General features: G+C 39.2%; 52 protein-coding genes (1 of these 52 running past the window's edge). 40 read left to right on the top strand and 12 right to left on the bottom strand.

Annotated features, from left to right (window positions below; all coding sequences use genetic code 11):
• The 5 genes from galU to AC1TPB_RS19305 all read left to right on the top strand — a co-directional run.
• On the top strand, nucleotides 1-868 hold the 3' portion of the coding sequence (gene galU, locus AC1TPB_RS19285; RefSeq protein WP_482078022.1) for a UTP--glucose-1-phosphate uridylyltransferase GalU. The gene continues 5 nt to the left of window position 1, outside the view; 868 of the gene's 873 nt are visible here — the last part of the coding sequence; the start codon falls outside the window, past its left edge; it ends in the stop codon at nucleotides 866-868.
• A gap of 3 nt (nucleotides 869-871) precedes the next feature.
• Nucleotides 872-1,327 (top strand): VanZ family protein, encoded by a 456-nt coding sequence (locus AC1TPB_RS19290; protein ID WP_482078023.1) that lies wholly within the window; start codon nucleotides 872-874, stop codon nucleotides 1,325-1,327.
• Nucleotides 1,324-1,989, top strand: a complete 666-nt coding sequence (locus AC1TPB_RS19295) for a hypothetical protein (protein WP_482078024.1) — start codon at nucleotides 1,324-1,326, stop codon at nucleotides 1,987-1,989. The genes AC1TPB_RS19290 and AC1TPB_RS19295 overlap by 4 nt, the downstream gene beginning before the upstream one ends.
• A 202-nt stretch (nucleotides 1,990-2,191) precedes the next feature.
• Nucleotides 2,192-2,956 carry a tryptophan-rich sensory protein gene (locus tag AC1TPB_RS19300; protein WP_482078025.1) on the top strand — a complete coding sequence of 255 codons (765 nt, stop codon included), beginning with the start codon at nucleotides 2,192-2,194 and terminating at the stop codon, nucleotides 2,954-2,956.
• 194 nt (nucleotides 2,957-3,150) lie between these two features.
• Nucleotides 3,151-3,558, top strand: coding sequence for a MarR family winged helix-turn-helix transcriptional regulator (locus tag AC1TPB_RS19305; RefSeq protein ID WP_482078026.1), 408 nt, complete (start codon nucleotides 3,151-3,153; stop codon nucleotides 3,556-3,558).
• Nucleotides 3,559-3,669: 111 nt separating this feature from the next.
• On the opposite strand, the gene AC1TPB_RS19310 is transcribed toward AC1TPB_RS19305, so the two are convergent.
• Together AC1TPB_RS19310 and AC1TPB_RS19315 are read right to left on the bottom strand one after the other, a co-directional pair.
• Nucleotides 3,670-4,173, bottom strand: a complete 504-nt coding sequence (locus tag AC1TPB_RS19310; protein WP_482078027.1) for a hypothetical protein — start codon at nucleotides 4,171-4,173, stop codon at nucleotides 3,670-3,672.
• A gap of 100 nt (nucleotides 4,174-4,273) precedes the next feature.
• A complete protein-coding gene (locus AC1TPB_RS19315) occupies nucleotides 4,274-5,545 on the bottom strand; it encodes a CapA family protein (RefSeq protein ID WP_482078028.1) in 1,272 nt (423 codons plus the stop codon).
• A 170-nt stretch (nucleotides 5,546-5,715) separates the two neighbouring features.
• Here AC1TPB_RS19315 and AC1TPB_RS19320 point away from each other — a divergent pair, with 170 nt between their 5' ends.
• Nucleotides 5,716-6,078 (top strand): hypothetical protein, encoded by a 363-nt coding sequence (locus tag AC1TPB_RS19320; protein ID WP_482078029.1) that lies wholly within the window; start codon nucleotides 5,716-5,718, stop codon nucleotides 6,076-6,078.
• Here AC1TPB_RS19320 and AC1TPB_RS19325 read toward each other — a convergent pair.
• Together AC1TPB_RS19325 and AC1TPB_RS19330 are read right to left on the bottom strand one after the other, a co-directional pair.
• Entirely contained in the window at nucleotides 6,049-6,759 is a 711-nt protein-coding gene (locus tag AC1TPB_RS19325) for an RluA family pseudouridine synthase (RefSeq protein WP_482078030.1), read from the bottom strand. The two genes, AC1TPB_RS19320 and AC1TPB_RS19325, sit on opposite strands and share 30 nt — an antisense overlap.
• Nucleotides 6,759-7,628, bottom strand: coding sequence for a class I SAM-dependent methyltransferase (locus AC1TPB_RS19330; RefSeq protein WP_482064045.1), 870 nt, complete (start codon nucleotides 7,626-7,628; stop codon nucleotides 6,759-6,761). Before AC1TPB_RS19330 ends, AC1TPB_RS19325 begins: the two co-directional genes overlap by 1 nt.
• A gap of 121 nt (nucleotides 7,629-7,749) precedes the next feature.
• Between AC1TPB_RS19330 and AC1TPB_RS19335 the strand changes: the two genes are divergently transcribed.
• The 3 genes from AC1TPB_RS19335 (at nucleotide 7,750) to araA (ending at nucleotide 10,475) form a co-directional block, all read left to right on the top strand.
• Nucleotides 7,750-7,944, top strand: a complete 195-nt coding sequence (locus AC1TPB_RS19335; protein ID WP_482078031.1) for a hypothetical protein — start codon at nucleotides 7,750-7,752, stop codon at nucleotides 7,942-7,944.
• Nucleotides 7,945-7,990: 46 nt separating this feature from the next.
• Complete coding sequence (locus AC1TPB_RS19340; RefSeq protein ID WP_482078032.1) at nucleotides 7,991-8,566, top strand: TetR/AcrR family transcriptional regulator; 576 nt, start codon at nucleotides 7,991-7,993, stop codon at nucleotides 8,564-8,566.
• A 418-nt stretch (nucleotides 8,567-8,984) separates the two neighbouring features.
• The gene (araA, locus tag AC1TPB_RS19345) at nucleotides 8,985-10,475 is read left to right on the top strand and encodes an L-arabinose isomerase (RefSeq protein ID WP_482078033.1); all 1,491 of its coding nucleotides are present in this window, start codon (nucleotides 8,985-8,987) and stop codon (nucleotides 10,473-10,475) included.
• A 62-nt stretch (nucleotides 10,476-10,537) separates the two neighbouring features.
• Here araA and msrA read toward each other — a convergent pair whose 3' ends face one another.
• Together msrA and AC1TPB_RS19355 are read right to left on the bottom strand one after the other, a co-directional pair.
• Nucleotides 10,538-11,062 carry a peptide-methionine (S)-S-oxide reductase MsrA gene (gene msrA / locus AC1TPB_RS19350; protein ID WP_482078069.1) on the bottom strand — a complete coding sequence of 175 codons (525 nt, stop codon included), beginning with the start codon at nucleotides 11,060-11,062 and terminating at the stop codon, nucleotides 10,538-10,540.
• A gap of 409 nt (nucleotides 11,063-11,471) precedes the next feature.
• Nucleotides 11,472-13,391 (bottom strand): glycosyl hydrolase family 18 protein, encoded by a 1,920-nt coding sequence (locus AC1TPB_RS19355; RefSeq protein WP_482078034.1) that lies wholly within the window; start codon nucleotides 13,389-13,391, stop codon nucleotides 11,472-11,474.
• A 461-nt stretch (nucleotides 13,392-13,852) separates the two neighbouring features.
• Between AC1TPB_RS19355 and AC1TPB_RS19360 the strand changes: the two genes are divergently transcribed.
• Together AC1TPB_RS19360 and AC1TPB_RS19365 are read left to right on the top strand one after the other, a co-directional pair.
• Nucleotides 13,853-14,050, top strand: coding sequence for a hypothetical protein (locus AC1TPB_RS19360; RefSeq protein ID WP_482064050.1), 198 nt, complete (start codon nucleotides 13,853-13,855; stop codon nucleotides 14,048-14,050).
• A 32-nt stretch (nucleotides 14,051-14,082) separates the two neighbouring features.
• Nucleotides 14,083-14,574, top strand: a complete 492-nt coding sequence (locus tag AC1TPB_RS19365; protein WP_482078035.1) for a type II toxin-antitoxin system PemK/MazF family toxin — start codon at nucleotides 14,083-14,085, stop codon at nucleotides 14,572-14,574.
• 151 nt (nucleotides 14,575-14,725) lie between these two features.
• Here the strand turns inward: AC1TPB_RS19365 and AC1TPB_RS19370 are convergent, their stop codons facing one another.
• Nucleotides 14,726-15,013, bottom strand: coding sequence for a DUF2653 family protein (locus AC1TPB_RS19370; RefSeq protein ID WP_482064051.1), 288 nt, complete (start codon nucleotides 15,011-15,013; stop codon nucleotides 14,726-14,728).
• Nucleotides 15,014-15,015: 2 nt separating this feature from the next.
• Nucleotides 15,016-15,510 carry a hypothetical protein gene (locus AC1TPB_RS19375; RefSeq protein WP_482078036.1) on the bottom strand — a complete coding sequence of 165 codons (495 nt, stop codon included), beginning with the start codon at nucleotides 15,508-15,510 and terminating at the stop codon, nucleotides 15,016-15,018.
• Between the two features lie 108 nt (nucleotides 15,511-15,618).
• On the opposite strand from AC1TPB_RS19375, the gene AC1TPB_RS19380 reads away from it, so the two are divergent.
• Nucleotides 15,619-16,158 (top strand): DUF309 domain-containing protein, encoded by a 540-nt coding sequence (locus tag AC1TPB_RS19380; protein WP_482078037.1) that lies wholly within the window; start codon nucleotides 15,619-15,621, stop codon nucleotides 16,156-16,158.
• Nucleotides 16,159-16,170: 12 nt separating this feature from the next.
• Here the strand turns inward: AC1TPB_RS19380 and AC1TPB_RS19385 are convergent, their stop codons facing one another.
• Complete coding sequence (locus AC1TPB_RS19385; protein WP_482078038.1) at nucleotides 16,171-16,488, bottom strand: iron-sulfur cluster biosynthesis family protein; 318 nt, start codon at nucleotides 16,486-16,488, stop codon at nucleotides 16,171-16,173.
• A 160-nt stretch (nucleotides 16,489-16,648) separates the two neighbouring features.
• On the opposite strand from AC1TPB_RS19385, the gene AC1TPB_RS19390 reads away from it, so the two are divergent.
• The 8 genes from AC1TPB_RS19390 (at nucleotide 16,649) to AC1TPB_RS19425 (ending at nucleotide 26,022) form a co-directional block, all read left to right on the top strand.
• Nucleotides 16,649-18,157 (top strand): carboxypeptidase M32, encoded by a 1,509-nt coding sequence (locus tag AC1TPB_RS19390; RefSeq protein ID WP_482078039.1) that lies wholly within the window; start codon nucleotides 16,649-16,651, stop codon nucleotides 18,155-18,157.
• Nucleotides 18,158-18,490: 333 nt separating this feature from the next.
• The gene (locus AC1TPB_RS19395; protein WP_482078040.1) at nucleotides 18,491-18,760 is read left to right on the top strand and encodes a hypothetical protein; all 270 of its coding nucleotides are present in this window, start codon (nucleotides 18,491-18,493) and stop codon (nucleotides 18,758-18,760) included.
• Nucleotides 18,761-19,789: 1,029 nt separating this feature from the next.
• Nucleotides 19,790-20,794 carry an ABC transporter substrate-binding protein gene (locus AC1TPB_RS19400; protein ID WP_482078041.1) on the top strand — a complete coding sequence of 335 codons (1,005 nt, stop codon included), beginning with the start codon at nucleotides 19,790-19,792 and terminating at the stop codon, nucleotides 20,792-20,794.
• Between the two features lie 23 nt (nucleotides 20,795-20,817).
• Nucleotides 20,818-21,609 carry an ABC transporter ATP-binding protein gene (locus AC1TPB_RS19405; RefSeq protein WP_482078042.1) on the top strand — a complete coding sequence of 264 codons (792 nt, stop codon included), beginning with the start codon at nucleotides 20,818-20,820 and terminating at the stop codon, nucleotides 21,607-21,609.
• Complete coding sequence (locus AC1TPB_RS19410) at nucleotides 21,610-22,428, top strand: ABC transporter permease (protein ID WP_482078043.1); 819 nt, start codon at nucleotides 21,610-21,612, stop codon at nucleotides 22,426-22,428.
• A gap of 68 nt (nucleotides 22,429-22,496) precedes the next feature.
• A complete protein-coding gene (locus AC1TPB_RS19415) occupies nucleotides 22,497-23,480 on the top strand; it encodes an aromatic acid exporter family protein (protein WP_482078044.1) in 984 nt (327 codons plus the stop codon).
• A gap of 330 nt (nucleotides 23,481-23,810) precedes the next feature.
• Nucleotides 23,811-24,374: an outer spore coat protein CotE gene (locus tag AC1TPB_RS19420; protein ID WP_482064061.1), complete on the top strand. Its 564-nt coding sequence runs from the start codon at nucleotides 23,811-23,813 to the stop codon at nucleotides 24,372-24,374.
• 118 nt (nucleotides 24,375-24,492) lie between these two features.
• Nucleotides 24,493-26,022, top strand: a complete 1,530-nt coding sequence (locus AC1TPB_RS19425) for a putative amidoligase domain-containing protein (RefSeq protein ID WP_482078045.1) — start codon at nucleotides 24,493-24,495, stop codon at nucleotides 26,020-26,022.
• Between the two features lie 285 nt (nucleotides 26,023-26,307).
• Here the strand turns inward: AC1TPB_RS19425 and AC1TPB_RS19430 are convergent, their stop codons facing one another.
• Nucleotides 26,308-27,141, bottom strand: a complete 834-nt coding sequence (locus AC1TPB_RS19430) for a hypothetical protein (RefSeq protein ID WP_482078046.1) — start codon at nucleotides 27,139-27,141, stop codon at nucleotides 26,308-26,310.
• Between the two features lie 159 nt (nucleotides 27,142-27,300).
• Here AC1TPB_RS19430 and AC1TPB_RS19435 point away from each other — a divergent pair, with 159 nt between their 5' ends.
• From AC1TPB_RS19435 to AC1TPB_RS19515, 17 genes are all read left to right on the top strand, one after another.
• Nucleotides 27,301-27,603, top strand: a complete 303-nt coding sequence (locus AC1TPB_RS19435; RefSeq protein WP_482064063.1) for a hypothetical protein — start codon at nucleotides 27,301-27,303, stop codon at nucleotides 27,601-27,603.
• Between the two features lie 37 nt (nucleotides 27,604-27,640).
• Entirely contained in the window at nucleotides 27,641-30,505 is a 2,865-nt protein-coding gene (gene mutS, locus AC1TPB_RS19440) for a DNA mismatch repair protein MutS (protein WP_482078047.1), read from the top strand.
• Between the two features lie 53 nt (nucleotides 30,506-30,558).
• Nucleotides 30,559-32,700: a DNA mismatch repair endonuclease MutL gene (gene mutL, locus AC1TPB_RS19445; RefSeq protein WP_482078048.1), complete on the top strand. Its 2,142-nt coding sequence runs from the start codon at nucleotides 30,559-30,561 to the stop codon at nucleotides 32,698-32,700.
• Nucleotides 32,697-33,497: a class I SAM-dependent methyltransferase gene (locus tag AC1TPB_RS19450; RefSeq protein ID WP_482078049.1), complete on the top strand. Its 801-nt coding sequence runs from the start codon at nucleotides 32,697-32,699 to the stop codon at nucleotides 33,495-33,497. Before mutL ends, AC1TPB_RS19450 begins: the two co-directional genes overlap by 4 nt.
• Nucleotides 33,494-34,492: a tRNA (adenosine(37)-N6)-dimethylallyltransferase MiaA gene (miaA, locus tag AC1TPB_RS19455; RefSeq protein WP_482078050.1), complete on the top strand. Its 999-nt coding sequence runs from the start codon at nucleotides 33,494-33,496 to the stop codon at nucleotides 34,490-34,492. Before AC1TPB_RS19450 ends, miaA begins: the two co-directional genes overlap by 4 nt.
• Before the next feature lie 17 nt (nucleotides 34,493-34,509).
• Complete coding sequence (gene hfq, locus AC1TPB_RS19460) at nucleotides 34,510-34,746, top strand: RNA chaperone Hfq (RefSeq protein ID WP_482078051.1); 237 nt, start codon at nucleotides 34,510-34,512, stop codon at nucleotides 34,744-34,746.
• Nucleotides 34,747-34,989: 243 nt separating this feature from the next.
• Nucleotides 34,990-37,491, top strand: a complete 2,502-nt coding sequence (locus AC1TPB_RS19465; protein WP_482078052.1) for a transglycosylase domain-containing protein — start codon at nucleotides 34,990-34,992, stop codon at nucleotides 37,489-37,491.
• 211 nt (nucleotides 37,492-37,702) lie between these two features.
• A complete protein-coding gene (locus AC1TPB_RS19470) occupies nucleotides 37,703-38,257 on the top strand; it encodes a ribonuclease FAU-1 family protein (protein WP_482064070.1) in 555 nt (184 codons plus the stop codon).
• 1 nt (nucleotide 38,258) lies between these two features.
• Complete coding sequence (locus tag AC1TPB_RS19475; RefSeq protein WP_482078053.1) at nucleotides 38,259-38,891, top strand: YdcF family protein; 633 nt, start codon at nucleotides 38,259-38,261, stop codon at nucleotides 38,889-38,891.
• A gap of 100 nt (nucleotides 38,892-38,991) precedes the next feature.
• Nucleotides 38,992-39,966 (top strand): AAA family ATPase, encoded by a 975-nt coding sequence (locus AC1TPB_RS19480; protein WP_482078054.1) that lies wholly within the window; start codon nucleotides 38,992-38,994, stop codon nucleotides 39,964-39,966.
• 65 nt (nucleotides 39,967-40,031) lie between these two features.
• Nucleotides 40,032-41,318 carry a methionine gamma-lyase family protein gene (locus tag AC1TPB_RS19485; RefSeq protein WP_482078055.1) on the top strand — a complete coding sequence of 429 codons (1,287 nt, stop codon included), beginning with the start codon at nucleotides 40,032-40,034 and terminating at the stop codon, nucleotides 41,316-41,318.
• Between the two features lie 59 nt (nucleotides 41,319-41,377).
• Nucleotides 41,378-41,788 (top strand): MerR family transcriptional regulator, encoded by a 411-nt coding sequence (locus AC1TPB_RS19490; protein ID WP_482064074.1) that lies wholly within the window; start codon nucleotides 41,378-41,380, stop codon nucleotides 41,786-41,788.
• A 316-nt stretch (nucleotides 41,789-42,104) separates the two neighbouring features.
• On the top strand, nucleotides 42,105-43,433 hold the full coding sequence (gene glnA / locus AC1TPB_RS19495; protein WP_482078056.1) for a type I glutamate--ammonia ligase: 1,329 nt from the start codon (nucleotides 42,105-42,107) through the stop codon (nucleotides 43,431-43,433).
• 102 nt (nucleotides 43,434-43,535) lie between these two features.
• Nucleotides 43,536-44,225, top strand: a complete 690-nt coding sequence (locus AC1TPB_RS19500; protein WP_482078057.1) for a transposase — start codon at nucleotides 43,536-43,538, stop codon at nucleotides 44,223-44,225.
• A gap of 20 nt (nucleotides 44,226-44,245) precedes the next feature.
• Nucleotides 44,246-44,689: an IS3 family transposase gene (locus AC1TPB_RS19505; protein ID WP_482078058.1), complete on the top strand. Its 444-nt coding sequence runs from the start codon at nucleotides 44,246-44,248 to the stop codon at nucleotides 44,687-44,689.
• On the top strand, nucleotides 44,638-44,904 hold the full coding sequence (locus tag AC1TPB_RS19510) for a DDE-type integrase/transposase/recombinase (RefSeq protein ID WP_482078059.1): 267 nt from the start codon (nucleotides 44,638-44,640) through the stop codon (nucleotides 44,902-44,904). The genes AC1TPB_RS19505 and AC1TPB_RS19510 overlap by 52 nt, the downstream gene beginning before the upstream one ends.
• Entirely contained in the window at nucleotides 44,892-45,101 is a 210-nt protein-coding gene (locus AC1TPB_RS19515; protein WP_482078060.1) for an IS3 family transposase, read from the top strand. Before AC1TPB_RS19510 ends, AC1TPB_RS19515 begins: the two co-directional genes overlap by 13 nt.
• Before the next feature lie 234 nt (nucleotides 45,102-45,335).
• On the opposite strand, the gene AC1TPB_RS19520 is transcribed toward AC1TPB_RS19515, so the two are convergent.
• On the bottom strand, nucleotides 45,336-45,899 hold the full coding sequence (locus AC1TPB_RS19520; protein ID WP_482078061.1) for a hypothetical protein: 564 nt from the start codon (nucleotides 45,897-45,899) through the stop codon (nucleotides 45,336-45,338).
• 409 nt (nucleotides 45,900-46,308) lie between these two features.
• Here AC1TPB_RS19520 and AC1TPB_RS19525 point away from each other — a divergent pair, with 409 nt between their 5' ends.
• A complete protein-coding gene (locus AC1TPB_RS19525) occupies nucleotides 46,309-47,193 on the top strand; it encodes a hypothetical protein (RefSeq protein ID WP_482078062.1) in 885 nt (294 codons plus the stop codon).
• 52 nt (nucleotides 47,194-47,245) lie between these two features.
• Nucleotides 47,246-48,160 carry a hypothetical protein gene (locus tag AC1TPB_RS19530; RefSeq protein ID WP_482078063.1) on the top strand — a complete coding sequence of 305 codons (915 nt, stop codon included), beginning with the start codon at nucleotides 47,246-47,248 and terminating at the stop codon, nucleotides 48,158-48,160.
• 224 nt (nucleotides 48,161-48,384) lie between these two features.
• Here AC1TPB_RS19530 and AC1TPB_RS19535 read toward each other — a convergent pair whose 3' ends face one another.
• Nucleotides 48,385-49,782 (bottom strand): hypothetical protein, encoded by a 1,398-nt coding sequence (locus AC1TPB_RS19535; protein ID WP_482078064.1) that lies wholly within the window; start codon nucleotides 49,780-49,782, stop codon nucleotides 48,385-48,387.
• 99 nt (nucleotides 49,783-49,881) lie between these two features.
• On the opposite strand from AC1TPB_RS19535, the gene AC1TPB_RS19540 reads away from it, so the two are divergent.
• A complete protein-coding gene (locus AC1TPB_RS19540) occupies nucleotides 49,882-50,364 on the top strand; it encodes a lipoprotein (RefSeq protein ID WP_482078065.1) in 483 nt (160 codons plus the stop codon).
• The last annotated feature ends 319 nt before the right edge of the window (nucleotides 50,365-50,683 follow it).

The following is a 50,683-nucleotide window of genomic DNA, read 5'->3' on the forward strand; positions in this document are numbered from 1 at the left end:
AATTCGCAAAGCAATAATCCCAGCAGCAGGTCTAGGAACACGCTTCCTACCAGCAACAAAAGCACAACCGAAAGAAATGCTCCCAATCGTGGACAAGCCTACCCTACAATATATTATTGAAGAGGCTGTTGCATCGGGAATTGATGAGATCCTTATTATTACAGGTCGCAATAAGAAGTCAATCGAGGATCATTTTGACAAATCCGTTGAATTAGAGCTTGAGCTAGAGGCAAAAGGGAAGAAGGAGCTACTAGAAATGGTTCAAAACATTTCTAATATGGTCAATATTCATTATATCCGTCAGAAAGAGCCCAAGGGCTTGGGTCACGCGATCTATTGTGCAAAAAGCTTTATTGGTAATGAGCCATTCGCAGTCTTGCTAGGGGACGATATCGTCCATAGTGAGAAGCCATGTCTTAAGCAGCTTATAGATGTGTATGAATATTACAATAGCTCTGTTCTAGGCGTACAGCAAGTGGAGCAGAAGGATGTACATAAGTATGGGATCGTCGATGGACAGAAGATAGACAATTCCGTGTCTCGTGTCAATCAATTGGTTGAGAAGCCTAAAACTGATGATGCACCTTCTAATATTGCGATTCTAGGACGCTACATTATTACGCCCGAAATCTTCACTATTCTTGAACAAACGCCTCCAGGGGCGAATGGTGAGATTCAACTTACAGATGCGCTCAATCAATTATCACGTAGCGAAGCAGTCTATGCATACGAATTTGAAGGACGTCGTTATGATGTTGGAGATAAGCAAGGGTTCTTGGAAGCAACGGTGGAATACGCGTTGAGAAGAGAAGAACTTAGCGAACCATTTATGGCATACTTAAAATCAATTGTGAACATAGAAGGATAATTTATGCAACATAATAGAAAAACTCTCCGTCTAATATTGTGGGGACTTGTTATTGCTCTGCTAATATCAATATTTCTACTATCCAATCAACCAGCTTCAAGTTCCGCGAAACTCAGTACGACTATTGCCCAGCATACGATTCATATTTATGAGAAGTTGACAGGAACGGATATTACGATTAAGCAGTGGGATCGTCAGTTACGTAAAGCTGCACATTTCTCGTTCTACTGTGCATTAGCCATCTTGGTGATGACTTTATGTCTAGTCAGTGGCTTAAGTAGGAAGAGGTCTATCTTAATTACTTTCGTTGGTGGAGTTATTTATGCGAGTCTAGATGAATTACATCAGCTCTTTGTCAATGGTAGAGGTGCGAGTGTACGGGATGTTGGTATTGACAGCTTAGGCGTAATCCTTGGCATTACAATTATATGGATAGTTAGTAGGAGATGGAAACAATGAAAAAGTGGAAAAAGGTAGTAATATGGATAGCTTCAATTCTAGTAGTAGTTGCTATAGGCGGAGCTTTTGCAGCGAATTATGCGATTGATAAGATGCTAGGCTCGATGAGCGGTATAGGTGCTGAGATTATGGACAATACAGGAGACGAAGGTGGGTCAGTTAATGAACCGACACTAGATAGCCCTGATGTTCCGCAGAATGAGGATGTTAATTCGGAAGACGTTAACTCTAATAACTCAGATGATACTCCTGTAAGCAATGATTCCTCGCCATCTACTGGCAATAACGGTGAAGGTGGAGGCAGCACTGGAACGATTGCTCCTGATCCCGATTCAAGTGAGAGTCAACCATCAGAGGGTGACAAAGATACAGGCGGTTACAGTGCTTCCGTCTCTACTGATAAGGCCAAGGAAATTGAAGAGAACGTAACGCTAGGCGAAAAGGCAAAAGTGGTTTCGATTCTAACAAAGCGATTATCTGCTTCTGATCTTGCAACGATCCAGTCGCTAGCGAGTGGTGGATTATCTGTTGAAGACAAAAAGGAAGCCAGAACGTTAATGCTGGAAAAGCTATCAGAGGATGAGTACGATCAGCTTATTGCGATTGCAGCGAAGTATGGCGTGAGCCAAGGCAAGTCCTATGCCGAGGTTTCTAAGGAATAGTACGAGCTTGACGCGTTAATACTTCGAACAAGTAGATTGAATAGATTTTGTCAGATGAAAAACCTTCAAGTATAGTAATTCATGTCGTAAGATATGAGCTACAATTTTGGAGGTTTTTTTGTTGATATGCCGATTTGACGTATACTAAAATGATTAATAGTCGAATATGTATACTAAAACGATAAAGATTGAGAGGTTATATATGAAGAAATACTATAAATGGATAAACTTAATTGGACTCGTTGTGATGCTTATCATTAATTTTGCAGCCACGAGAGGCAAGATTGGAGGTAGGACAACGGCTGAAATATCCGCCCAATACCCAGTGTTAATTACTCCAGCAGGTTACACCTTTATAATATGGTCACTGATCTATGTATTTCTGATCGGATTTGTTATTTATTCATTCACTAGAAAAGGTAGGGAAGATAAAGTTAGTGAAATGGTTGGTCCTTACTTTTACCTTAGTTGTCTATTCAACAGTTTATGGATAATTTTATGGCAATTTGAGAAGATAACGAGTAGCGTATTTATAATGTTAGCGTTAATAATCACAATAATTGTAATATATATTGCGACACAAAAGTTTATCGTCGAGCAACAAAACAAAATAAATGTTTGGTTCGTGTCTGCGCCTTTTAGTTTATATCTTAGTTGGATATGTGTTGCGACGATAGTTAATATTGCAGTAGCACTATATGCAAATCAGTGGCATGGATGGGGAGTAAGTGATATAGCTTGGACGATATTAATGCTTCTTGTCGCTACATTACTTGCATTAGGTATAAGTTTTAGAAATATTGATCCGATTGCTGTGCTAGTGTTTGTTTGGGCGTTTATAGGTATTGGTGTAAAGCAACAAGCAGTTCCTGCTGTTGCAATTACTGCCTTTGTATTAGCGGGTGTCTTATTCATTAATGCTATCTTTCTAGTTGCAAAGAGATGGAGAAAGAAATCTATATCATAGGACTAATGAACATCCTATGATGGCTTTCAAGCCAAATTGCTACAGTTTTCTCGTACAAACTGTTACATGGTGTAATAGATTTGTATAATGTAGCAGTTTTTAGCGTAAACTATTAATTGCATTAATCTTTCTTTCGACATTTATTATCAGTATAATAAGGAATAGATAATATTGACAGGAAGTAGGTGTAAGCTATGGTATCAGAGGATTTTTCTAAATTATGGAATAAGCTTTCACGAGATTGGAAATTGACGCTGGAACAAGAACTATCACCCTTAACAGAAGGGCAATTAAATATTTTGGAGTTACTGCTAGAGTGCTCACCGATGAAGCCATCTGATTTACTCCAGCATTTATCAACGACTCCAGCAGCAATTACAACAATTCTTGATCGCATGGAGCGCAATGAGTTAATTATTAGAGTGCGAGATGAAAAGGATCGCCGCGTTGTTTGGATTGAAGTAACAGATAAGGGTCAAGCTGAGACTGAAAGAGGATCGAAGATTAAGCGAGACATTATTGAACAGTCGCTCGATAACATTTCCGCTCATAATCAACAGCTGCTCGTTTACTTGCTTGGTAAGGTTGCTAGTTCATCGTAGAGGACATATATCATCTGCAAGCTAATAGGCAAGTGAATAAAAAGATATCTTTTCGTTGATCTCTATTCGAAAGTGAATAAGGAGAGAACATTAAGATATCTTTTGTATTTTTTATCGCATATCTAGTGGACGAAGCTCAGCTACTAATACTTTACATTGGGCTCTGAACGTTGTCCAATCAACTTTAATTGTTTGGTTCATTTTTAACTTAGCAGTAATTAATGCATTATTTACAATAATCGCTTTCTCTATATCTTCATCTGACCACTCTGCTAGGTAGTAAGTTTCGTTGTTCGGCAATTGTTGCAAATAGCTATTTAGGGTTATTAACATTTGGCGATCATTGGAACTTAACCCTTTGCCTGGATAACTATGTGGCATAGTTCCATAGGTTAACTGATCAATAATTATTTGTAATTGATTGGAGATGATTTGCGGATTATTCCAATTTTCAGAGTCCTGCATTGCTAGTATTCCTTGTAATTCAACTAAAGAACGTTGTGTGTTATGTACAAAATATTGATGTTGATCCCATTTATATTGGTAGATTGTCAACCCTATTATGAGTAAGGAAATAGCTATACACAAGCTTATTGTTTTATTCCGATTCTTCAAAATATCATCTCCCTATCCATTCGAAGATTTTCTATACTACGATATTAATTCCAGTAATATTCCAATATACTTGTTCCCCATGATCATATGATATTTATTATTATTGCTTTGCCGCCTGCATCGATTCAAGTCGTTTGTTAAGCATCGCTAGATTGCTCTCTAACGCGTCGTAATCCTTCGAACTGAGTAGTGAGTCATCTCGTGATTCTAATGTCTCAGCAACAGGTAGAATACGATAGCGATTATAGCTGTCTGGCTTATAGCGATGTACCCATGTTGGCGTTGCTTCAACATTCGTTAATTCAATGGCTCCTGTTTCATAATGCTTGCGTATATTAACTTTGTAGATTACGCCATAATCCTTAGATTCACCACGTTGATTGGAGATGAAATTACCCATGGAATATATGATTAGTCCTTGTCGTTCATTACCATCTTCATCGAACGTCGAAAGCATTTCATAAGGCTGGAGCACATGTGGATGCGAACCTGCAATAATGTCAGCACCAGCAGCAATGAGCTCACGCGCTAATGACTTCTGTTCCTCACTCGGCTGTGTTTGATATTCATTGCCAAAGTGAAGCGCGATCGTTATGACTTCAGCGCCGTCTGCACGCAATTGGTTCATATCTGCAATGATCTTATCTTTATCGATCAAATTAACGAGATAATCTTTGCCTGCTGGGATCGGAATGCCATTGGTACCGTATGTATACGATAATACTCCCATAGCAATATCGTTATGCTCAATAATGGTCGAAGCTTGGGACTCTTCCATCGAAGCAGCAGTACCAACCGTTGTAAAACCAATATTGTGGACATTTTCTAGTGTAAGCAACAAACCTTTTTCGCCTTTGTCTAGAGAATGATTGTTGGCAGTAGACAGTAGATTAAAGCCTGCATTCCATAAAGCATCAGCTAGCTCGGTCGGTGCATTGAAGGTAGGGTAACCAGTATATCCGAACTCGCTTCCTGCAATTGGCGTCTCTAGGTTCGCCATCACCCAATTACCGTCTTCAAGAATAGAGGCAATCGGCTCGAAAAACGGAGTAAAATCGTATGTATCTGTTTCTTTATTATAGGCGCCCGGTAGTTGCGGTGTATGACTCATAATATCGCCAACGCCGATCCAAACCGCATCAGTATATTCAGGGAGTGTAGGTGTAGGCTCAGGGGTAGCAATAACGACAGGTTCATCCGTTGTTTCATTGCCAGATTGACTAATTGGTGTATTCAAATGATTAAGATCTTCGGACTGTTTCGCATTAATGATAACGAAAAAAGCTACGATAGCAATGAGTATAAATAGTATCAATATACCGTTTATAAGCCAAAGCAATTTACGCTTAGGTAATGATGATCTTGAACTCATCTGTTCACCTTCTCTATTAATATTTGGTCAAAAAAAACCGTTCGACCGATTCAAGGACACGATCGAACGGCATTGAACATTCCATTCCAATAAAGGTTCAAAAAGTGGGCTTTCGAAAGCCGAGCAGGTGAAACGCTACTTGAGAAAGGCGGAAGCGCAAATGTACGTTATTGGTACATGCGATCCTACAATGTTTCTGTAAGAAACATACATCGGAAGCATATGCTATACTTTCCAAGTTCGCTTCAACTTCGACGTCGACTACGCTACGACAGCATAATCATCGTTATCAAAGTCCGCTTTTTGAACTTCCCATTCCAATAAAGGTTCAAAAAGTGGGCTTTCAGAATCGAGCAGGTGAAACGCTACTTGAGAAAGGCGGAAGCGCAAATGTACGTTATTGGTACATGCGAACCGTACTTTCCAAGTTCGTTTCAGATGCGACGTCGAGTAATCAACGACAGCATAATCATCGTTATCAAAGTCCACTTTTTGAACTTCCCCTAGAGAAAATATTGGGCAGCTTGTGTTAATTGTTGCTGGCTGTACAGCGACCATGGCGCTTGCTGCTCTGGCGGAATCGATTGGAACGACATCAGTTCCTTCGTTGTTGGATGAGCGACAGTAATTGAAGTTGACCAAAGCGCGATTTGAGAATAGCGTTGTTGTACAACTTTTCCATACTTTTGATCTCCGACAAGAGGACAACCAATATGAGCCATCTGAGCTCTAATCTGATGGGATCTACCCGTATATAATTTGATAGCTACTAGACTGCGACCATTCGCTTGATGTAGTACTTTATAGCTTAATTTGGCATCTTTACTATCTTGTGTTGGTGCATTGTAGACTGTTACTTGATTTATGCGAGTATCCTTGACGATATAATGCAATAGATCGGCTTCTAGCGTCGATGGAACGCCTTCTACGACACATATATAGGTTTTATCGAATGAACGACTACGCACCGCTTCAGACAAGCGAGAAGCGGCTTTAGATGTCTTAGCGAACAACATTGCACCACCAACAGGGCGATCGAGTCGATGGACAAGGCCTAAGTAGACATTGCCAGGCTTTTCATAGCGAATCTTAATATCCTCTTTAAGTAATGTAAGCATATCTGGATCGCCTGTTTCGTCCTCTTGAGAGGGGATGCCAGGTGGCTTCTGCACAACAATGATATGATTATCCTCGTAAATAATCGGGATCTGCATTAGTTGGACTCCCAACGACCCAAGATACCGCAAGGCAGTGCTAGACCAGACTTTGTAATGGGCAGGCCGATTTCTCCACAGTTAATTTCTCCGCCGTATTTTTTCTGCATGCTCATCGTAAGCAAATGCTCTAGTACGGTAGGAGAAAGTCCAGTTGTGTACGAATTAATAAGTAAAAATAATGGATTATCACTAAGAATACTTGTACATTCCTGCAGGAATGGGAATAAATTCTCTTCTAGCTTCCAGGTTTCACCTTTTGGTCCACGTCCATAAGACGGAGGGTCCATTATAATGGCATCGTATGTACGGCCACGACGTTGCTCACGCTGTACGAATTTGAAAACATCATCCGTAATGTAGCGTATTGGTGCATCTTCAAGTCCAGAAAGTTGAGCATTTTCTTTCGCCCATTGTACCATACCTTTGGATGCGTCAACATGACATACTTCAGCACCTGCAGCAGCACATGCTACTGTAGCTCCACCTGAATAGGCAAATAAGTTCAACACGCGAATCGGGCGGTTAGCTTGGCGGATCTTGTCCATCATCCAGCTCCAGTTCGCTGCTTGTTCAGGGAATAGCCCCGTATGCTTGAAGCTAGTCGGCTTAATATGGAAACGAAGCTCTTTATAGCTAATGGTCCAACGCTCCGGTAATTTATCATTTTTCATCTGCCATTCTCCGCCGCCAGAATTGCTGCGATGGTAGTGAGCATCTGCTTTGCGCCATTGCTCATTCTCGTCTTGGATAGGCCAAATAATTTGAGGATCGGGGCGACGAAGTACGTAATTCCCCCAACGTTCTAGCTTATCACCTTCACCAGTGTCGATTACTTCAAAATCTGTCCATTGATCTGCTATATACATTCAATTAATTCCTTCCTAATCGTAAGTCTTGTCGAGATATGTTATCATCGCTTATTATAACGAAGGAAAGCAATCTTATCAATGTAGGAACATATATTTTATATAGAAGGGCTTGAATGAAATGTTACATTTTGAATGCGAATGCGGTAATAAAACAGCTTTTTTTGCTACAGGTGATATGGATGAACGAAGAATAGAGAGTCTAGATATGGAAGATGATGATGCGGTAAGTTATATTATTAGCGAAGATCGGATCACTTTGAAGTGTGGATTTTGCGGTAAACGCTATGTACTGAAAAACTATGAAAATCTATAATTTAAACTAGGACTGAACAGTCCTAGTTTTGAAAGGGTGAAGAGATATGGTCGCGAAAAATCGAGAGCAACTTATCCATGTTGCTGCCCGTTTATTTTTAAGTAAGGGCTACAAATATACAAGTATCGAAGATGTATGTATTCGAAGCGGCATATCGCGCTCCAATCTTTACTATCACTTTAAGAGCAAGGAAGAATTATTATTTGCCGTTGTAAGCTTTTGGGGTAATCGATATGAGTCGGCATTAGAAATTTCACTGGGACAAGAAGAGATTTCTGCTAAGCTGAGAATTGAAAGCTTTATTGAGCTACTGCTGCAAGAAATTGCTGCTAGAGGGAATAAAGGGACATGCCCATTTACCGCGATGTACCAGCAAAGTCCGGTTGATGCGAAGGACGTACATGATCGCATTCAACAGTTTTTCAATGTATTATATGAGCTCATTAAGAAGTTACTAGAGCAAGGCATCCAAGCTGGGGAATTTCGAGTAGGAATAAGTAGCGGTGAATGTGCTTACTTGTTCGTATCTGCTTTGGAAGGGTCACTTATACTAGCAGAAACATTGAATGATATAACAATTGTACGTACAACCTCTGATCGATTTTTCAAATTGCTCGTATAGTGAGCATGCAGTGGTATTAGCTTCCCAACTTTGCAATCTGCGCTAAGCTAATTCAACACATTGCAGCCAATCTGCTACACTAGCGGACTGTAAGAACGTTATTTCTGAGTTTTCCGCATATTTTGAGTTTTCGCGGACTCAGAAGACCTTATTTGCTCGTTCACTAGTGAATGTTGAGCGCAATACTGTCAATAGCGTCCTGTGTGTCCTCTTAACTCTCAAAGTGTTGGTTTTACGCTAATTAGCGTCCTGTGAGTCCGCTCGTTTGAGCACTAGTATGCTAGTGCGTCGTAACAAAGCCAAAAGTAGCATTGAAAAGTAATTAGTCTGTTTACAATTATACTTGTATGTACAAGTGAGTGGTTTTAGTATATAATAACACTATTATTGTACGTACAACCTAAGGGGGATGGAATTTATGCTAACAACAAAAGCATATCAATTTTGGTTTATTACAGGTAGTCAGCACTTATATGGTCCTGAAACATTAGAGGAAGTAGCAGATCATTCTATAATTATTGCGAAAGCGCTTGATGAAGCTGCAACAATTCCGTTTCCAGTTGTATTCAAACGATTAGTAACGACTCCAGAGGAAATTCGTCGTGTTTGTGTTGAAGCGAGCTCAGATGATTCTTGTGCTGGTGTTATTACTTGGATGCACACATTCTCGCCTGCTAAAATGTGGATTCACGGCTTGAGTGAGCTTAGAAAACCTTTGTTACATTTACATACACAGTTCAATCGTGATATTCCTTGGGATAGCATTGATATGGACTTTATGAATACGAATCAATCTGCACATGGTGACCGTGAATTCGGACATATCTTCTCACGACTTGGCATGGAGCGTAAAGTAATTACTGGTTACTGGGATCATGAAGAAACTCGCTCAAGAATTGCCGAGTGGATGGGTTCTGCTGTTGCTTACTCTGAGAGCAAAAACTTGAAGGTAGCACGCTTTGGCGATAATATGCGTGAAGTTTCGGTAACGGAAGGCGATAAAGTAGAAGCTCAATTGAAGCTAGGCTGGTCTATTAATGGATATGGCATTGGCGATCTTGTTGCTCGTATGAACGATGTATCTGACCAACAAGTGAAAGCACTATTAGACGAATATAGCACGACCTATACGATTAGCGATGCAACACGTAGTGATAGCGCTAAATGGGATTCGATTGCTGAACAAGCGAAAATTGAAATCGGCCTGAAAAACTTCTTAGTAGAAGGCGGATTCGGTGCATTTACAACGACGTTTGAAGATCTTCATGGCATGAAACAACTTCCTGGGTTAGCGGTTCAACGCTTGATGGAACAAGGATATGGCTTTAGTGGTGAAGGCGACTGGAAAACATCTGCGCTAACTCGTCTTATGAAGTTAATTGCTAATAATAAAGGTACTAGCTTCATGGAGGATTACACGTATAACCTTGATCCAGCTAATGAAATGATTCTAGGATCTCATATGTTAGAAATTTGTCCGACAATTGCTGAGCAACGTCCATCGATCGAAGTTCACCCACTAGGTATTGGTGGTAAAGCTGACCCAGCTCGCCTTGTATTCAACGGACAAAGTGGCAAAGCAATCGTTGCTTCTATCGTTGACTTAGGCAATCGTTTCCGTCTAATCGTTAACCAAATCGAAGCTGTAACACCAACAGAAGCTATGCCTAATCTTCCTGTAGCACGTGTACTGTGGAAGCCAGAACCGTCATTGAGAGATTCAACAGAAGCTTGGATCTACGCTGGTGGCGCTCATCACACTGTATTCTCTTACGTAGTTACAACACAACAGCTTGTTGATTGGGCTGCTATGGTAGGTATTGAGTGCGTTGTGATCGATCAACAAACAACAATCCGCAACTTCTTGAACGAACTACGTTGGAATGATCTAAGCTATCGCGTAAGATAATATAAACAAAAAAGAGATGTTCTATGATCACTACAGCGTAGTGAGTAGAACATCTCTTTTTGCTATTCTTGTTTACCCCAAACCTTATCCAAGGTAACGTCACGACCAGAATAGACACGAGATTCCGCGTAATATTTCGGATCTTTACGATGGAAGTCTTGATGATATTCTTCAGCAGCATAGAATTCAACCGCTTCTTTCACTTCTGTTGCGATTGGCTTATCGAAGCGACCGCTATTGCCTAGATCGGCTTTAGTTTTTTCAGCTGCTAGGCGTTGTTCTTCGTTATGATAGAAGATCGCAGTTTTATATTGACTCTTTTGATCATTACCTTGTCCATTTGGATCAGTTGGATCAATTTGTGGCCAATATAGCTCTAGCAATCTCTCATAAGGGAAAATAGAAGAGTCAAACGTAATTTGCACAACTTCATGATGACCAGTTTCCCCAGTTAATACTTGCTCATAAGTAGGGTTAACGATATCTCCGCCCATATAGCCAGAGATAATCCCATGAATACCTGGCTGTTCTTCAAATGGTGTAACCATACACCAGAAGCATCCACCAGCGAACGTTGCTTTTTGCATCATTGATGTTTCCTCATTTCATAGCTGTTATCTCACAGAAGGAGTATCTCATATTATAATAGTGTTATAGCTTCACGTCCACTTGAAAAGAATAAAACTGTTTTGAAATACCTAAAGCAATGAAACAAAACCCAGCAACATGTACGGTATGAGTACATAAGCGGCCAAACGCTCGAAGCTTCCAATGAAGGTTCAAAAAGCGGGCTTTCGAAAACCGAGCAGTTGAAACGCTACTTGAGAAAGGCGGAAGCGCAAGTGTACATGTTTGGTACACGCGATCCTACAATGTTTCTGCAAGAAACATACATCGGAAGCTTATGCTGTACTTTCCAAGTTCGTTTCAAATGAGATGTCGAGTATACTACGTCAGCATACTCATCGTTATCAAAGTCCGTTTTTTGAACTACCCCTAAAGGGATTTGTATTTTAATATAGCTTCCCATAGAGTAGCATCCTCATTACCTAAACGCCATGCAGCGATACCTGCAAGATCATATTTCTTAGCTAATTTAATCCGTTCAATGACTGTTTGCTGAGTTTCGGCCCAGAAAACATGCGTGTATCCATTTAATTGGTAGGTGTATTTATATTGTCCTGACTTGGCGTCGAAACTGCTTGTAGCACCGTTTTCTTTGATGACTTGAGCTATGTTTTTCATAGTTATTGAACGGTTGTCTACAAGATTACCATTAGCATCGATACGCCATTCACGCACATAGAAAGGGATACCGAGAATCAGCTTATTACGCGGGATACCATAGTCAAGATATTGCATGATCCCTTCTTCAACCCAGTTCATGCTTGCAACAGAACCGGCTTCATCAGAGCCCGTCCAATGCTCGTCATATGCCATGATCATAACATAATCTACAACTTTACCAATTGCAGCTTGATCATATGCGGTATTGTGATTCCATCGTACATCGCCACGCATCAAGTCAACAGATACTGTTAGTTTTTGCTTGTGGGCAGCTTCTGTTAATTTAATGACAAAAGCAGTGAAAGCGTCACGATCTTTTGCGGAAATGTTTTCAAAGTCAAGGTTTAATCCTTTAACGTTAATCGCTTTAAGGCTTTTGATAAGTGCAGTGATGAACACATTTTGAGCAGACACATCTTTCAGAAATGCTGTAGTCATCGCTTTATCAAATTGATTATGAACGAGTGGAATAACGTCTATTCCTTGCTCGGACATCGATTTTACTAATTGTGGATTAGCATTTTCGTTCAGCTTGCCAGTAGCATCATCTAAGTAATACCATGTTGGAGAATCAATATCGAGCCCTTGGGTATTTGCTACATGCTGGTTAATCGTTGAAACTGAGCTTGATCCGTTCCAGCCCATGAATAAGAAGTTTTTGACTGTAGTAAATAGCTTTCTACCATCCTGATTGATGATGGTACTGTTACTTAATGATTTCGAATAGGTTAAAGCAGATTGCAAAGAAAAGAACGACTTTACAGCACGCTCATTTTGATGAACAGTATAATACGCGATATTCGTCCATAGGACAGAATCACTTTGCTTCACTTCGGCTGCATAGAGCTTTTTCGCTGCTGCTACTGCAGAATCAAGAGATACGAAGGAGGATGATAGTTTTCCTTGTGTATAGACTTGATAGGAAGCGGTATTACTGTGGACTACTTTTTGAGTAGCGCTGTTATATACTTGACTATTGCTCACTTTATTACTTGCCATAATCGCTTCTTTTAGAAAAGAATACGTTTTACTTTGAGCGACCTGCTCACCATTTACAGTGATCATATAGACTGCAGTAGATGATTTCATTGTTTTACGATTCGCTTCACTAATATTATCCCAAATCCACTGATTACTATTGAGATCCATAATATGCGAATTTGTCCATTTCGCAGCTTCTTTTTTGGCTTCGTTGAGATTGTAGAAGCTCCAGTTGTTATAAGTGTTATCACCTTGATAAAGCTGGTAGTTTGCATAGTTTTCATACGCCCAACCAATATTTTCAAGATCGCGAACGTAGGAGTTTATTTGTGTTGCAGCATATTTTTTGGCAGCTGCCAAAGAACTATATTCTAGCTTTGTAGTAGATTGCCCGTCTATGTACACTTTGTATTTGGGTAAATTATTCCATACCCATTCACGGTTACTAATCTTTTCTACATGACTATAACTATAGTATTTCGCGTAGGCAATAGCTTTCTGCGCAGTAGGAAACTCTTTCAATAGCTTTTCATTTTGATAAACTCGATAAAGTGTCGTATTACTTGCGGCATCGACCGAAGTAGGTAATGCCAAAATTGGGGAAATAAAAAGAATAAATGCTAAAAACGATAAAATCTTTTTCTTCACGAACTAATCACTCTCCTAAAACTCTTCGTAATAATGGGCATGATAATGCTTCTTTGTAACGAAAAGTTACGTCGAAAGCATACGTTCAAACTTTTCCTATTACTTAGTATAACGCGAAAGTCTAGCAAATGTTACTTGGTAGATTATGAGAGTTGGTGAAAATAGTGATATTATGTAATTACTTCTATTGCGTTTACAGGGTTTTCATATTAAAGATTCACCAAAAGCATCGATGTGGTTAATATCCTATATATTGAATGTTTTAGGAATCATATTGGTAATTGTTGTTTTACCAGTTGTAGTAGTAGTGGTATTAGCGTATCAAATGTACAAGTAATATAAAGAAAAAAATTGAATAGACCAAATCGGAAGTGATATTAACAAAAATTGGGCATACTATCTAGTAATTCCCCCTTGAAGAATGATATAATGTAGTCATAAAACTTAAGGACGTGATCATTATGGGAAATGTTGTTTCTTTTAATAAAAAGACCATTGCTAACAATCCCATTAATAAACACAAGAAAAATTCTTTAGTTAAACAAGCTTTTAGTGAACTTTACAAGGAAACGGGTGTTGACTTTTATAAAGTAATCACTGGTGATGAGAAAGAAAATAAAAGACTTAAGTTCAAACAACACCAAGAAAAACTATTGTAGCTGATTACATTTTTTTTCGAGGGGGAAGTATTATGCTTCAAGTGACTTCATTCACAAACGGACGTAATTTTAAGCGTGGAGAAGTTTTTTATGCTGATTTATCAGGTGAAAAACATATACCGAATAGACCTTCGTTTACTTTAAAAAGAAAGCATAGAGTAGTAGTGTTATATGATTGCGATTTTCCAAGAAATACTGTGGTGATTGTTCCGATTACATCGTTAGTAGATAAGTCTGGAAAACGGAAAATAACGGTTTCAACAGATGTTATTTTACGTGAAAATGATTATCCTAATGATTTGTTGCACAAAGATAGTTATATTATGACAAATCAAGTGACTTCAATTACTAGAAACAGATTAGAAGATCATCTTGGAGAAATAAAAGATATAGATATGGTGAAATTAGATATACAGCTGATTAGCACATTGAGTCTGACTGGTACAGTTCAATCTATAATTCAAGAAGCAGTTACAACGAAGTTAGTAGAATTCGGTTACTATCAGGAAGATGAAGAGGCATGATTGTTAATACATAAATATTGAAATCCAGACCACATTTTCCTAACAGAATATGTGGTCTTTTTTACTCTAATAGATAGTAGCATTAATAGATGCAAAAAAACGTTCCATCGTCATTACTGACAATGAAACGTTTATAGTTAGCTTGTGAAGCTTACGAACCTGTTTCAGCCCAAAATTGTTCAGATTCTTCGTCAATTCCTAATGTAATGTCTGAACGGAATACTCGCAATTGATATTCTGTATAGAAATATTGTTCAAGCGCTTCTAGAATATTGGATTGAATAATATATTGAGAGCGACCTGTTACCCAGATCTCAGCTGTATATCCATACTCTTCATCCCAAGCAAGTTGAACCTCTATTTCCTCAGGTTTTACACTACGACGATCTGCAATATTTAAGCAAATAGCGTTAATAATTTCATTAGTGTATACTCTCATAATTAGAAAGGACCTCTTTGATTACGATCATCTTCATCATCACGACGGTTACGATCTTGATAGTGGCCTGCTGCTGCTGGCTTTTTGTTATTGCGAATGTATGTCCATGCTGCACGAATAACCATGAAAATAGCTAAAATTGCAGCGATATTAACTAGCAAACCAAGAATTTCTCCGAAACCACCCATGTTCGCGAACATACCGCCGAATAGCATACCTGCTAATCCACCAATCATCATGCCCTTCATGAATCCGCTACCGCCGAATAGACCGCCAGTTTTCGCTGTAGATCCTGCACCTGTAGTTGATTTTGTACCAGATGTTGTACTAGAAGAAGTACCTGATTGCTTAGTGCTGTCACTCTTTTGTGTGTAGCTTTGTTTCGGAGACTTGAAGCCACCGCCGCCCCTCTTTGCATCAGCAGTGTCACCAAAACCAAAGCTTAGCGCAAGGAATACAGTAAGAACAAGCATTGTTATTAACCCTTTTTTCTTCAAAATAAGTCCCTCCTGAATAGTTGCTTAAAGTTGCTATACTAGAGCAATACGTCTATTATATACATTGGTTTCACTTTTATCTAATAATTGTTTTGTAGGTGATGGAAAATGGTCTACCCCGTGGAATATATTAACTATTTAATTGAATTTCATGCGACACGTGATTATTTCGAATGTCACGAACTGCTAGAGGAATATTGGAAAGAGCATCCCGAAGACGGTAATGAAGCATTTTGGGTAGGCTGCATACAAGTTGCAGTAGGTCAATATCATGAGCGCAGAAATAATTTGCGTGGCGCTCGATTAATGTATGAGTCGGCTATTGTAAAATTCACATTGCTACCAGGGGTCGTTAAGGGCATCGATGTTGAAAATATTACAGCGCAGCTAGAGCAACGCGAGCAGGCTTGTCAGCTACAATTACCTTATAACGACATGAAGTTCATCATTGTGGATCCTCAATTAGGTGAACTGTGTGAGAAGGAAGTGGCGCTACGTAATTTACGTTGGGGTATTTCAAGTGAAGAGGTAAGTGAAGAAATTATTCATCGCCATAAGTTACGAGATCGCAGTGATGTTATTGCTGCAAGGCAGGAAGCACTTCGGAAAAAATCAACCGTTCGTGGACTTAAAGACGAGCAGCAATAGTTGTTGACTTTATTAACGTAGAACCCGCAAATGACTATTATAGATTTGGCTATCACTTTTCAGTACAAAACTATGCGTTTTGCTGTTAAAGTCAATCTTCATATGATCTTCATAATACACTTTATGTCTTAGCTCGTAGTAAAAAGGAAACGGATCGGCAATTCCCGGAGCATCGTCAGCGATTGGCTCTTCAATCAATTCAAGGGTAGCAATGCCATTATCGCCACAGCCATCGCCTACAGTATCGTGAAGAAATTTCAATTTTTTATGTGTAGCGTTTAGAATAGGCATTAGTTGCTGTTGTGCTGCTGGAGTAAATGTAATTTGCATAGTTAACCTCACCTTTGGCATTGGATTTATGAATACAGTATAATTAATTATGAGTTTATTTGTGGGAAATATCAACTTTGTTGTAAAAGTGTTAGTTTTGAACTACCTCTATTCGTTTGCTTGAATGAATAGTGATATTACATAGTGAGGGTGATTAATAATGAAGCCATTAGAACAATTCCGACTAATTAATACAGAAATTAAGCAATATGAGGAAGCGTTAGCGGTGCTATATTGGGATTTGCGTACGGGTGCGCCTCGTAAAGGAATGGACACCCGCTCCCAAGTGATTGGCACACTATCGGCAGAAATGTTCGCTCGTTCTACGTCACAGCAATTAGGAGCATTATTGACTGAGCTTGAAAGCGAAGAGGTATGGAGTGAATTAAGCCCATTGAATCAAAGCTTAGTGAAAGAATCTCGTCTAGATTATGATCGTAGTGTGAAAATACCTCCAGCACTATATCAGCAATATGTCATTCTAACTGCTCAAGCAGAATCGAAGTGGGAAATTTGTAAGGAAGAAAACGACTTTGAAAGCTTTCAGCCTTTGCTAGATCAAATTATTACGATAACGAATGAAATGATTGATCTTTGGGGAGTTAAAGCATCGCGTTATGATACATTGCTTGATCAATATGAACCAGGGATGACTGTTGCTGAGCTTGATCGTATTTTTGGAGATTTGCGTGATCAACTTGTACCGCTAGCCGAGAAAATTGCAGCTAGTCCGTATCAGCCGCGCACGGATTTCTTGCAACAAAGCTTTGATGTTGAGCAGCAGAAAGCTTATAGCAAATTTATTCTTGAGCAAATGGGCTTTGACTTTGAAGCGGGAAGACTTGATGAAAGTGTTCATCCGTTTGCGACGGGGCTTAATCCAGGTGATGTTCGTATTACAACGAGATACCTTCCTAATGATGTAACGAGTGCATTATTTGGCACGATTCATGAAGGCGGACATGCGATGTATGAACAGAATATCGGAGCAGAGTTAATTGGTACGACGTTATGTACAGGTACATCAATGGGCATTCACGAGTCACAATCAAGATTTTGGGAAAATGTAATTGGTCGTAGTAGACCGTTCTGGCATGCTTATTACGAGGAATTGCAGTCTAAATTTCCTCAGTTAGCTTCTATTGATATGGATACATTTTATCGTGGTAACAATGTAGTAAACCCATCACTTATTCGGATTGAAGCTGATGAGTTAACGTATAACCTACATATTATTATTCGCTACGAGATTGAGAAGATGATTTTCAATGAAGGATTGCAAGCGAAGGATTTGCCAAGAGTATGGAATGAGAAGTATGAGCAATATTTAGGGGTTACGCCTCCTAATAACGCGGAAGGTGTGCTGCAAGATGTCCATTGGTCTGGTGGTGCCTTTGGTTATTTCCCATCTTACTCACTTGGAAATATGTATGCCGCACAATTTATGAATACGTTAGAGCAGGATATGCCAGATGTATGGGCTAAGGTTGAAGCGGGTGAGTTGCATCCTATTAAAGACTGGCTAGCAGAGCGGATCTATCAATATGGGAAGATGAAGTCACCGAGCGAGCTTGTGCAAGAGATTACGAATGAGCCGCTGAACCCACAGTATCTAGTTGAGTATTTGAAGGAGAAGTATACAGATATTTACCGCTTAGATGAAGTGTGATGTGAGTTGTAGTGTGAGTATGAGTTGTAGTGTGAGTATGAGGTGGAATTGAAAGTGTTGAAGCACAGCGAATGCTGTGCTTCAACACTTTTTTTGGTTTGGAAGCCTGCTTGCTAGTTGAAACAAAGCAAAAAGTGTCATTGTTTGGATCCGAATAGTGTATCTGTAACGCCAAAATTGATGTTACAGAGTAAGGATATCTCGAAAAGTGTAGCCGTAGCGCCAAAATTGATGTTACAGAGTAAGGATATCTCGAAAAGTGTAGCTGTAGCGCCAAAATTGATGCTACAGCGTTAGAATAGCTCAATTAGTGTATCTGTAACGCCAAAATTGATGCTACAGAGTAAGGCTAGCTCGAAAAGTGTAGCTGTAGCGCCAAAATTGACGCTACAGAGTAAGGTAAGCCCGAATAGTGTATCTGTAGCGCCAAAATTGACGCTACAGCGTAAGGCTAGCTCGAAAAGTGTAGCTGTAGCGCCAAAATTGATGTTACAGAGTAAGGCTATCTCGAAAAGTGTAGCCGTAGCGCCAAAATTGATGCTACAGAGTAAGGCTAGCTCGAATAGTGCATCCGTAGCGCCAAAATTGATGCTACAGCGTTAGAATAGCTCAATTAGTGTAGCTGTAGCGCCAAAATTGATGCTACAGAGTAAGGATATCTCGAAAAGTGTAGCTGTAGCGCTAAAATTGATGTTACAGCGTTAGAATAGCTCGAAAAGTGTAGCTGTAGCGCCAAAATTGATGCTACAGCGTTAGAATAGCTCAATTAGTGTATCTGTAACGCCAAAATTGATGCTACAGCGTAAGGATATCTCGAAAAGTGTAGCCGTAGCGCCAAAATTGATGTTACAGAGTAAGGATATCTCGAAAAGTGTAGCCGTAGCGCCAAAATTGATGCTACAGCGTTAGAATAGCTCAATTAGTGTATCTGTAGCGCCAAAATTGATGCTACAGCGTTAGAATAGCTCAATTAGTGTATCTGTAACGCCAAAATTGATGCTACAGAGTAAGGCTAGCTCGAAAAGTGCATCTGTAACGCCAAAATTGATGTTACAGAGTAAGGTTAGCTCGAAAAGTGTAGCTGTAGCGCCAAAATTGATGCTACAGCGTTAGAATAGCTCAATTAGTGTATCTGTAGCGCCAAAATTGATGCTACAGCGTAAGGATATCTCGAAAAGTGTAGCCGTAGCGCCAAAATTGATGCTACAGCGTTAGAATAGCTCAATTAGTGTATCTGTAGCGCCAAAATTGATGCTACAGCGTTAGAATAGCTCAATTAGTGTATCTGTAACGCCAAAATTGATGCTACAGCGTTAGAATAGCTCGAATAGTGCATCTGTAACGCCAAAATTGATGCTACAGCGTTAGAATAGCTCGAAAAATGTATCTATAACGCCAAAATTGATGCTACAGCGTTAGAATAGCTCAATTAGTGTATCTGTAGCGCCAAAATTGATGTTACAGCGTAAGGCTAGCTCGATTAGAGCTGAATAAGTGTACAAGTGTCGTTGTTGACACCCGAAGTCCGTTCGCTCCCTGGGAGCTCGTCAAAAAACAAAATTTGAATAACGTTTCACCATGTGGCATCGGACTGAATAGGCTATAGCACATTACAGAAAGGGAGTGATTGCTATGAAATATAGTAAAACTTTACTGATACTCATTGCGGGAATAATTACTGTAGCGGCCATATTAAGTGGTTGCAGCAAAAAGGAGGACTCAACAACGACTGTCCGAATTGGCGAGGTAACGAGATCGCTATTCTATGCTCCGCAATACGTAGCGATTGAAAAAGGATTTTTTGCAGAAGAAGGTATTTCGATTGAACTTATAACGACACCTGGTGGCGACAAAACGATGACGTCATTGCTTTCTAACGTGATCGATGTTGCATTAGTTGGTTCTGAAACATCCATTTACGTAACACAGCAAGGTGCGGATGATCAGATTATCAATTTTGCACAGCTAACGCAAACGGATGGTACATTTCTAGTTGCCCGCGAGAAAGATGATAATTTCAGCTGGGAATCGTTGCGTGACAATACTTTCCTTGGGCAAAGGAAGGGTGGCATGCCACAAATGGCAGGAGAATTTACATTGAAAAAGCATAATATTGATCCGCAGAACGATCTAGAATTAATTCAAAATGTAGACTTTGCTAATATTGCGCCAGCCTTTTCATCAGGAACGGGTGAATATGTGCAATTATTTGAACCAACGGCATCTATTTTTGAAAAAGAAGGACTTGGTCATGTTGTCGCTTCCTTTGGTGTAGAAAGTGGACTTTTACCTTATACCGTATTTATGACGAAGCAAAGCTATATCGACAAAAACAAAGATGTCGTTCAATCATTTACTAATGCGGTGTATAAAGCTCAATTGTGGGTAGAGGAGCATAAAGCTGCAGAAATTGCTGAAGCAGTAGCACCTTATTTTGATAATGTCGATCATGACATTATGGTTAGCTCGATTGAACGTTACAAGCAGCAGGGCTCCTATGCAACTGATCCAATAGTGGATGAACAAGAATGGAATAATTTACTTGATGTGATGACAAGTGCAGGTGAATTGAGCTCACGCACAGAGCATAGCGAAATTGTAAATACGACATTCGCTCAGGCGGCTATTGATCAATAATATTAATGCAAGGAGAGACGATCATGAACAAAGAAGCGATATTAGAGCTTAAGGATCTCTCCCATGTCTATGTCAATGATACAGGAGCCGCATTAGCTGTTGATCATATTAATCTTGTCGTGCATAAGGGAGAATTTATTAGCCTTGTTGGACCTAGTGGCTGTGGTAAGACAACGATACTCAATATTATAGCTGGTTTGATTCAACCAACTCACGGTGAGCTAAGGGTAATGGGGGAGAAAATTAATTCCCCTACTCCAAAGCTTGGTTATATGCAGCAGCAAGACTATTTGTTCCCATGGTTGAGTATTCAAAAAAATGCAATGCTCGGGCTTCATATTCGTAACCAACGCTCCAAGTTGTTAGAGGAAAGAACGGAGCAATTGCTTCTTGAGCTTGGGCTTGAAGACACCTCACATAAATATCCCCATCAATTATCAGGAGGTATGCGACAGCGAGTAGCTTTAGCGAGAACATTAATTACTGACCCTGAAATTTTGTTGCTTGATGAACCGTTTTCTGCGCTAGATCTCCATATTAAAATGCAACTAGAGGAGCTAGTGCAGTCAACGCTCGATCGTATGGGGAAGACAGCAGTTCTTGTTACGCATGATCTGGCAGAAGCGGTAGCAATAAGTGATCGCATCATCGTGCTAGGTAGAAACCCAGGTCATATTCGGAAAATTGTGACGATCCCAAGAGATCTCAGATCCGTAGGTCCAATCGAGGCTCGAAAGCATCCTAAATATCAATCGTACTTCGAGGAAATATGGAATGAGCTAGAAGAAGAGATGGAAAGAGGAGGAAACGATTAGATGGCTAAGTATGTTGGAGAGCATATGCAATTGTATCTTGTATATATACGTAATAAAAAGCTGAAAACATTACTTGTCCTCTTTACACAATTCCTTCTTATTACTTTCTTTATTGTAGGCTGGGAACTAGCAAGTAAAGCAAAGTTAGTAGACCCGCTTATTTTCAGCTCACCTAGTAAAATTGCGTTGCATTTGTATACGACCATTTCAGATGGCTCGATTTTACCTCATATTGGTATTACAGTTGCGGAAACGATCGCAGGATTTTTGTTAGGGACTTTGCTTGGTACAATCATTGCAGCATTATTATGGTGGTTTCCATTTGTCGCAAGGGTGTTTGATCCGATTCTAGTTGTGCTCAATAGTATGCCTAAGGTAGCGCTTGGGCCACTTTTAATCGTTGGGCTTGGACCTGGCTTTAGATCTATTGTTGCGATCACTTTATTAGTGACGGTTATCATCACAACGATTAATATTTATAATCGGTTTCGCGAAACAGAAGAAGGATACTTGAAGGTTGTAGCTTTGTTTGGCGCCAATCGCTTTCAAAGTTTCTATTATGTTATATTACCATCCTCATTTCCAGTCATCATCTCAACGTTAAAGGTGAATGTTGGCTTGTCCTGGATTGGTGTTATCGTAGGGGAATTTCTAGTTGCGCGTTCGGGACTCGGTTATTTAATTATTTATGGTTTCCAAGTATTTAACTTCACATTAGTACTATCTACATTAGTCGTTATTGCGGTCGTTGCTACGATTATGTACCAAATGGTTAGCATGGTTGAACGAAAAATAGTTTCTGGCTGGAAAGAACGTTGAGCAAAAGCTATACTAGGAGAATCATATATACTTTGAACATCTCCTAGTATAGAAATGGAGCACTTTGTATGGGAATTCGTGTTATTAAAACGGCAATCGCCACCATTGTCGCCATATATTTGGCGAGTTATTTTGATCTGCAGCCTGCATTATCGGCAGGTATTTTAGCGATACTAGGTGTTGAAGTTACGAGAATGCAAGGGTTGACGAAGACTGCTACTCGATTTATTGCATCCGTACTAGGACTTGGCCTAGCATCGCTTATTTTTGTGACGTTAGGATTTTATTATTGGACGGTTGCGATATTTATTCTTATTTCTTTCCCGATTCTTTCCCGATTTAATTTGAAGGAGGGTATCGTTACAAGTTGTGTTATTGTATTCCATCTGTACACATTTGGGGAAGTGACATTTGCACTTATATGGAATGAAATTGGTTTGCTCTTGGTTGGTTTGGGCTCAGCAACGGTTATTAATATGATGTACATGCCTAAAGACGATGAATCGATTCAAAAGCTGAGAGTGGAAATCGATGAACAATACTGTGTGATTTTCAGTAAGATGGCGATCACCCTGCGAGATCATACTTACATTTGGAGTGGAGAGGAACTACTTAAAGCTGATGCAGCGATTAAGAAGGGCAGTATACTCTCTATTCGTAGTAAAGAAAATAACTTTTGGAGTTTCGAAGCGTATTGGTCCACCTATTTTGAAATGCGTAGGCAGCAATTGGACTCGATCGATCAAATGATGAGTAAAGTTGCACTAATTAATGGACATCTGGATCATAGCGATTTTATTGCTGACTTACTGGAACAATTAGGCCAGGATACTCGTTCTAAAATTTACGTTGGAGAAGTTAAGGACAAGCTGCAGGAGCTAAGTCAGCAGTTTCGAGACATGCCGCTGCCACGTACAAGAGAAGAATTTGAGATAAGAGCATCGTTATTGATGCTTATGCATGAGATGAATCGCTATCTCGACATTGCCAAGCGCTTGAAGCAGAAAAAAGAGCATGACAAAAAAGCATTGCAGGCGGAAAAAGTTGAGTAGAGTAAAGCAATCAGTTCAAATCATATTTTTTTGAGTCGAATGCTATGTATTGAGTTTAGTAATGGTTATTCAATTATAAGTGTCCATACGAAAGAGCTTATCCGACCTACATTTCCGAAAAAATGGTCATAGGATAAGCTCTTATTTCATACTATTGAATTAACATGTAGCAGGAGTTTTGAGTCAACTCAAATAGGCGTAGGTTAGGCTACGACTCCATCTTACATATATGTTGAAAAATATATTGGAATTGTAGGACTACAGTAATCAACAAACGCCTATCACTTGCATACACTTTAAGTGAATGATTGTATGGAGGAGGTTAAGTCGATGACTAGAGCAAATAAACAGCTACGCTGCAGAGAAATTATTACAAAAGCTGTTTGCGGTAAAGGACGCAAGTTTAGCACATCAACTCACACAGTTACGCCACCGCATAGACCGACGAGCATTCTTGGTGCTTGGGTTATTAACACGAAGTATGAAGCGGTCAAAGCGGGTAATGGAGTTGAAGTAATCGGTACTTACGACATTAATATTTGGTACTCGTACAACAACAATTCGCAAACGGATGTAGCGAAGGAAAGCGTACAATTTGTAGAGAATGTGCCGTTATCCTTCCTCGATCCTAAGCATCGGGTTTCAACAACTGAAGTGCACGCTGAGTCAGTTACTGAGCCGAATTGTATTGAGGCGAATATTTCTGCAAATGGCGATTCCGTGCTAGTACGAGTAGAGCGAGAGTTTCTTGTTGAAATGATTGCAGAAACAAAAGTTTCTGTAGCAGTCGTACCTGATGGATGCCCTGATCCAGATGGTAAAGATTTCGATCATGATGAACATGATGACGATGATGATTTCGACGATCTTGATCTTCTAGACGGCGATATCTAGAGGTAGATGCAATTTGTATAAGATATGTCAAACGTACGACAAACTTGAGGGCGAAAGCCCTCATTGTTTTTATTTATTTTCTTAAAATGAAAAATAAGATGAAGGCGGTTGAACCTTCATGGACAATAAATGGTATTTGCAGCTCGGTAACGCGAATGAATATAAGTTCATTGCGCAGCCGGAGCTGTTATTTTGTTCTTATGAGCTGTTAAGAACTGCTACAAGTAATGACGTACTTGTTAATGATGAAGAACATAAGATTACTAATGAATGTGGACATTTGACTGCCGAAGGCGATGCGCATAGAAAGATGAAGCAGCTTGAACAAGATGATGATCACCAAAGTGAAAAGACGCGTATTTGGCTCCGCTGCGACCAGCAATATACTCATCGCTATTATTTTGGAGCGCACCACATTAATATTATGAGTGAAAGCTATATGGCTACTTCTACTGCCGATAGAAAACGAATTTGGAAAACTAGAGGATTGCGCGTAACCGAACAGCTTACGGATGAAAGATTGTTTCTTGTGAGAATATTTGATTTTTGTCTACTTAGCTGGCAACGGGTGAACGCGGACTTGAAGCCTATGCAAACAGCCATGGGAGTGGAACGAGATCACACTATGCAAATTAAATATGATGGTTTGCTTATATCCGAGCATACACTTCGACAAATGGAAGTATATGCAGGTCGTGCCTTATATGCTTTATGGCTTGATGCTGGTTCGGTATTAGTAGCGATTAGCGGTACGGGTAGTATTGCAATCCGTGAAGTATGGTCACTAGATGAACTTCATTATGTGGATGATCAGCAGGCTATTTCCTTGTCTTTGGTTGCGCTATCTGAAATTGCATCAGAGCAGCGGGAACATAAGTTGTTAATAGGGGCAGATCCAGAATTTGCACTATTGAATACATCCAATCAAATCGTATCAGCCTCGAATTTCTTCGATATCAATTCAGATACCAAGATCGGTGCAGATGCGTTGATGTCGCGCCAAAAAATTGTATATCCAGTGGTCGAACTTAGACCATCTCCCAAACGATTACCTCATCAATTAATCAATCAAATGAAGCAGTTGTTGTTAGATGCAGCACTCTATATAGATGATCATAAATTACGCTGGGTAGCGGGAGCTATGCCAGTTGATGGGCTGGCGTTAGGAGGGCATATTCATTTTAGTGGTATTACAATTACACCGCGCTTGCTTCGCATATTAGATGGAATTGTAGCGATACCACTTGCAACGATTGAAGATCCATTGGGCAGAGGGCGCTATAAGCGATACGGTGCGTTAGGCGATTATCGTAGGCAGCCACATGGAGGATTTGAATATAGAACGCCGCCTAGCTGGTTAATCTCTCCGGCGGCCGCTAAAGCCACTTTAACGTTAGCGTATATTGCTATGAAAGACTATGATAGCCTGGCACCTAGTTTTTCACTTAAACTAGAATGGTGTCAGGCTTATGATGAAGGCGATTATGAATTGCTAGCTGTTGCAAGTCGCACAATGCTAGAACAGATAGCGACGCTGCCATCTTATTCAGAATACGCTAATGATATTGAGCCGCTGTGTAGAGCGATTGAAGAACAACGCCATTGGGATGAGCAGCGAGATATACGTGAGCGGTGGGGGATACCGTAAGAGGAATTACAAAATGCATACTTTTTATACGGTGTCTTCCCAGAAAGACTCCTTTCTGGTGGTGGCCGTTAGGTCATGTTAGTTTTGAACCTTAATTAAAAGTGACCTTGCCTGCTCTTGAACCTATGTTACTGTGCGAAATAAAGGCAAAAGTGACCTAATTTGACTCGTAACCCGTCTTACTAATTGAAATAAAGGCAAAAGTGCAGTTGTTAGCTCAGTGACCTGTGTTACTAATCGAAATAAAGGCAAAAGTGCTCTAATTTGTCTCGTATCCCATGCTACCTATGGTGTGAAATAGAGAAAAAAGTTACTTTGTTTGCTCCATAGACCATGCTCTCGTGTAAAATAGAGGAAAAAGTTACTTTGTTTGCTCCATAGACCATGCTCTCGTGTGAAATAGAGAAAAAAGTTACTTTGTTTGCTCCATAGACCATGCTCTTGTGTGAAATAGAGAAAAAAGTTACTTTGTTTGCTCCATAGACCATGCTCTTGTGTGAAATAGAGAAAAAAGTTACTTTGTTTGCTCCATAGACCATGCTCTTGTGTGAAATAGAGAAAAAAGTTACTTTGTTTGCTCCATAGACCATGCTCTTGTGTAAAATAGAGAAAAAAATTACTTTGTTTGCTCCATAGACCATGCTCTTGTGTGAAATAGAGAAAAAAGTTACTTTGTTTGCTCCATAGACCATGCTCTTGTGTAAAATAGAGAAAAAAGTTACTTTGTTTGCTCCATAGACCATGCTCTCGTGTAAAATAGAGAAAAAAGTTACTTTGTTTGCTCCATAGACCATGCTCTTGTGTGAAATAGAGAAAAAAGTTACTTTGTTTGCTCCATAGACCATGCTCTCGTGTGAAATAGAGAAAAAAGTTACTTTGTTTGCTCCATAGACCATGCTCTCGTGTAAAATAGAGAAAAAAGTTACTTTGTTTGCTCCATAGACCATGCACTCGTGTGAAATAGAGAAAAAAGTTACTTTGTTTGCTCCATAGACCATGCTCTTGTGTGAAATAGAGAAAAAAGTTACTTTGTTTCCATTCACCTATACTGTAACGGAGAGAACTAATTGCTAGTGGAACAGCAATTAGATCACACAGCAATCTCCGATTTGCTCTCACACAGTAGAAAAACCTGGGATTTCTCACTTACTATTGAATAGTAAGTGATGGAAATCCTTTTTATTTTGCAAAAAAACTCGAACACTGTAACATGACATGCTAGAATGAATATAGAAGAAAATGAGATGTCTTATTTCCTGAATCTTGAGGAGGAAAGCAATGATTGTCGATTACTTTGCAGAAGGAAATGAACCGACAAGTATTACATTATCTTATTACGATCAGCTCAATGGTAATGACCTAGAATTGAAAGTAAGTATGATGTTTAATGCCACTTGTCTGTTCTCAACTGCTAATAACCTACAGAAAATTATCATTCAATATAACGAGGAACAATTAACTTTAGAGCGAAATATGCTTCAGACTTGGCTTGGATATACGCTCGATCAAATCGAATCCGAGAAAAAGTTTCTTAAGCAAGTGAATAAGAAGCTAGAAGCTGGAGAGCGGCTTCCAATCTAGCATAGTGCTAATGAAAAGTTTTAGGAGGATCAAAAAAATGTCAGCTTATACACCGATGATTCAACAGTATTTAAGCATTAAGGAAGGGGTTCAAGATGCCTTCCTTTTTTTTCGACTAGGTGATTTCTATGAACTGTTTTTTGAAGATGCGATTCTTGCATCTCGGGAGCTTGAAATAACGTTAACTGCTCGAGGTGGAGGTTCAGCAGACAAAATACCGATGTGTGGCGTTCCATATCATGCAGCGGATAGCTATATTGCAAGACTAATTGATAAAGGCTATAAAGTTGCGATTTGTGAACAGGTTGAAGATCCCGCTGATGCTAAAGGTATCGTTCGTCGTGAGGTTGTACGGACGATCACACCAGGTACAGTAATGGAATCTAAGTCGCTTGATGGCAAGCAGAACAACTTTATTGCTGCTGTCGTGGAACAAGATGGATTATTCGGTTTAGCTAGTAGTGATCTATCTACAGGTGAAATTTATGTGACTTCGTTTGTAGGGCGAATAGATTCATTAATGGATGAAGTGAATATTTATGCTCCTGCGGAATTGGTCGGGGATCAACCGCTATTAACGCAATTAGATCAATCTAACAATTGGAGCAAGAAAGTTCCACTAACCCCTTGGGAAATGTGTTCCGAGGAGATGCTAGCGGAGCAATTTAGTGACGAGCAATTACAAGAATTAACTGGTGCTAGACGTAAAGCAGTTAGAGTATTGTTAAGTTATTTGGAGGATACGCAGAAACGTAATCTAAGTCACTTGAAAATACTACATAACTACGAGCCGAATCAGTATATGATTCTTGATTATCATACGCGCAGAAACCTTGAGTTGACGGAAACGGTTAGAGATCGTAGTAAAAAGGGCTCTTTGCTATGGCTGCTTGATCGCACGCAGACGGCCATGGGTGCAAGACTATTGCGTCGTTGGATTGATAAGCCATTACTAAGCGCTAAAGGGATTGTGCAGCGTCAAAGCGCAGTTGAAACATTATATCTCGATATGATTTTACGTGAGGATATACGACGTGAATTAGCGCCTATTTACGATCTTGAGCGGCTTGTTGGACGAGTTGCCTATGGTAATGCCAATGCGAAAGATGTACATGCCTTGAAGCTATCATTACGTCGTGTGCCTGCCCTTGTACAATTATGCGAACAATCCAATTCTAATGTACTGCAACAATTAGTAAAGATTGTGGATCCTTGTGAAGATTTGGCTGATCTTATCGACACTGTACTTATTGATGATCCACCGCTTTCATTACGTGAAGGTGGTCTGATTCGTGATGGCTATGATGATTATTTGGATCAACTGCGTGAGGCAAGTAAAAACGGTAAAGTATGGCTCGCTGAGCTTGAGCGTAAAGAACGTGAAGCAACAGGAATTCGTACTTTAAAAATTGGCTTTAATAGAGTTTTCGGTTATTACTTAGAGATATCGAAAGCGAACGTTGCAAATTTACCAGAAGGACGCTATGAACGCAAACAAACGTTAACGAATGCTGAGCGTTATGTTACGCCAGAGTTGAAAGAAAAAGAACGACTAATTCTTGAAGCAGAAGAGAAAATGGTCGATTTAGAATATAGTAAATTTATTGAGTTACGAGAACATTTATTGGAGCATTTGGCACGTTTGCAGAAAGTTGCTGCAATGATTGCCGAGCTTGATGTCTATCAAAGTATGGCGCTTGTAAGTGCTGAATTAAGATTTGTGAAACCGAAGATAACGGAGCAATATGATCTGCATATTGTAGAAGGACGTCATCCCGTTGTTGAAGTAATGATGGAAGGTTCTTCGTTCATTGCCAATGCTACAGATTTGTATCGTGATGATCATAGCATTCTACTTATTACGGGACCGAATATGGCAGGTAAGAGTACGTATATGCGTCAAGTAGCGCTTATTTGCATATTGGCGCAAATCGGCTGTTTTGTACCAGCTCAATCCGCTACCATCCCGTTAACCGATCGTATTTTCACGAGAATTGGTGCTGCTGATGATCTAATCGGTGGGCAAAGTACATTTATGGTAGAAATGAAGGATATTCAGATGATGACAGAACAAGCGACATTAAGCAGTCTTGTCATTATCGATGAATTAGGACGAGGTACCTCGACTGGCGAGGGGATGGCCATTGCCCAAGCAGTTATTGAATATGTGCATGAGCATATTGGTTGTAAAGCGTTAGTATCGACGCATTTCCATGAGTTGTCACACTTGTCGTCATCGTTAACATCACTTGTGAATGCGCGTATGGCAGTAGAGGAAAGTGGAGACCATGTTACTTTCCTACGCAAATTAGTACCAGGTGCAGCGGATACTAGTTACGGAATATACTGTGCCCAGCTTGCTGGTCTGCCCGATTCAATTATTACGCGTGCGTATGAGCTGCTTGATGAGGATGCAACAATAGAAATGCAGCCGATTCATAAAGTCATTGCTCCAGCCAAAGCGGTCAATACTGTACAAACAATGAGCCTAGCTGAATCAGATCAGACCATGGAACGAGCGCATACGATTGCTACAGCTTCAGATGCGCATGCACATGTTGTAGTTGAATCCGCTTCGGCAACAGCACAAGCAGAAGATACCATTGCCGAAGTAGCATCAGCTACAACGCTAGCTATGCAGCCGATTGCTGCTGAATCAGCATCCGTTACCATGCAAGCAATGCAGCTAATTGCTGAGGCTACTGACAGCCCAACTGCTACTCTAGCTGCAGATGTGGTCCAGCTCTCAATATTTGAAGAAGCATCGATTGAAAAAGCGAAGCCGAAGCTATCTAGCTCGGAGGAGCAAGTCGTGAAGCAGCTTAAAAAGCTGGATCTGTTCAATATGACACCGATGCAAGCGATGAATATTTTGAATGAATTGAAAACTAAACTACATTAATTGTTAATGACATTAAATATAGTGCAAAGCCCATTAGGAGAGGAGGATAAGCAATGAAAAGAGTGAAATTACTGGATGAACAATTAGCGAATCAGATTGCGGCAGGGGAAGTGGTTGAGCGGCCAGCCTCAGTAGTGAAGGAGCTAGTAGAAAATGCGATAGATGCAGGTAGTTCAACGATTGATGTTACCGTCGAAGAAGGTGGCTTAGCTTATATTCGCGTAACAGATAATGGTGATGGCATCGAGCAAGAGGATATGCTAACTGCATTCGAACGCCATGCAACGAGTAAAATATCTACAAGCAGTGATCTCTTCCGAATTGCGAGCTTAGGTTTTCGTGGTGAGGCATTGCCAAGTATAGCTGCTGTGGCAAAGGTCGAATGCATATCTTCCATTCATCAAAGTGGACTTGCTCATAAGTTAATTATTGAAGCAGGCAAGCGTATCGTAGACGAACCATGTAATGCACCAAGAGGTACCGATATGATCGTCAAAGATTTGTTTTTCAATACGCCTGCTCGCTTGAAATATATGAAAACCATTCAGACAGAACTTGGGCATATTTCAGATTATATGAATCGGATTGCATTAGCGCATCCAGGTATTGCGATTACGTTAAAGCATAATGGAAATATGTTGCTGCGGACACTTGGAACGGGTGATCGATTACAAGTTATTGCTGCGATCTATGGAACAAGTACTGCGAAAACGATGATAGCGATTGACGGCTCTGATCCAGATTATGAGATTATCGGTTATATTTCGAAGCCTGAATTAACACGAGCTAATCGTAACGGGATGACCGTCATTGTGAACGGCAGGTATATTAAAAGTATTGCGGTCAATCATGCTATAGCAGAGGCATATCATACGCTGCTGCCTATAAATCGTTTTCCACTTGCTATCATTGAAATTCAGATGCATCCTGCATTGCTAGATGTCAATGTGCATCCTTCGAAATTAGAAGTGCGCTTTAGTAAGGAAGTGGAGCTTAAAGCATTAATTGAACAGGCTGTTCGTGGGAAATTGGGTAATCTTCGTTATACACCTGGAATGGATGCTGTAAAGCGTCCGGACCGTTCTGGTCCTTCATTGGTTCAAGATTCGATCTCGTTTCATGTGGCAGATGGGGGATTGAAGTATGGCGCACCTTCCAAACAAATTACGTTTGGTAACGATCAAGGGCGTGAAGCGAAGCCTGTTGCAGGTAATCGTAGTTATGATATACAGGGTGGCACAGCTGAATTTATCCCAAAAGACGCAACAGCGAGATTGTATGGTAGAGCAGCGGGGGCAAGTAACAATACATCTGAGGCGGCAACAGTTGTAGACGGTGGAATGAACGGTCAACAATATCGGCCAATGACGGAAGTTAGCGCTAATGGTAGTAAACCACTTGAACAGAATAAGCAGGCTTGGCAATATCAAGCGGAAGCACCTGAAAAAGTTGCATTAGAGCGTAATGATGCTCATCAAGGTCAGCCAGATGGTCAGCAGTTCGATAGCAATAGTACTGAGCAGGTTTCTAAAGTGACTCATAATTTGAACGGATGGCAACAACAAGGCGATCCAGATCAAAGAGATGAGAGCAGTGAACGAAATCGTGATTTCCCAGAATTGCATTGGATTGGTCAACATCATGGCACATATATTATTGCTCAATCTGATGATGGGCTTTATCTGATCGACCAACATGCTGCTCATGAGCGCATTAATTATGAATATTTCTTATATAAATTTGGTCATCCACAGCTAGCTAGTCAACAACTACTTGTGCCGATCACGATGGAATTTACGCCCGGCGATGCCGAGGCATTACGAGAGCTATTGCCTTATATGGAACAAGCAGGAGTAGTGATGGAGCCGTTCGGACAACAAACGTATCTTGTACGTGCATATCCTGAATGGCTTCCAACTGGACAAGAACAGATGATCCTTGAGGAAATGGCAGACTATGTAATCTCAGAACGGAAAAAGATCGATATTACGAAATTCCGCGAAGAAGCTGCGATAATGTGTTCTTGTAAAGCGTCGATTAAAGCAAATGATCGGATGAATCGTGAAGAAGGTGATGTGTTGCTAAGAAGACTAGCGGCATGTACCCAGCCGTATACTTGTCCTCATGGTCGACCTATTATTGTTCATCTATCGACGTATCAATTGGAGAAAATGTTTAAGCGGGTGATGAGTTGATCGTAACGACGTCTCAGGCGCCGACTAGTAACTTGCTACAACAGGCTAAGCGATTAGCCAACGAGTTGTCTGCACTACTAGTCGCGCGAAGACAATTGACGGTATCAAAGCTATTACAACAAAGTGAAGACGGAAAAGTACTCGTAGCTACTGATGGCGAATTGCGCTTGTATGACCTAGAGGCAAAGGAACCCAATAAACCACTAATCTATCATCCAAGTATGGCTTTTGTGAAGTTAAAGTCGATGCTGCGCGGAGGCCATGAAACATTGATTACGTTAAGTCGATGTGAAGCGGGTGATACTGTATTGGATTGTACCGCCGGTCTTTGTTCTGATACGCTCCTATTCTCGATGACAGTTGGCGAGCAAGGAAAGGTCATTGCGCTGGAAAGTCAACGTTTGTTGTATACGATTGTCCGTGAAGGACTAGCAACCTATGAAACGTCAGTCCAAGAAATAGAGCAAGCGATGCGCAGAATTGAGCTTAGATGTGAAGCACATGATCAATATTTAGCTAGCCTAGACGATCAAAGTGTAGATATTGTATATTTTGATCCAATGTTCCGCCAGCCATTGCATGAATCAAGTGCGATTAAAGCGATTCGTACGGTAGCGAATCCGAATGCCCTTGCGTTGTCTAGTATAGAGCATGCAAAGCGTGTTGCTCGTAAATGTGTTATTTTGAAGGAACATAGTATGAGTGAAGAGTTTGAAAGGCTTGCGATTCCTCGAACGAATGAAGTACGAGGGAATAAAATTGCATATGGTGCTTGGTATGCATCAGAACTAGCGTGAAGCATATAATTAAGGAAGTGGAAGCAATTTTGAAGAAACCATTATTAGTACTGATCGGTCCTACTGCAGTAGGGAAGACAGCACTAAGCATAGAACTTGCCAAGCAATATAATGCTGAGATCATATCTGGAGATTCGATGCAAGTATATCGCGGCATGGATATCGGTACAGCGAAGATTAAGATGGAAGAAAGAGAAGGCATCGTTCATCATTTGATTGATATATGCGAGCCAGAAGAGTCTTATTCAGCAGCTGACTTTCAGACGAATGCTCGTGCCTTGATTGATGATATATATGCAAGAGGCAAACTACCATTTATCGTAGGTGGCACGGGGCTTTACATTGAATCACTCTGCTATCAATATCGGTTTGCAGATAAAGGTTCAGATGAAGTGTTTCGTCTTGCACAAGAACGATTTGTTGAAGAGCATGGTCCAGAGGCGTTACATGAGCGATTAGCTGCAATTGATCCGACTACCGCAGAGCGACTTCATTATAATGATGTCCGCCGGGTGATACGTGCATTAGAAGTGCATCATGTTACAGGGATCACATTTAGCGAGCAACAGAGGGATCAAGTGAAGGAATCGCCATATGATCTATGTATACTTGGCTTGACGAGAGATCGTAAAAAGCTATATGCTCGTATTGAAGAGCGGATCGATCTCATGCTTGGGGAAGGGTTGCTAGATGAGGTGAAATCGCTGTTAGCTCGTGATTTGCCATTGCACGCGGTACCACTTCAAGCGCTCGGCTACAAGGAAATGATCGCTTATTTGCATGACGAATGTAGTTATGAAGCGGCGGTTGAGCTATTAAAGCGTGATACAAGACGATTTGCGAAACGGCAGCTTTCATGGTTCCGACATATGAAAGATATTCAGTGGATCGACATGGATGAAAATTTTCACAACAATTTACAATGTATTCATGCTATAATAGCAGGAAAGTTTCAAGATCATCTTGAATATATTACTAATCAAACTTATAAGTAGGCGGGGGTAACGTCCATATGAACAAATCTATCAATATTCAAGATACTTTTTTGAACCAACTTCGTAAGGATCAAATTCAAGTTACTGTTTTTTTGATGAATGGATTCCAAATTCGCGGATTAATTAAAGCATTTGATAACTTTACAATTATTATTGAAGTTGAAGGTCGTCAGCAAATGGTTTACAAGCATGCCATTTCTACTTTTGTGCCGCAACGTAATGTAACATTAATGCAACAAGATCCAAGTCAATAGAACGGTTAAGACGCAACTGAAACTTTTTCAGATGCTTTTCGTCTAATTAGATAGCGGCATTCAGGAGCAACCCGATGTTTAGCCGGGTTGCTTTTGTTATTTATTGTGTATACTTCATGTAAGTACAAGTTCAAAGTCTGCTTTTTGATCTGTATTGTGAAGTGTATTTATGCTTCTGCGGGAACATTTTATTACATCATAAGTTATACTATGCAGTTGCAAAAAGTTTTAGGAGGGGTCAGCATGAGTGAGCAAGGTGGAAATAACCGTGCGAACAACAAAGAAGCAAGTCGTAATCATACTAACAAAAAGAAAAATAAGAAGAGAAACAAAGGTAAAATATGGTTTTACAGCTTATTCTTCTCGATTGTTCTTGGTATTGTCTGTGCCATTGCAGGGTATTTATTCATTATTCTTAATGGTGAGAGGCTACTTGCAGAAAATGGAGACAAGTTAGTATTTGGTGAGGCTTCCGTTATATATGATGCTAATGGAACGGAAATATCAAGATTATACGACGTGTCGGATAATCGAGAAATAGCCGAGTTTTCAGAAATACCTGAAATCGTTCGCCAAGCCTTTATCTCAACTGAAGATCAGCGTTTCTATGATCATTCAGGCTTAGATTTCATCGCAATTGGTAGAGCACTAGTGAAAGATATTATTGCACGTAGCGCCGTTGAGGGTGGTAGTACGATCACACAACAGTTAGCGAAAAATGTGTTTCTAACAGGGGACAAAACGGTGTTCCGTAAAGCGACTGAAGCTTCCATTGCTGTAGCGCTAGAACAACAAATGTCCAAAGATCAAATTTTGGCAATGTACTTGAATCGAATCTATTATGGTCGAGGCATCCACGGTATTAAAGCTGCCGCTGAATATTATTTTGATACCGAATTAGAAGATTTAGAATTATGGCAAGCCGCTACGTTAGCAGCGATGCCGAAAGCACCGAACCGTTACAATCCAGTGAGCAATCCTGAGGCATCGAAGGATCGTCGTGCTGTCGTATTGAGATTATTATATGATCAAGGCAAAATTACAGAAACTCAGATGAATGAGGCGAAAGTTGTTGAATATGTCCAACCTGATCACGCAGATAAGTATACAAATTCCAAATATACCGCGTTTATTGATTATGTTATAGAAGAAGCGATAGAGGTTACAGGATTGCCAGAGGAAGAGCTACGTGTTGGTGGATTCCAAATTTATACGACCATAAATATTGCCGCTCAAGATATAATGGATGCTGAATTTGAGAATAAGGATAACTTCGAAGAAAGCGTTGATGAGGAATTAGCACAAGGATCGATGATTATTATTGATCATGCTACTGGAGAGATTAAAGCAATGTCTGGTGGTCGTGATTATGTGAAAAAAGGCTGGAATCGTGTTACTCAGCCAAGACAGCCAGGATCAGCCTATAAGCCGATTATCTCTTATGGTCCTGCATTAGAAACGCTTAATTTCACACCATCAACTGTGTTGAAAAATGATAAAAAATGCTTCAATAATTACTGCCCACAAGATAGATGGGGAGCAGCGTCCGTAACGATGCAGCAATCTCTACAAGATTCTCGAAATCTAGCTGCTGTATGGTTATTGAATGAAGTTGGCTTGAAAGCTGCCGATGCATTTGCAACAAAATTGGGTGTCGGTCTTACTGATGATGATATGAACTTATCAAGTGCACTTGGTGGACTTAGTAGAGGATTCTCGCCGCTTCAGATGGCAACTGCCTTTAGCGTTATTGCAAATAATGGGGTTTCTGTTGATCCCCATACGATTACTTCTATTACAGGTAAAGGGTATGACTATAAATATAAAGCACCGAAAGCAGAACGGTTAATGAAGGAAACGACAGCTTCATATCTTACGGCTATGATGCGTAAAGTTGTAGATTCTGGAACGGCCAAAAGAGCTCAAATTGACCGTCCAGTGGCAGGTAAAACAGGTACAACACAGCACGGTATTCCTGATTATAATGGTAAAGGTAATCGTGATGCGTGGTTTGTCGGTTATACTGCGGAATGGACAGCGGCGGTATGGATGGGTTATGACAAAACGAACGCAACTCATGTTTTGAAAAGTGGTAGTTCGCAAGCTGCAACACTATTTGCGAAAATAATGAAGCCAGCACTTGCTACTATTCCAAAAAACAACTTCACTGAGGTGGAAATTCCCGAAGTAGAAGTTCCAACCTTAACGATGGGGAACTTAGCTCTAGAATATGATGCAGAAGTTATGAAAGTTACTTTGAAATGGGATATACAATATGAGGGTGACGTAACCTTTGAGGTGTTCCGGATGGAACAAAATAGCGGGAACTTTGTTCACTTTGCAGAGACCGAGGGTCAATATATGATTGATGATGCTTATGTGTTCCCAGGAAACAATTATCAATATTATGTGATCGCACATGATCTGGAAAATGATATTTCAAGTGATCCTTCTAATAAAGTGTCCTTTGATATTCCAGATGGTGATTTGGTCATCCCAGATATTCCAATGGAAGGTGACGAAGATGACTTTGTGGAAGGTAATCCATATCCAACGGATGATTGGTCACAACCAAATGTCACTCCAACACCTGCGCCACCGATCGAGCCAACATCAACACCGACTCCTGAGGTGACGCCAACTCCGACACCAATCGTACCAGATGAGCCGTGGGAAGAGGAAGTACAGCCTGAGCAAGAGTTTGTACCTGAAATTGATGGAGAAATAGATCAGATTACACCGTAACGAAATGAAAAGTATTATTACAGATTCAAACCTATAACTGCTAAAGAGAGCACAAGGACATATATGACATTCGCAATAGACATTCTATTGATATTTATGCGAAAACGTTATAAATGTTGTGCTCTCTTTTTCGTAAATGTTGGATATTGGTGCTGACTATGTTAAGCTTCAAATATAGTGTTTATGGTGTAATAGGAAAGGTACGTTTACTATGAAAAGAAAATTTTCTGATCGTGCAAACTGGCGTAGAATTGTACGTAAAAGTTATTCATGTCTGTCACTCGATAATAAAGAGTTTCATGGATTACTTACCTTTTATCGGATACATGAGCTTCGAGATCCTTTATATAAAGAATATGGTGAACATCGTTTATGTCTAGCTGATGAAGGTTATTTGTGGATGCAACATTTTCCTAAAGGAGAGCATTTCGTCATTACGACAATGTTCGACAAGCAGGGGAAGGTAGTCCAATGGTACATCGATGTCTGTAAAACACAAGGATTAACGGAACAGCAGGTTCCTTGGTTTGATGATCTGTATCTTGATGTCGTCGTCTTGCCCAGTGGTGAAGTGTTTCTAATGGATGAGGATGAATTAGAGGAAGCGTTCAAGAGCGGGGATATTTCGTATAAGGACGTGGCAATGGCGAAAAAAACTGCGAATAGATTATTGTCAATGATTCGCAATGGGAAGTTTCGTTATTTTACACTTAGTATGAAGCATAAGCGTATCTATGACCAAGCGCGGGAATTGAGTGAATCGTGATATGAAAAAGAGACGTGAAAAAATAGGCTTTTTTCGTAAATGTTTTCGATTATTTATATTAGCTGTTTCCATAGTGTTCATCTGGTGCATATATTGCTACGGCTTACTGCTCTATGGTCAACAAGATACTCCGCTCCAGCAGGCAGACACCGGCATCGTCTTAGGTGCAGCGCTTTGGAATAATGTTCCTAGTCCAGCACTGCGAGAACGATTGGACGGGGCGTTGGCATTGTATGAAGAAGGAACGATCAACTATTTGATACTTAGTGGCGGGAAAGCATCGAACACTTCATTATTATCTGAAGCAGAAGGGATGCGCGACTATCTCGTAGCGGCAGGTGTTCCTACTGAGAAACTATTATTGGAGAAACAATCTACTGATACATATGAAAATCTATTATTTAGCTATGAGATTGCCAAGGCAAATGAACTGCAATCGTTCGTAATCATTACGCATAATTATCATGGTGAGCGTGCAGCAGATATTGCATCCTTTCTACATATGGAAAATGTTCAGGTCAACGGTGTGAAAACAAAGGTGCTTAATGAATCATATCATTATACAAGAGAAGTGTTAGCTTATACAAAATGGCAATTGAATAAACTGCTTTCACTGTTGAATATCTACATTTGAGTAAAATTCATGAATCTTCTAATATGTAAGAAATAGCTAGAATACACTGATACTACGTATAGCTTGCACAGCTTTTGATGAAAGAAAGGTGATGCTAGTAATGAGTAGTAAAGTTATTTCAGGTGAGCCTTACGTAAACACTCGTTCATCACGTCAAATTAATGTGGTGCTACGAAATCATGAGCCGCTACAAATGATAAGCGATACACATTTAATAGAAGAAAAGCATGAAGTCGAAGAAAAAATGCAACAAGCACCTAATATTTATGCTGAATTTGAAGAACAATTAAATCAAATGATTGGCATGGATCAAGTGAAGCAAATCGTATATGAAATATTTGCCTTGTTACAAATAACGAAAATGCGCCAAGAGGCAGGGTTAAATGGATCAGCTCAAGTGTATCATATGATTTTCAAAGGTAATCCTGGTACAGGAAAGACGACGATTGCTCGAATCGTTGCTAAGCTGTTTCAGAAGATGGGCGTCCTTTCAAAAGGGCATCTTATCGAGGTGGAACGCGCTGATCTCGTAGGTGAATATATTGGGCATACCGCGCAAAAAACGAGAGATTTGGTAAAGAAGGCGATGGGTGGAGTACTGTTCATCGACGAAGCATATAGTCTTGCACGAGGCGGGGAAAAGGATTTCGGTAAGGAAGCGATCGATACGCTTGTGAAGCATATGGAGGATTCGAAAAATCAATTCATCCTTATTCTTGCAGGCTATCCCTATGAAATTGAACAATTTCTCATGACGAATCCTGGACTACCATCTAGATTTCCGATCATTATTGACTTTCCAGACTATACGGTAGATCAGCTTATGCAAATTGGTGAGCAAATGATTAAAGAAAGAGATTATTCACTTTCACAGCATGCGTTATTCAAACTTCGTCAACTCGTTATGCAAGCGAAGCAAAGCGAAGAGTTTTCATTCAGTAATGCTCGCTATGTCCGCAATTTGCTGGAAAAGGCGATCAGGCAGCATGCGGTTCGCTTAATGGGACAATATCCAAGGCATGCCCCTTCGAGAAATGAATTAATAAGTATTCGTTCTGAAGATATTAAGTTATAATAATGAAGGCACTTCTGCATATTAATTGCGGAAGTGCCTACTTGAAGGTAAGGGAGAAACTTTTGATGAAACAACAACGTAGTGACACATGGAAACAGCTTGAAGTATTAGTAGAACAAACTGAAGTAGAAATTAGAGATGCTTTTCTTGATATAGAGCGTATAAGTGAAAAGAATCAATGGAAAGTTATAGAAGCATTTCAGAAATATAAAGTGAGTGATTTTCATTTTGCAGGCTCGACTGGCTATGGCTATAACGATCGAGGACGTGAAGTATTAGACCTTGTCTATGCTGAAGTATTTGGTGCAGAGCAGGCGTTGGTTCGTCCACATTTTGCGTCAGGTACACATACCATTAGCTGTGCTTTGTTTGGAGTATTGCGTCCTGGTGATGAATTACTGTATATAACGGGCACACCATACGATACATTGCATAAAGTTATCGGAAAAGCTCAGGATGGCTCAGGCTCTCTAGCTGATTGGGGAATATCATACAAAGCGGTTGAACTATTAGCAGATGGACAAGTTGATTGGGCAAAGGTTGAAGGAAGTATTACATCTAATACGAAGGTTATCGGTATTCAGCGCTCGCGCGGATACGACTGGAGAGCTTCTTTCAATATTGCACAAATTCAAGAGATGGTTACACGCATTCGTGAAATTGCGCCGCATGTCATTATTTTTGTAGATAACTGCTACGGTGAGTTTACCGAGCTACTAGAACCAACTGAAGTTGGTGTTGATCTGATGGCAGGATCATTAATTAAAAACCCAGGCGGTGGTATTGCTGAAACTGGTGGCTATATTGCAGGTAAGCAGCAATATGTAGAAGCGGCTTCGTATCGCTTAACAGCACCTGGTATTGGTGGTGAGGTTGGGGCAACGCTAGGGACGCTGCGTGGGATGTATCAAGGATTATTTCTAGCTTCACATCTCGTATCCCAAGCCATTAAAGGGAGTGTATTAGCCTCCGCAATATTTGAAAAGCTTGGCTTTGAGACAAAGCCCACATGGCAGGAAAAACGAACGGATCTTATTCAAGCGATACGCTTTGGACAAGCTGATCATTTAATTGCATTTGTGCAAGGTATTCAGCAAGCAGCAGCAGTCGATTCATATGTTACACCAGAGCCTTGGGACATGCCTGGATATGAGCATGCTGTTATTATGGCGGCGGGCACATTTATCCAAGGAGGAAGTCTAGAATTGTCTGCGGATGCCCCAATCCGTGAACCATATATTGCTTATATGCAAGGCGGGTTAACGTATGCTCATGTCAAATATGGACTGCTTACTTCTTTGTCGAAAATGACCGATAAGGGCTTGATTGTAACGAAACCTTACACAGGTTGACATATTTATACTAGCTAGTTACAATGATGGTAAAGTGGCTACAGGAAGGATGGTGCGATATGGCTGACGATATTCGTAGAAATATGGCCTTGTTCCCAATAGGTATTGTAATGAAACTTACCGATCTAACGGCGAGACAAATTCGTTATTATGAACAGCATGAGCTAATTGTTCCTGCAAGGACTGGCGGTAATCAACGCTTATTCTCATTTAATGATGTAGAAAGACTACTTGAAATAAAATCGCTTATTGAAAAAGGTGTTAACATCGCTGGTATTAAGCAAGTGATGAATCCTGTTTCTAAGGAATCCGAGGAAGCAACGATCGTAAGTGAGCAATCTGAGGTTAAGCGTCGTGAAATGTCAGATACTCAGCTTCATCGTATGCTTAAGCAGCAATTGATAGAAAAAAGACCAGGTCAAACATCGATCATTCAAGGTCAGCTATCGAGATTTTTGCATAAACGCTAGTGCTTTTCATTGGTGAGAGCTATATCAAGGAAGCTATGAAAAGTATGGTTTATGCTTTCGAAGTGACTTTTCATTGGTGGAAAGTTATATCAGGAAGCTATGAAAAGTATGGTTTATGCTTTCGAAGTGACTTTTCATTGGTGGAAAGTTATATCAGGAAGCTATGAAAAGTTTGGTTTATGCTTTCGAAGTGACTTTTCATTTGTGAGAGCTATATCAAGGAAGCTATGAAAAGTATGGTTTATGCTTTCGAAGTGACTTTTCATTGGTGAGAGCTATATCAAGGAAGCTATGAAAAGTTTAAGGAGATGATTTTATGGGTTACACGAAAGAGGACATTAGACGAATTACGGAAGAACAAAATGTACGATTCATTCGCTTGCAGTTTACAGATTTGCTTGGTGCAGTGAAAAACGTGGAAATCCCTGTAAGTCAACTTGAAAAAGCACTAGATAATAAAATGATGTTCGATGGATCTTCGATCGAAGGTTATGTACGTATAGAAGAATCAGATATGTATTTATATCCTGATCTAGACACTTGGGTTGTATTCCCTTGGGTAACTGAGGTTCGTATTGCCCGTTTAATTTGTGATATTTATATGCCTGACGGAACACCTTTTGCTGGTGATCCACGTCATATTTTGAAACGAGTGTTAAAAGAAGCTGAAGAAATGGGCTTTACCAATATGAATGTTGGTCCAGAACCAGAATTCTTCTTATTCAAAACGGATGAAAAAGGCAATCCAACAACAGAATTGAATGATCATGGTGGTTACTTTGATCTAGCACCTATGGATATGGGTGAGAACTGTCGTCGTGATATCGTGCTTACGTTAGAAGAAATGGGCTTTGAAATTGAAGCATCTCATCATGAGGTTGCTCCAGGTCAGCATGAAATCGACTTTAAGTATGCCGATGCAATTCGCGCTGCTGATCAAATTCAAACATTCAAACTCGTTGTAAAAACAATTGCTCGTGTACATGGTTTACATGCATCCTTTATGCCTAAACCATTGTATGGTGCAAATGGGTCCGGAATGCACTGTCATGTATCTTTATTCGAAGGAAATGAAAATAGATTCTATGATGAAAGTGATCCACTTGGATTGAGTAAAGATGCTCGCCACTTTATGGCAGGTATTATGACTCATGCTCGTGCAATGGCTGCGATAATGAATCCTACGGTTAATTCTTATAAGCGACTTGTGCCTGGTTATGAAGCACCATGTTATGTCGCTTGGTCTGCAAGTAATCGTTCTCCAATGATTCGGATTCCAGCATCACGCGGTATTTCGACTCGTGTAGAAGTGCGTAATCCAGATCCAGCCGCTAATCCATATTTGACACTTGCCGTTGTATTGAAAGCAGGTCTAGATGGTATTCGTAATAAGACGACTTTAGTTCCTCCGACAGATCGTAATATTTATATTATGTCTGAAGAAGAACGTCTGGATGAAAAGATCTTCAGCCTGCCTAACGATCTTCGTGAAGCATTGAATGAGCTACTTCGTAGTGATGTTATCTGCGACGCACTGGGCGACCATGCGTTAGCACACTTCTATGAACTGAAAGAGATCGAATGGGATATGTATAGGACCCAAGTTCACCAATGGGAATTGGATCAGTATTTGACTCATTATTAATAAGGGGAACCCTTGATGCTACTGATATGCTCCCATCATCGTAGTAGTAGTAGTAGTAAAAAGAATTCTACTACTACTACTACGATGATGGGAGTTTTTCTAATGTCTAAAAGAAGTTCAACCTCTGTTGAAACAAAATTACATGTCGTGCAGCGATGCTTAGAGCACAAATCAAATCCAACATATGAAGCAAAACAGATAGGCGTTAACCCACACACGGTTAATGATTGGATAAGAAAATATAAAGCAGATGGATTAGATGGATTAAAAGAATCGAATACATGGAAAACATACTCAACGGAATTGAGGCTAGCTGCTGTTCATGATGTATTATCTGGTCATTGTTCTGTAGAAGAGGCAACAAAGAAGTATCGCATTTCAAGTAGAACTGTTTTGAGGAATTGGATTTCCAAGTATAATAGTGAGATAGAATTGAAACCTACTCGTAAAGGAAGAGGGCTATCTCGTATGAATAAAGGACGTAAAACAACATTTGAAGAACGGATTGAAATTGCACAATATACCATCGCTAATGGGTTGGATTATCAGAAGGCGATTGTAAAGTACGGGGTATCTTATCAGCAAGTCTATGCATGGGTTCGAAAATACCAAGCAGGCAGCGAGAATGCGCTCAAGGACAATCGCGGTCGTAATAAGCCATTAGAAGAACTAGATGAGCACGAACGCCTTAAGCTACGGATCAAGGAATTAGAAGCTCGGAACGAATACCTGGAGATGGAGAATGCCTTCGAAAAAAAGTTGGCAGAGATCAAGCGACGAGATACACGCTAACCCTTGTTCGACAAGTAACCTTGTATCAAGCGATTCAAGAACTGAACAACGAAAAAGGGTACGCCATTACGAAGTTGTGTGCGTTAGCAGAGGTTGCTCGATCTGCCTATTACAAGTGGTTACATTGGACTCCATCTGCTAGAGAACGTGAAAATCTTGCACTAGCCAAAGAAGTAAAGCTTCGTTATAACAAGCGAAAAGGGATACTTGGTTATCGCCAAATGCGTACTCAGTTAAACCGAAAACTCAAGAAGAAGTATAACAAAAAACGCTATTACCGAATCATGCGTGCGCTTGGACTCAAAGCAGTCATTCGCAGGAAACGACCAAGCTATGTGAAGACCTCTGAGATCCATGTCGCTGAAAATATCATGAACCGTAACTTTGATGCCCATTCTCCTAATTCAAAGTGGTGTACAGATGTGACAGAACTGAAGTATGGGATTGGTCGCAAAGCCTATTGAGCGCCATTATCGATGCATACGATAATTCCATTGTCTCATGGAAATTGAGCCATTCTAACAACAATAAACTCGTGATGGATACGCTCAAGAAGGCTTATGAGAAGAATCCTGGTGTCACTCCACTCCTCCAAAGCGACAGAGGCTTCCAGTATACGTCTCATGAGTATAATCGATTCCAAGTAAAATACGAATTTATAAAAGCATGTCTCGCGTGAGCCGATGTTTGGACAACCAGCCTATTGAGCGCTTTTGGGGTACTTACAAATCAGAAAGTTATTATCTTACAAAGTTTAACACCTATGAAGACGTCCTCAAAGACGTTAGCAACTATATTCGCTATTACAACAACTACCGCTATTCAGAATGTTTGGATGACTTGTCACTTAACGAATACCGACGAGCTGCATCATGAAAAAAACCTCAGCTCTATTAAAACGAGCCAAGGTTTCTAATCTAACTATTTTTGTTTTTTACACTGTCCACTTGACAGGGAGCACTTCACTCATTCACGAGTGGCTTTATATGTCTTATATAGATCAGTCATGATAGATATGTGATTGCTTAATTAGTTAGAGCTAAGGGGAATTTCCTTAGCAACGAATAATCCACTCATGCTTATGGTATGAGTGGATTATTATTATTGTTATTATCGAAGGATATCCAAATTGTTTATATATTCTGTATAACTAGTGGTATCAAGTTTCTCTCCAAAAATTCCAACGTCTCTTTGAGACATGTTTTTCGATAAATACTCCATTGAATCAATAAGGTTTTTATGAATAAGTTGAAGTGATTCTACATGTTGATATTTCTTGGAAATATTATTAGATTCATTAATCAATTCTTCAATTTCCTTTACAACATTATAGTGTTCAAGTCTAAGACCTGGTTCATATTTTAGATTGTAATCTTTATACTTTTCAAGTATTGGTGTGTATTTTTCAAGAATTGGTTCGACGTCTAAGATATATTCATTTTTGTTTTCGTCTAGCAGTTGTTCTGCATATTTATGCTTAGCTTGCTCTAGGAGTATTCTTGCATCTTCATCAGTTGGCTTTTCAATCATCGCATATTCAAAATTCGCAATAGATTCTTCATAATTCCCCTCTATTAATAAATCTTTTCCCTTCCTCATATATTTATCAAATGGTTCGACTGTAGTACATGATGTTAAAATTAATATTGAAACAAAAAGAAATACGATCCTCAATTTTAAACCCCCATTTTGTTCAATAATTACATAACTTTATTATATCTGTTGCTTATTCGTCTTGTATAGATCAGTCATGATCTATATGTTATTACTTCAATAATTTAGGTAAGGGAAATTTATCTGAGCGAAAGACATGATGAAAGCCACTCTACCTGGACGGGTTGAGTGGCTTCTTTGCGTTCTTGTCAATTACTATCTATTTCCTTACACTGGAGTCGAAGTAGGAGAGAGCAACTATGATCCTTGTCGAATAAGATCGAAACATCTAATTTGAATTGGTAAAAAAGTACTATATATTTATAGTAATAATATGTATAAAATAAAAAGTGTAATATGCTCCAAATATTACTATAGGAGGCAAGATTAGTATTTTTTTTAATAACTTAAATTGAGGAGGAAGCTATTTATGGTAAGCATTAAACGAAAAAACATTATTTCATTATTTATTTCAGTGTTATTGATTTTTTCTCTATTAAATGCTAGTGTATTTGCACAAAATAGTAGCCATCAAAACTCTCAGAATCAGCAAGTTTCATACAACAACGAAATTAGCCAAATTCTTGAAATTGTTGTACTCGATTCAACTACAGGTGAATTACTCAATACCAAAATCTTGTTAAAGTCTCCTGATATTTGGGATACCACAGTTCTAGAAAACCTTGATGATAAATATATATTGATTACAAATGAAATTCGTAATTTAAATCCTGGTGAAACATTGCCTTTAATTGTAGTTGGACAAGATGGTATGATAAGGCCTTATGCAGTAGAGACGATTTTTGATGTTGGTAATTTTGTTATGTCGTTAGCTGAGTTTGCAGTATCACCAAACTTTTGGACAGGCTTTAATGTAGTTGCAGATGGTCTATCTGTAGTTTTACCAGGGGTTCCCTCTGTCACTGGTATAAAAAGAATGATAAATGCAAGTGAAAAACTTAAGGATTCTTTGCAAGTTGGGGTCAAAAGTTACGGGACATTAAAAAATGATACCATCCCTACAGGTTGGCAACGACACCATTTGTTTGAAAAAAGATTTAAAGCAAGATTGGGTAGCGATGTTACAGATAACAATATGTTAGCTATAGCATTGCCAAGCGATTATCATCTATTGTTCACTAATAAAATGCGTACGAAAATTCCTTATGGTTCTAACTACAATGACTACACAAAATCCAGTATTATAAATAGCCACATTGACTCATATAAAGAAATATGGGAAGATACCGATGATGAGTTCTGGGAGTTTATGTATGAGTTCTCCAAAAGCCGTCAATATAAAATTGCGGACTGATTACAATAAGACGAGGGATTCCCTCGTCTTTATTATATAGAGGAGATGAAACATGAAGGTTACAGTAATAATAAGTTTTTTGGTTGATGCAGTTTTTAGCAAAGAGATTGATGATTATTTTTGCTCTTACGGTATTTATATAGAAACGCCAAGTAAAGGTAAATCAGCCGAACTTAGTTATAAAGTTCCTATTATTCAAAACAACCAAGTTGAACTAACTTTTCTTATTGATAGTATAAGTATTGGTTTGAAAAAAAAGTTTAACATTCAACATATTGGTGAATTTTTTTGTTATGAATGTAATGATTTAGAATATGAAGAATCGCCTTATTTCCTAGTGAAATCAACTGGGAATTCAGCTAAATCAAACATAGAGGATAGTGGCAATGAATTTAATAAAAGCATATTTTGCCCTAATTGTGAATTGCAAATTAAAAAATTGAGAGAACAACTTTCTATTAACACCGCAATATTAAACAAAAAGTTAATGGTCAATGTTGGAGGGCAGTTTTGGGTTGTCTCTGAACGTATGGCAGAATTAATGGATGAATGGAAACTAACAGGATACACATTGAAGGAAGTTATTCATAAGGGTAAATCTAGTGAAGCAATCCCAGCGTATCAAATGGTTCCTACGACAATACTGCCACAATGGAGTGACAAAATGAAACATTACTATTTTGTTAATGAGGAGGAAGAACATTGTGTGGAGTGTAATGTAAAAGGTAGAATTGACTATCCTTATCATTATGATAGAAAACAAATCGAAGCAGTAAATGTTGATCTCGCACTAAGTAAAGAGTATGTTTGTAACGGTTCAATTGTTTATCAATCATTACTAATTAGTAAAAATTTTAGAGAGTTATTACTCAAACATAAATTAAGTCGAGATGTACGAAGTGTATTTTCCGAAAAGTACGGTTCTAACGATTGGTTGTTACAACCGGTTATAATTGTGGACAAATAACTTCTTACATTTAATAGTGCTAAATTTAGTTGAAAATGATGACAAGAATAAATATATAAAACATACAAAGCCACTCATTCACGAGTGGCTTTATATGTCTTATATAGATCAGTCATGATAGATATGTGATTGCTTAATAAGTATGAGGTAAGGAAAATTTTCCTTAGCTCGCACAACAAAATACCCCTCTTCCTTTTATGGTGTTTTTCTTTTAAATAATCGAATTATGGAACAATTGTCAGGTTACTACCATGTGTCGCAGTAGTTGTTGTGAAATATTCAGCAACAAAAATAGTTTGATAATACCTTTCGTATGAATATCTTATTTTTACATTTGCACCCTGAGTTACATTTAAGTTGTATGTAACATTTCCCGCATAAGTATAAGCGCTTTTTGTACCAATCCCAGTATTTTGTTGATAAACTGGCAGGGCACCACTAGATGTATCAGCATCTGTTACTTCAGGACTAAATCCAAAAGTTTTAGATAGTTTCCAACTAGTAATCTGAGTACTATGGGGACCTGTATCCCCAGACATTTTTCTGTATGTTAATTTAGTAGAACTTAGCGGTATAATGAAATTGAGCGTTTGAAAACCCAATGGTACCCCGAAGTAAAAAGGTATACTGATATTAGCAGAGGTACTATTATGAACAGGTGAAGCGACTTCCAAAGCATATAATAGACTAGAAGCGCTAACTATTTCGGTAGTTATTTCACTTGCCTGTACATCTATAACCTTAAAAGGGGAAGCTGTTATGGATTGTAAATATTTAGTAGCATTAGAAGTGTATGAGTTCGCTTTAGCATAGTGTGTAGTTATACTTTGATTTCTTAATTCCTTAGTGGAGTAGAAACTTATGGCTGATAAATTACCATATGAGGAGGTCGCATAATTAGTCCCTTGATAAACCACTCTAGCATCAACTGTAGAAAGAGGTTGTACATTTTCTTGAGGAATTAGCAATTCTGATGAGTTGTCATTAACTTTAGATTCTTCTATATTTGCCTGCGACTGTTTTTGTTTTCTATAGATTAGCATTGCATCTTGAATAACCTCGCTGTCTTTATCACCAAAGTAATAAAAAGAAGGTGTGCGATCGCCCCCTCCACTACCAATCGTTACTGAAAACAAAGAATCATTTGTATCGGGTGAATAATGCAGTCCAACATCGATAACATTTTTATCTTGATCTTCAAAACTTTCGGAACTCCCTAAGTATCCATGCAAGCCGCCTAAATATACTAACTTCTTATCAGTTGTCATAATTCCTAGAAGATCTCCAGTTAAAGAAGTTGTATATTCATTACCTTCAATATTAAAAGTTAACACTGCATTGACGTTAAGAGTACCATCTTTATTTACTCGATTATTCTTAAAATCAAAATTTAATGACGTTGCTGAGTTAGTTCTATCAAGATCTAAGGCTACTTGATTTTTTTTGTTTTTATCCGTTACTCTTAAGGATTGAATTGGTTTTTCAGTAAAAAGTTCAATCTGAGGTGCTGAAATATTGAGATTTTTGGAAATTGTATCTTCATACCCCTTAACAGTTTCTGAAGCTGCGACACTTGATGAAAACGCTGCCAATAAACTTATTACTAGAAACAAGGTTAACATTTTTTTCTTACTAGATCACTCTCCTAATTTGATTAAGTTCAAATTTAATGTTACATATTAATAGTTAAATGTAAAATTTTAATAATTGAGGTGGATTATATGAAAAAGTTAATATTCCTATTTTTATTGATTACGTTACTTACTTCATGTTCTACAAAAGAAAAAGATATTAAAGAACAATCAATCGAGCATTATAAATATAACGGTATACAACTTTATCAAAATAACGAGAGTTTTATTCAAACGCAGTTTTTAAGGAGCATTAATGATGTTAATGATTTTCTAACGGCATTTAATGGAATCAAAAAACTTCCATCTGACAAAACATTTGAATTAAAAGATTGGGATTATATAATTGAACTAGGAGAAGATATAACACCTGTTAATAATGCTACAGAGCCATATTTTAAGCACGATACTTCAAAATTAATTATTCTTATTCAAGACAATTTTATTCAAATGGGTTCATCTTTATATTCTTCAAATGAGAATCTAGTAGAAATAATGAATAACTTGTACTCTGAATACGTTACTATAAACAAATTATATGGATATGATCCTATAGAATGGAAAAAGTATTGATTAAGGAGATATTTGTTTTGCAGTTATTATAGTAATTAAGCATCTACGTAGTTTGATATCGGAAATATCCTTTTAAAGTATGGGAAATATCATAAATATTACTTAGGAATAAACCGACATCTAAGAATGTTGGGTGGAAAATCTTTATATTAATATTTCCGAACTTATAGAACAAAAAAAGAAGCTGCTTATTCTAAACTGTACCCTATAGAGTAGACACTTTGAAAAAAGTCTACCCTGTAGGGTACTTTTGTTTATAATAAGAAAAAACAGGTCGGAGCGAACTAATATGACAAAGCGATTATTTACTAAAAAAGAA

The organism is Paenibacillus sp. Y951 (assembly GCF_056786395.1).

What these genes read in the sequence shown, in the direction of transcription:
- AC1TPB_RS19330 (WP_482064045.1), bottom strand. Translation starts at nt 7,628, where the DNA reads ATGTATATAGCAGATCAATGGACAGATTTTGAAGTAATCGACACTGGT.
- AC1TPB_RS19515 (WP_482078060.1), top strand. Translation starts at nt 44,892, where the DNA reads ATGTCTCGCGTGAGCCGATGTTTGGACAACCAGCCTATTGAGCGCTTT.
- mutL (WP_482078048.1), top strand. Translation starts at nt 30,559, where the DNA reads ATGAAAAGAGTGAAATTACTGGATGAACAATTAGCGAATCAGATTGCG.
- hfq (WP_482078051.1), top strand. Translation starts at nt 34,510, where the DNA reads ATGAACAAATCTATCAATATTCAAGATACTTTTTTGAACCAACTTCGT.
- AC1TPB_RS19340 (WP_482078032.1), top strand. Translation starts at nt 7,991, where the DNA reads ATGGTCGCGAAAAATCGAGAGCAACTTATCCATGTTGCTGCCCGTTTA.
- AC1TPB_RS19365 (WP_482078035.1), top strand. Translation starts at nt 14,083, where the DNA reads ATGCTTCAAGTGACTTCATTCACAAACGGACGTAATTTTAAGCGTGGA.
- mutS (WP_482078047.1), top strand. Translation starts at nt 27,641, where the DNA reads ATGTCAGCTTATACACCGATGATTCAACAGTATTTAAGCATTAAGGAA.
- AC1TPB_RS19435 (WP_482064063.1), top strand. Translation starts at nt 27,301, where the DNA reads ATGATTGTCGATTACTTTGCAGAAGGAAATGAACCGACAAGTATTACA.
- AC1TPB_RS19475 (WP_482078053.1), top strand. Translation starts at nt 38,259, where the DNA reads ATGAAAAAGAGACGTGAAAAAATAGGCTTTTTTCGTAAATGTTTTCGA.
- AC1TPB_RS19315 (WP_482078028.1), bottom strand. Translation starts at nt 5,545, where the DNA reads ATGAGTTCAAGATCATCATTACCTAAGCGTAAATTGCTTTGGCTTATA.
- AC1TPB_RS19395 (WP_482078040.1), top strand. Translation starts at nt 18,491, where the DNA reads ATGCTACAGAGTAAGGCTAGCTCGAAAAGTGTAGCTGTAGCGCCAAAA.
- AC1TPB_RS19335 (WP_482078031.1), top strand. Translation starts at nt 7,750, where the DNA reads ATGTTACATTTTGAATGCGAATGCGGTAATAAAACAGCTTTTTTTGCT.
- AC1TPB_RS19295 (WP_482078024.1), top strand. Translation starts at nt 1,324, where the DNA reads ATGAAAAAGTGGAAAAAGGTAGTAATATGGATAGCTTCAATTCTAGTA.
- AC1TPB_RS19380 (WP_482078037.1), top strand. Translation starts at nt 15,619, where the DNA reads ATGGTCTACCCCGTGGAATATATTAACTATTTAATTGAATTTCATGCG.
- AC1TPB_RS19485 (WP_482078055.1), top strand. Translation starts at nt 40,032, where the DNA reads ATGAAACAACAACGTAGTGACACATGGAAACAGCTTGAAGTATTAGTA.
- AC1TPB_RS19325 (WP_482078030.1), bottom strand. Translation starts at nt 6,759, where the DNA reads ATGCAGATCCCGATTATTTACGAGGATAATCATATCATTGTTGTGCAG.
- AC1TPB_RS19465 (WP_482078052.1), top strand. Translation starts at nt 34,990, where the DNA reads ATGAGTGAGCAAGGTGGAAATAACCGTGCGAACAACAAAGAAGCAAGT.
- AC1TPB_RS19425 (WP_482078045.1), top strand. Translation starts at nt 24,493, where the DNA reads ATGGACAATAAATGGTATTTGCAGCTCGGTAACGCGAATGAATATAAG.
- glnA (WP_482078056.1), top strand. Translation starts at nt 42,105, where the DNA reads ATGGGTTACACGAAAGAGGACATTAGACGAATTACGGAAGAACAAAAT.
- AC1TPB_RS19470 (WP_482064070.1), top strand. Translation starts at nt 37,703, where the DNA reads ATGAAAAGAAAATTTTCTGATCGTGCAAACTGGCGTAGAATTGTACGT.
- AC1TPB_RS19530 (WP_482078063.1), top strand. Translation starts at nt 47,246, where the DNA reads ATGAAGGTTACAGTAATAATAAGTTTTTTGGTTGATGCAGTTTTTAGC.
- AC1TPB_RS19490 (WP_482064074.1), top strand. Translation starts at nt 41,378, where the DNA reads ATGGCTGACGATATTCGTAGAAATATGGCCTTGTTCCCAATAGGTATT.
- AC1TPB_RS19480 (WP_482078054.1), top strand. Translation starts at nt 38,992, where the DNA reads ATGAGTAGTAAAGTTATTTCAGGTGAGCCTTACGTAAACACTCGTTCA.
- AC1TPB_RS19370 (WP_482064051.1), bottom strand. Translation starts at nt 15,013, where the DNA reads ATGAGAGTATACACTAATGAAATTATTAACGCTATTTGCTTAAATATT.
- AC1TPB_RS19405 (WP_482078042.1), top strand. Translation starts at nt 20,818, where the DNA reads ATGAACAAAGAAGCGATATTAGAGCTTAAGGATCTCTCCCATGTCTAT.
- AC1TPB_RS19415 (WP_482078044.1), top strand. Translation starts at nt 22,497, where the DNA reads ATGGGAATTCGTGTTATTAAAACGGCAATCGCCACCATTGTCGCCATA.
- AC1TPB_RS19410 (WP_482078043.1), top strand. Translation starts at nt 21,610, where the DNA reads ATGGCTAAGTATGTTGGAGAGCATATGCAATTGTATCTTGTATATATA.
- AC1TPB_RS19540 (WP_482078065.1), top strand. Translation starts at nt 49,882, where the DNA reads ATGAAAAAGTTAATATTCCTATTTTTATTGATTACGTTACTTACTTCA.
- AC1TPB_RS19525 (WP_482078062.1), top strand. Translation starts at nt 46,309, where the DNA reads ATGGTAAGCATTAAACGAAAAAACATTATTTCATTATTTATTTCAGTG.
- AC1TPB_RS19300 (WP_482078025.1), top strand. Translation starts at nt 2,192, where the DNA reads ATGAAGAAATACTATAAATGGATAAACTTAATTGGACTCGTTGTGATG.
- AC1TPB_RS19420 (WP_482064061.1), top strand. Translation starts at nt 23,811, where the DNA reads ATGACTAGAGCAAATAAACAGCTACGCTGCAGAGAAATTATTACAAAA.
- AC1TPB_RS19360 (WP_482064050.1), top strand. Translation starts at nt 13,853, where the DNA reads ATGGGAAATGTTGTTTCTTTTAATAAAAAGACCATTGCTAACAATCCC.
- msrA (WP_482078069.1), bottom strand. Translation starts at nt 11,062, where the DNA reads ATGCAAAAAGCAACGTTCGCTGGTGGATGCTTCTGGTGTATGGTTACA.
- AC1TPB_RS19500 (WP_482078057.1), top strand. Translation starts at nt 43,536, where the DNA reads ATGTCTAAAAGAAGTTCAACCTCTGTTGAAACAAAATTACATGTCGTG.
- AC1TPB_RS19385 (WP_482078038.1), bottom strand. Translation starts at nt 16,488, where the DNA reads ATGCAAATTACATTTACTCCAGCAGCACAACAGCAACTAATGCCTATT.
- AC1TPB_RS19400 (WP_482078041.1), top strand. Translation starts at nt 19,790, where the DNA reads ATGAAATATAGTAAAACTTTACTGATACTCATTGCGGGAATAATTACT.
- araA (WP_482078033.1), top strand. Translation starts at nt 8,985, where the DNA reads ATGCTAACAACAAAAGCATATCAATTTTGGTTTATTACAGGTAGTCAG.
- AC1TPB_RS19535 (WP_482078064.1), bottom strand. Translation starts at nt 49,782, where the DNA reads ATGTTAACCTTGTTTCTAGTAATAAGTTTATTGGCAGCGTTTTCATCA.
- AC1TPB_RS19305 (WP_482078026.1), top strand. Translation starts at nt 3,151, where the DNA reads ATGGTATCAGAGGATTTTTCTAAATTATGGAATAAGCTTTCACGAGAT.
- AC1TPB_RS19290 (WP_482078023.1), top strand. Translation starts at nt 872, where the DNA reads ATGCAACATAATAGAAAAACTCTCCGTCTAATATTGTGGGGACTTGTT.
- AC1TPB_RS19390 (WP_482078039.1), top strand. Translation starts at nt 16,649, where the DNA reads ATGAAGCCATTAGAACAATTCCGACTAATTAATACAGAAATTAAGCAA.